The 40641-nt window shown below is 59.5% G+C and carries 37 protein-coding genes and 1 pseudogene; 24 read left to right on the top strand and 14 right to left on the bottom strand.

From position 1 onward, the window contains the following. Nucleotides 1-367: 367 nt before the first annotated feature. Nucleotides 368-1747 (bottom strand): MFS transporter, encoded by a 1380-nt coding sequence (locus RYC17_RS04550; RefSeq protein ID WP_316902588.1) that lies wholly within the window; start codon nucleotides 1745-1747, stop codon nucleotides 368-370. Between the two features lie 232 nt (nucleotides 1748-1979). Here RYC17_RS04550 and RYC17_RS04555 point away from each other — a divergent pair, with 232 nt between their 5' ends. After that, the gene (locus RYC17_RS04555; RefSeq protein WP_316902589.1) at nucleotides 1980-4271 is read left to right on the top strand and encodes a putative bifunctional diguanylate cyclase/phosphodiesterase; all 2292 of its coding nucleotides are present in this window, start codon (nucleotides 1980-1982) and stop codon (nucleotides 4269-4271) included. Between the two features lie 114 nt (nucleotides 4272-4385). Here RYC17_RS04555 and RYC17_RS04560 read toward each other — a convergent pair whose 3' ends face one another. Then, on the bottom strand, nucleotides 4386-4691 hold the full coding sequence (locus RYC17_RS04560) for a DUF2288 domain-containing protein (RefSeq protein WP_122280411.1): 306 nt from the start codon (nucleotides 4689-4691) through the stop codon (nucleotides 4386-4388). On the opposite strand from RYC17_RS04560, the pseudogene RYC17_RS04565 reads away from it, so the two are divergent. From RYC17_RS04565 to RYC17_RS04600, 8 genes and pseudogenes are all read left to right on the top strand, one after another. Then, nucleotides 4690-4944: pseudogene (locus RYC17_RS04565) on the top strand (hypothetical protein); the annotation flags it as partial. The gene RYC17_RS04560 and the pseudogene RYC17_RS04565 sit on opposite strands and share 2 nt — an antisense overlap. A gap of 73 nt (nucleotides 4945-5017) precedes the next feature. After that, nucleotides 5018-6142: a branched-chain amino acid ABC transporter substrate-binding protein gene (locus RYC17_RS04570; RefSeq protein WP_046835228.1), complete on the top strand. Its 1125-nt coding sequence runs from the start codon at nucleotides 5018-5020 to the stop codon at nucleotides 6140-6142. Between the two features lie 227 nt (nucleotides 6143-6369). Next, a complete protein-coding gene (livH, locus tag RYC17_RS04575; RefSeq protein WP_002554804.1) occupies nucleotides 6370-7293 on the top strand; it encodes a high-affinity branched-chain amino acid ABC transporter permease LivH in 924 nt (307 codons plus the stop codon). Further along, on the top strand, nucleotides 7290-8555 hold the full coding sequence (locus RYC17_RS04580; protein ID WP_002554805.1) for a high-affinity branched-chain amino acid ABC transporter permease LivM: 1266 nt from the start codon (nucleotides 7290-7292) through the stop codon (nucleotides 8553-8555). The genes livH and RYC17_RS04580 overlap by 4 nt, the downstream gene beginning before the upstream one ends. Beyond that, nucleotides 8552-9319 carry a high-affinity branched-chain amino acid ABC transporter ATP-binding protein LivG gene (livG, locus tag RYC17_RS04585; RefSeq protein ID WP_002554806.1) on the top strand — a complete coding sequence of 256 codons (768 nt, stop codon included), beginning with the start codon at nucleotides 8552-8554 and terminating at the stop codon, nucleotides 9317-9319. Before RYC17_RS04580 ends, livG begins: the two co-directional genes overlap by 4 nt. Continuing rightward, nucleotides 9320-10021 carry an ABC transporter ATP-binding protein gene (locus RYC17_RS04590; protein WP_002554807.1) on the top strand — a complete coding sequence of 234 codons (702 nt, stop codon included), beginning with the start codon at nucleotides 9320-9322 and terminating at the stop codon, nucleotides 10019-10021. Nucleotides 10022-10203: 182 nt separating this feature from the next. Further along, the gene (locus tag RYC17_RS04595) at nucleotides 10204-10884 is read left to right on the top strand and encodes a COG3650 family protein (RefSeq protein WP_002554808.1); all 681 of its coding nucleotides are present in this window, start codon (nucleotides 10204-10206) and stop codon (nucleotides 10882-10884) included. A gap of 96 nt (nucleotides 10885-10980) precedes the next feature. Further along, nucleotides 10981-12594, top strand: coding sequence for an NAD(P)/FAD-dependent oxidoreductase (locus RYC17_RS04600; protein ID WP_002554809.1), 1614 nt, complete (start codon nucleotides 10981-10983; stop codon nucleotides 12592-12594). A 195-nt stretch (nucleotides 12595-12789) separates the two neighbouring features. On the opposite strand, the gene RYC17_RS04605 is transcribed toward RYC17_RS04600, so the two are convergent. The 5 genes from RYC17_RS04605 to dinG all read right to left on the bottom strand — a co-directional run bounded on the left by RYC17_RS04605 (nucleotide 12790) and on the right by dinG (nucleotide 19037). Next, the gene (locus RYC17_RS04605) at nucleotides 12790-13254 is read right to left on the bottom strand and encodes a glycine zipper 2TM domain-containing protein (protein ID WP_004657512.1); all 465 of its coding nucleotides are present in this window, start codon (nucleotides 13252-13254) and stop codon (nucleotides 12790-12792) included. A gap of 147 nt (nucleotides 13255-13401) precedes the next feature. Further along, a complete protein-coding gene (pdxH, locus tag RYC17_RS04610; protein WP_058402138.1) occupies nucleotides 13402-14049 on the bottom strand; it encodes a pyridoxamine 5'-phosphate oxidase in 648 nt (215 codons plus the stop codon). A gap of 296 nt (nucleotides 14050-14345) precedes the next feature. Beyond that, the gene (locus RYC17_RS04615) at nucleotides 14346-15479 is read right to left on the bottom strand and encodes an OmpA family protein (RefSeq protein ID WP_219169952.1); all 1134 of its coding nucleotides are present in this window, start codon (nucleotides 15477-15479) and stop codon (nucleotides 14346-14348) included. A gap of 153 nt (nucleotides 15480-15632) precedes the next feature. Further along, nucleotides 15633-16781 (bottom strand): serine hydrolase domain-containing protein, encoded by a 1149-nt coding sequence (locus RYC17_RS04620; RefSeq protein ID WP_058402136.1) that lies wholly within the window; start codon nucleotides 16779-16781, stop codon nucleotides 15633-15635. 111 nt (nucleotides 16782-16892) lie between these two features. Next, complete coding sequence (gene dinG / locus RYC17_RS04625) at nucleotides 16893-19037, bottom strand: ATP-dependent DNA helicase DinG (protein ID WP_002554813.1); 2145 nt, start codon at nucleotides 19035-19037, stop codon at nucleotides 16893-16895. A 107-nt stretch (nucleotides 19038-19144) separates the two neighbouring features. Here dinG and RYC17_RS04630 point away from each other — a divergent pair, with 107 nt between their 5' ends. From RYC17_RS04630 to RYC17_RS04640, 3 genes are all read left to right on the top strand, one after another. Further along, entirely contained in the window at nucleotides 19145-19609 is a 465-nt protein-coding gene (locus tag RYC17_RS04630; RefSeq protein WP_058402135.1) for a CopD family protein, read from the top strand. 228 nt (nucleotides 19610-19837) lie between these two features. Then, entirely contained in the window at nucleotides 19838-20746 is a 909-nt protein-coding gene (locus tag RYC17_RS04635) for a nucleoside-specific channel-forming protein Tsx (protein ID WP_369812041.1), read from the top strand. Nucleotides 20747-20772: 26 nt separating this feature from the next. After that, the gene (locus RYC17_RS04640; protein WP_057405488.1) at nucleotides 20773-21804 is read left to right on the top strand and encodes a purine-nucleoside phosphorylase; all 1032 of its coding nucleotides are present in this window, start codon (nucleotides 20773-20775) and stop codon (nucleotides 21802-21804) included. 80 nt (nucleotides 21805-21884) lie between these two features. Here RYC17_RS04640 and RYC17_RS04645 read toward each other — a convergent pair whose 3' ends face one another. Together RYC17_RS04645 and RYC17_RS04650 are read right to left on the bottom strand one after the other, a co-directional pair. After that, on the bottom strand, nucleotides 21885-22643 hold the full coding sequence (locus RYC17_RS04645; RefSeq protein ID WP_002554817.1) for a hypothetical protein: 759 nt from the start codon (nucleotides 22641-22643) through the stop codon (nucleotides 21885-21887). Beyond that, nucleotides 22636-22911: a DUF1145 domain-containing protein gene (locus RYC17_RS04650; protein WP_004657499.1), complete on the bottom strand. Its 276-nt coding sequence runs from the start codon at nucleotides 22909-22911 to the stop codon at nucleotides 22636-22638. Before RYC17_RS04650 ends, RYC17_RS04645 begins: the two co-directional genes overlap by 8 nt. A 217-nt stretch (nucleotides 22912-23128) precedes the next feature. Between RYC17_RS04650 and RYC17_RS04655 the strand changes: the two genes are divergently transcribed. Next, nucleotides 23129-23626 (top strand): DUF6231 family protein, encoded by a 498-nt coding sequence (locus RYC17_RS04655; RefSeq protein ID WP_005732254.1) that lies wholly within the window; start codon nucleotides 23129-23131, stop codon nucleotides 23624-23626. Between the two features lie 3 nt (nucleotides 23627-23629). Then, entirely contained in the window at nucleotides 23630-24103 is a 474-nt protein-coding gene (locus tag RYC17_RS04660; protein WP_316902590.1) for a YchJ family protein, read from the top strand. A 164-nt stretch (nucleotides 24104-24267) separates the two neighbouring features. Here RYC17_RS04660 and RYC17_RS04665 read toward each other — a convergent pair whose 3' ends face one another. Next, on the bottom strand, nucleotides 24268-26703 hold the full coding sequence (locus RYC17_RS04665; protein ID WP_058401655.1) for a TonB-dependent receptor: 2436 nt from the start codon (nucleotides 26701-26703) through the stop codon (nucleotides 24268-24270). A 111-nt stretch (nucleotides 26704-26814) separates the two neighbouring features. Beyond that, nucleotides 26815-27378, bottom strand: a complete 564-nt coding sequence (locus tag RYC17_RS04670; RefSeq protein ID WP_058401654.1) for a hypothetical protein — start codon at nucleotides 27376-27378, stop codon at nucleotides 26815-26817. A 114-nt stretch (nucleotides 27379-27492) separates the two neighbouring features. On the opposite strand from RYC17_RS04670, the gene RYC17_RS04675 reads away from it, so the two are divergent. Continuing rightward, the gene (locus RYC17_RS04675; protein WP_058401653.1) at nucleotides 27493-27984 is read left to right on the top strand and encodes an LEA type 2 family protein; all 492 of its coding nucleotides are present in this window, start codon (nucleotides 27493-27495) and stop codon (nucleotides 27982-27984) included. Nucleotides 27985-27993: 9 nt separating this feature from the next. Here the strand turns inward: RYC17_RS04675 and RYC17_RS04680 are convergent, their stop codons facing one another. The 3 genes from RYC17_RS04680 to RYC17_RS04690 all read right to left on the bottom strand — a co-directional run bounded on the left by RYC17_RS04680 (nucleotide 27994) and on the right by RYC17_RS04690 (nucleotide 29620). Beyond that, nucleotides 27994-28323, bottom strand: a complete 330-nt coding sequence (locus tag RYC17_RS04680; RefSeq protein ID WP_005755519.1) for a hypothetical protein — start codon at nucleotides 28321-28323, stop codon at nucleotides 27994-27996. Between the two features lie 263 nt (nucleotides 28324-28586). After that, nucleotides 28587-28787 (bottom strand): DUF1654 domain-containing protein, encoded by a 201-nt coding sequence (locus tag RYC17_RS04685; RefSeq protein ID WP_316902647.1) that lies wholly within the window; start codon nucleotides 28785-28787, stop codon nucleotides 28587-28589. Nucleotides 28788-28963: 176 nt separating this feature from the next. Beyond that, a complete protein-coding gene (locus RYC17_RS04690; RefSeq protein ID WP_054996890.1) occupies nucleotides 28964-29620 on the bottom strand; it encodes a LexA family protein in 657 nt (218 codons plus the stop codon). A gap of 159 nt (nucleotides 29621-29779) precedes the next feature. Between RYC17_RS04690 and RYC17_RS04695 the strand changes: the two genes are divergently transcribed. From RYC17_RS04695 to RYC17_RS04735, 9 genes are all read left to right on the top strand, one after another. Continuing rightward, nucleotides 29780-29986 (top strand): SEC-C metal-binding domain-containing protein, encoded by a 207-nt coding sequence (locus RYC17_RS04695; RefSeq protein WP_002554826.1) that lies wholly within the window; start codon nucleotides 29780-29782, stop codon nucleotides 29984-29986. A gap of 195 nt (nucleotides 29987-30181) precedes the next feature. After that, nucleotides 30182-32656, top strand: a complete 2475-nt coding sequence (locus RYC17_RS04700) for a penicillin acylase family protein (RefSeq protein WP_058408358.1) — start codon at nucleotides 30182-30184, stop codon at nucleotides 32654-32656. Between the two features lie 552 nt (nucleotides 32657-33208). Further along, a complete protein-coding gene (locus RYC17_RS04705; RefSeq protein WP_122258355.1) occupies nucleotides 33209-34255 on the top strand; it encodes a ligase-associated DNA damage response exonuclease in 1047 nt (348 codons plus the stop codon). After that, a complete protein-coding gene (locus RYC17_RS04710; protein WP_058408359.1) occupies nucleotides 34252-35955 on the top strand; it encodes an ATP-dependent DNA ligase in 1704 nt (567 codons plus the stop codon). The genes RYC17_RS04705 and RYC17_RS04710 overlap by 4 nt, the downstream gene beginning before the upstream one ends. Before the next feature lie 342 nt (nucleotides 35956-36297). Continuing rightward, nucleotides 36298-37080 (top strand): transporter substrate-binding domain-containing protein, encoded by a 783-nt coding sequence (locus RYC17_RS04715; protein ID WP_316902591.1) that lies wholly within the window; start codon nucleotides 36298-36300, stop codon nucleotides 37078-37080. An 80-nt stretch (nucleotides 37081-37160) separates the two neighbouring features. Then, a complete protein-coding gene (locus RYC17_RS04720; RefSeq protein WP_002554830.1) occupies nucleotides 37161-37889 on the top strand; it encodes an ABC transporter permease in 729 nt (242 codons plus the stop codon). Beyond that, entirely contained in the window at nucleotides 37886-38596 is a 711-nt protein-coding gene (locus tag RYC17_RS04725; RefSeq protein ID WP_002554831.1) for an ABC transporter permease, read from the top strand. The genes RYC17_RS04720 and RYC17_RS04725 overlap by 4 nt, the downstream gene beginning before the upstream one ends. Nucleotides 38597-38608: 12 nt before the next feature. Next, nucleotides 38609-39727, top strand: a complete 1119-nt coding sequence (locus RYC17_RS04730; RefSeq protein WP_316902592.1) for a M14 family metallopeptidase — start codon at nucleotides 38609-38611, stop codon at nucleotides 39725-39727. Nucleotides 39728-39736: 9 nt separating this feature from the next. Beyond that, entirely contained in the window at nucleotides 39737-40501 is a 765-nt protein-coding gene (locus RYC17_RS04735; protein WP_002554833.1) for an ABC transporter ATP-binding protein, read from the top strand. Nucleotides 40502-40641: the final 140 nt, after the last annotated feature.

A 40641-nucleotide genomic window follows, 5' to 3' on the forward strand; every position in this document is an offset into this window, starting at 1 on the left:
ACGTTCTGCGTCCGATCTTGCGTTTGCGGCGTGGCGCAGATTTGTGACGCAGAGCGTCACGCACGGCATTCCCACGCAGGAGCGTGCGGAACGATGACCTTAACTATCGTGCGACGCTCCGCAGATTTGTGACGCGGAGCGTCACGCACGGCATTCCCACGCGGAGCGTGCGGAACGATAACCTCAACTATCGTGCGACGCTCCGCGTCGCATGCCTTTCTGGACGCTCCGCGTCCGATCTTGCGTTTGCGGCGCGGCGCAGATTTGTGACGCAGAGCGTCACGCACGGCATTCCCACGCTGGAGCGTGCGGAACGATAACCTCAACTATCGTGCGTCGCTCCGCGTACGGTCTTGCATCAGCGTAATCACTGCCTGGCCACGACAATCCCCTGCGCCAGCTCTTCCACCGGCTCGTCAGCCGCCATCCTCGCCCTCATCCGTTCGGCATCGCGGCTGAAACAGCGCGAAGCCTGGTACAGGAACAGCAAGGTCAGAAACAGCGCTGCCGGGATCAGGTACATGGCATCGTGCAAACCGATGGCCTTGAAGCTTTCGCTCATCATTCCGACACCCGCAACGCCCATCGCTGCATGGGCAAAGTGATCAGACAGCAAACCGACCACCACCGGCCCCAGCCCTCCACCCAGCAAATAAAGCCCGGCAAAGAACAGCGCCATGGCCGTGGCCCGCAGGCGCGGTTCGATCACGTCCTGAATAGCGGTATAGACGCATGTGTAGAAGTTGTAGGCGAACAGCCAGCCCAGACTGAACACACCCACGAACACGCCGATCCCGATCTGCCCTGCATGCAGCGCATAGCCTGTGGCCAGAGCGGCGATCAACATGCTGATGGTCGCAAACAACAGCCGTCCATTGGAAAAGCGCTGATGCAGTTTGTCGGCTATCCAGCCCCCAAGCGTCAGACCGATCAGCCCGGTGACGCCGACGATAACCCCGGTCGCCACCGCAGCTTCCTGCAAGGGCAGCAGAAAGTAGCGCTGCAACATCGGCACCATGAATGAATTGCAGGCATAGGTCGCAAAGTTGAAGGTCAGACCGCCCAGCACCAGCCAGCGAAAGGTCGGAATCGACAGCACACGGCGGATCGGCTTCTCAATCTTCGCCTCTGACATCCGCACGCTTTCAGCCGCGCCGCGCTTGGGCTCCTTGATGAAAAAGATGAACACAGCCAGCAACAGACCGGGAACCGCAGCGATAAAGAAAGGTGCCCGCCAGCTGTCAAACGCCTTGACCATAGCGCCGATGGTAAAGAACGCCAGTAGCAGACCCAACGGCAGACCCAGCATGAAAAGCCCCATGGCCCGCGCACGCCGATGGGCTGGAAACAGATCACCGATCAGCGAGTTGGCAGCAGGCGCGTAGCTGGCCTCACCTATGCCGACGCCCATGCGCACCAGCAGGAAGGTCCAGAAACTTCCCACCATGCCATTGACCGCCGTCAACCCGCTCCAGACCGCCAGACCACAGCCCATGAGTTTCTTGCGCGACCCGTTATCGGCCATGCGCCCCAATGGCAGACCGGCGACAGCGTAGACCAGCGTGAACGCAGTCCCCAGCAGCCCCAGTTGAAAGTCGCTCAAATGCCATTCCAGACGAATGGGCTCGACGATGATCGCCGGGATAGTGCGATCAAAGAAGTTGAACAGATTGGCCAGAAAAAGCAGGAACAACACTCGCCAGGCATTGGCAGCCTGAGTAGCGTTTTCAGCCTGGAGCGCGTTCATAAGGCATCCATCCCTTGACTCTCAGTCACTTCAATCTAGAAGCAGAAGCGCTATCTGTCTGTAAACATTCGTAACTGCACATGGGACATGATGGCCTTTTATAACTATTCGTTATTGAGTCAATATCAAAATGGCAGCTCGTAGAGGTGGCAGGTTGTAAACAGCTTCTATACTCAGCTCAAACCGCCAGGTCCTGAGGCTTGGCGCTCTTGTAGTGAGAATAGGGCGTGCTATGGAGTGGCTGGGTTTGAACGTATTCGCTGGCCTCCCAGCGGACGGGCAATTATTGATCGACTGCAGTCATAACCTGTTTCTGGTAGCGCTGGCTTACGGTGTGGCCTGCGCTGCATGCTTTGCCACGCTGGATATTGCCGACCGTGTCATCCAGGTCGACGCCATCAAGAGCCGTCGCCTGTGGAAAGCGCTGGGTGCGTTATGCCTGGCGGGCGGCGTGTGGGCGATGCACTTCATCAGCATGCTGGCGTTTCAGGCCCCGCTGAAAATATCTTACGACCTGACGGTTACTCTGGCTTCCCTGCTGATCGTGCTGGTCACCGCACTGGTGGCCATGAGAGCCCTGACCATCCCCGAGCTGACGCTGAAGCGCTGTCTGATCAGTTCGCTGGTCATGGGCACAGGTATCAGTGTCATGCACTACCTGGGCATGTCGGCGATGCGCTCCGCTGCCACGCAGTACTACGAACCGCGGATGTTCGCGCTGTCGATCCTCGTCGCGGTGCTTTCCAGTATTGCGCTACTGACACTGTCCCGACACCTGCGTCAGTACAACGGTATGTTTCATCAGATGTTCCGCTACGGGGTGAGTCTTCTGCTGGGTGCGGGTTTGCTGACCATGCACTTGATGGGCATGAGGGCACTGCGACTGGTCATGCCCGAAGGCGCTGCACTGCACATCCCCGGCACTGAAAACAGCCAGCAGCTAGGGCTTACCATTGCCGTCATCACACTGCTTATCATCGCCGGCAGCATCAGCGCGGCAATGGCTGACAAGAAACTGCAAGGCAAGGAACATGACCTGCAGCGCGTCAACGCGCTGCTCAGCCAGCTGGATCAGGCCCGCGTATCGCTTCAGCAGGTGGCCCATTACGACCCTTTGACCAACCTGATCAACCGCCGGGGCTTTAATCAGATATTTGCCGAAAAGCTGCAGGAGCACACCTACAACAACGGCATGCTTGCGGTAATGTTTCTGGACATCGACCATTTCAAGCGCATAAACGACAGTCTGGGCCATGACGCCGGTGACGAACTGCTCAAGGTGATCGCCGAACGCATCCGCAGCGCCACCCGTGTTCAAGACGTGGTCTCCCGTTTCGGGGGCGATGAATTCTGCATCCTGCTGAGCATCCCGGACTACGAAGAGGCACGGCACCTGGCCTATCGGGTCATGCAAAAAATGAAGGAAACCATCGCGCTGGCAGGAAGGCGCATGGTCATGACGACCAGTATCGGTATCGCCGTGTTCCCGCGTGACGGTTCGACCTGTGATGAACTGCTCAAACACGCAGACCTCGCGCTTTACCAGTCCAAGGGCAACGGACGCAACAGGGTCAATTTCTTCAGCCCCGCGCTCAAGACCAGGGCCAGCCTGGAACTGCATCTGGAGGAGGAACTGCGCAATGCCCTGCGCGAAGAGACTGGCCTGCAGGTCTACTATCAGCCTATCGTCGACATGCGTACCGGCCACGTTGCCAAGCTGGAAGCACTGGTGCGCTGGAATCACCCGCAACACGGTCTGTTGGCTCCCGGGCGCTTCATCGGCATTGCCGAGGCCAACGGTCTGATCGCCGAGCTGGATAACTGGGTGCTGCGCCGCGCCTGTCACGACCTGCGCACACTGCGTCAGGAAGGGCTGGAACAGCTGATCATCACGGTCAACTGCTCGGCACTCACGCTGGGCCGCGACGAACTGGTCGAAGAGGTCGAGCAGGCACTGGCCGACGCCGACGTTGCACCTGGCCGACTGGAACTGGAGGTGACCGAAAATGCGTTGATGGGCAATATCAGCAACACCATCCTGATGCTCAAGCACATTCGCAGCCTGGGGGTCTCGCTGTCGATTGACGACTTCGGCACCGGCTACTCATCGCTTGCCTATCTTAAGCGGCTGCCACTCGACACGCTGAAGATCGACCGATCATTCATCATTGATATTCCCCAGTCCCCACAGGATATGGAGATCGTCCAGGCGATTATCGTCATGGCTCATACCCTGCACCTGAAAGTCGTCACGGAAGGCGTGGAAACCCCGGCTCAACTGGAGTTTCTCAGCCAGTTCGGCAGTGATTATGTACAAGGTTACCTGTTCAGCAAGCCACAACCACTGGAGCGAATCCTGCCCCTTGCCAGGCAGATGAACGAGCGCGAACCGACTACCCGTTGGTCTGCCCTGCCACCACCGCACATGCACGGCCCGGACGTTGATGTTTCAGAACCTGACGACGTGTTCGCCGACCAGCCCGACAATGACGAATTTGCCATTCACAGGCCCATCCGCACCTGACGCCCGGCTTCACAGTCGCTGGTCGGCAGGTGTGGTTTTACGCTACGCCGACGTCGGCACAGTTACCTTCCAACTCACTCCGACAAATCGCAACGCACCAAAATAGTACGCAAATCAATTCTGCGCTCTGTTTTGAATCAGAACCCAAGGTGCCACTACTACAGCCCAGAGCGCAGGATCGGTCTCCACCAGCTCAAGCGCCTTGCTTTCCGAGACCTTGCCAACCTGCCCTTCAGCCAGCCATGCAGACACCCGTGCTGCATCATTTTCGGCCACTGCCTCGGCGACTTCGATCAAATCCAGGGGCAGTTCGACCCACAACAGGGCACCCTTGGCAAAGAATGGTTGCAATTCAGTCCAGGTGATTGATGCGGTTTCGCCAAGCAGTTTGGCATAGAGGGTGCTAGGTTCTTGCGTCATGGGTTTCACCAGAAAGAAAATCGGCGCAATGATAGCGCCGACTTTCCCACCGGCAAGCCCAGAAGCAGGTGATTTATCGCAGGGACGTGCAGATAACCTTATGGATCTGAAGCGATTTCAGGCACTCCGGCGGTTTGATTCTGTAACTTTCTTTCGATTAAGCGACACGCATCGGTTTGTCCCCAAACGCCCGGCTTTCCAAGCCAACGAGCGGCACTCTAAACTGTTCCGGTACAGTTGGCGGCGTGGGAAAACCGGTGATCGAATCCGGTCCTGGAGCCTTGGCCATCAGGATTATAAAAACTACAACGCAAGAGTGGAGCATCATGACTAAGGGTACCAATAAGCTTTCAAGGCTGTTTGCCGCACTGGTTATGGCGGGGGTTGCCAGCCATTCGTTCGCAGCTGACACCATCAAGATCGGCATCGCCGGCCCCAAGACCGGCCCGGTTGCCGAATACGGCACCATGCAGTTCAACGGCGCCAAAATGGCCATCGAGCAGATCAACGCCAAAGGCGGCGTGGATGGCAAAAAGCTTGAAGCCGTCGAATACGATGACGCCTGCGATCCGAAACAGGCCGTTGCGGTCGCTAACAAGGTGGTCAACGACGGCGTGAAATACGTGGTCGGTCACCTGTGCTCCAGCTCCGCCCAGCCAGCGTCCGACGTTTACGAAGACGAAGGCATCATCATGGTGACCCCGGCTGCCACCAGCCCGGAAATCACCGCACGCGGCTACAAACTGGTATTCCGCACCATCGGTCTCGACAGCGCCCAGGGCCCGGCCGCAGGCAACTACATTGCCGACGTCGCCAAGCCGAAAATCGTTGCTGTGATTCACGACAAGCAGCAGTACGGCGAAGGTATCGCGACAGCAGTCAAGCAGACGCTGGAGAAAAAAGGCGTCAAGGTTGCTCTGTTCGAAGGTATCAACGCGGGTGACAAGGACTTCTCGTCGCTGATCGCCAAGCTCAAGCAAGCCAACGTCGACTTCGTCTACTACGGCGGCTACCACCCGGAGCTGGGTCAGATCCTGCGCCAGTCCAAGGAAAAAGGCCTGAACGCGAAGTTCATGGGACCTGAAGGCGTGGGCAACGATTCCATCTCGCAGATCGCCGGCGATGCTTCGGAAGGCCTGCTGGTCACCCTGCCAAAATCCTTCGACCAGGACCCGGCCAACCAGGCGCTGACCGAAGCCTTCAAGGCCAAGAAACAAGACCCGAGCGGCCCGTTCGTTTACCCGTCCTACTCCGCCGTTCAGGTCATTGCTGATGGCATCGCCGCCGCCAAGTCCGAAGACACCGCCAAGGTGGCTGCTGCCATCCATGCTGGCACCTTCAAGACCCCGATGGGCGAGCTGAGCTACGACGACAAAGGCGATCTGAAGAACTTCCAGTTCGTGGTTTACGAGTGGCACTTCGGCAAACCCAAGACCGAAGCCGCCAAATAAGCTGCTTGCGTTAACCCTCAAAGCCCACTGCCAGCGCAGTGGGCTTTGTTTTACGAATCCAGGCCCGTACGCACATTTCGGCGACCCGAACTGCATGCACGAGGCCCCCTGAAAATCTTAAAACCGTCAACAGCGGTTCCCTGACAGCGCGACAGGCTACGCATCGACAGAATGCCACCCCGGCGCAGGTCAGAGAAATGCAGATCAGGTTTTTAGGAGCGCGGTAAATGCCCGAGTTATTCCACTACATGCAGCAGCTGGTCAATGGCCTGACCATTGGCAGTACGTATGCATTGATCGCCATCGGCTACACGATGGTGTACGGCATCATCGGAATGATCAACTTCGCCCATGGCGAGGTGTACATGATCGGTTCCTATGTAGCTTTCATGGCACTCGCCGGTCTGGCGATGCTGGGTATTCACAGCCTGCCGTTGCTGATGATTGCCGGTTTCGCCGCAGCCATCGTCGTAACCAGTGCCTACGGATACAGCATCGAGCGTGTGGCCTACCGTCCGTTGCGCAACAGCAACCGTCTGATTCCACTGATTTCTGCAATCGGCATGTCGATCTTCCTGCAGAACTCGGTTCAGCTTTCCCAGGGCTCCGGCAACTTCGCCATCCCCAACCTGCTGCCCGGCAGCCTGTCGTTCGGGCCCGGTGGCGCTCAGGAAGTGCTGATCTCCTACATGCAGATCGTGGTCTTTGTCGTCACCCTGCTGGCCATGACCGGCCTGACCCTGTTCATCTCCCGCTCACGCATGGGCCGTGCCTGCCGTGCCTGTGCCGAGGACATGAAAATGGCCAACCTGCTGGGGATCAACACCAACAACATCATTGCCCTGACCTTCGTGGTCGGTGCTGCACTGGCTGCCGTCGCGGCGATGCTGCTGAGCATGCAGTACGGCGTGATCAACCCGAGCGCCGGCTTTCTGGTCGGCCTAAAAGCGTTCACTGCTGCCGTACTGGGCGGTATCGGTTCGATCCCGGGCGCTGTGCTCGGTGGCCTGGTACTGGGCGTCGCCGAAGCCTTCGGTGCCGATATTTTTGGTGATCAGTACAAGGACGTCGTGGCCTTCGGCCTGCTGGTTCTGGTACTGCTGTTCCGACCGACCGGCATCCTGGGTCGTCCGGAGGTTGAGAAAGTATGAGCAAGTCTTTCAAACAGGCGCTGTTCAGCGCCGCACTGGTCTGGGCCGTGGCCTACCCGGTGTTCGGCCTGAAACTGGCCTTTTCCGGCGTCACCCTGCAAGTGCAGAACGCCAGCCCGCTGACCCTGACCATCATTGCCTTCTGTTCGGTCATGCTGTTCTTGCGCGTACTGTTCGCAGAACAGATCGGCAGCATGCGCCGCGGTACCGAAAAGCCGTTGATCTCGCAGAAGACCAGCGATTTCCTGACCCAGCCGAAAACCCAACGCTGGGGCCTGGCCGCATTGATCGTGCTGGCGTTCATCTGGCCATTCTTCGGGTCGCGCGGTGCGGTGGACATCGCCACGCTGATCCTGATCTACGTCATGCTCGGCCTGGGCCTGAACATCGTGGTCGGTCTGGCCGGTCTGCTGGACCTGGGCTATGTCGGTTTCTATGCAGTCGGTGCCTACAGCTACGCCTTGCTGTCCCACTACTATGGGCTCGGCTTCTGGATCTGCCTGCCGATTGCGGGCCTGATGGCGGCGCTGTTCGGGTTCTTGCTGGGGTTCCCGGTGCTACGCCTGCGCGGTGACTATCTGGCCATCGTGACACTGGGGTTCGGCGAGATCATCCGCATCTTCCTGCGCAACCTCACCGAGCTGACCGGTGGCCCGAACGGCATCAGCAATATCGACAAGCCGACCTTCTTCGGCCTGACGTTCGAGCGCAAGGCTGCCGAGGGCATGCAGACCTTCCACGAGTTCTTCGGCCTGCCTTACAACTCGATCAACAAGGTCGTCTTCCTTTACCTGATCGCCCTGCTGCTGGCGCTGGCGGCGTTGTTCGTCATCAATCGCCTGCTGCGCATGCCGATCGGACGGGCCTGGGAGGCGCTGCGTGAAGACGAAATCGCCTGTCGTGCGCTGGGGCTGAACCCGACCGTGATCAAGCTCTCGGCCTTCACCCTTGGCGCTGCGTTCGCCGGTTTCGCAGGCAGCTTCTTTGCCGCACGTCAGGGTCTGATCACCCCGGAATCGTTCACCTTCATCGAGTCGGCAATCATCCTCGCCATCGTCGTGCTCGGCGGCATGGGCTCGCAGCTGGGCGTGATCCTGGCCGCCATCGTGATGATTCTGCTGCCTGAACTGATGCGTGAGTTCAGCGACTACCGCATGTTGATGTTCGGCGCGCTGATGGTGCTGATGATGATCTGGCGTCCTCAAGGCTTCCTGCCCATGCAACGGCCTGAAATGAAATTGAAAACGGAGCTGCCGAAATGAGCCGCCCATTACTGCAAGCCACCGGCTTGAGCATGCGTTTTGGCGGCCTGCTGGCGGTCAATGGCGTTGCCCTCACCGTCAATCAAGGGCAGGTCGTGTCGATGATCGGCCCCAACGGCGCGGGCAAGACCACCGTCTTCAATTGCCTGACCGGTTTCTACCGGCCAAGCGCAGGCACTATTCTGCTGGACGGCGAGCCCATTCAAGGCCTGGCCGGTCACCAGATTGCTCGCAAGGGCGTGGTGCGTACGTTCCAGAACGTGCGCCTGTTCAAGGAAATGACCGCTGTAGAGAACCTGCTGGTTGCCCAGCATCGGCACTTGAATACCAACTTCCTCGCCGGATTGTTCAAAACCCCGGCGTTTCGCCGCAGCGAACGCGAAGCCATGGACTACGCCGAGCACTGGCTGGAAGCCGTCAACCTCAAGGAATTCGCTAACCGCCCTGCCGGTACGCTGGCCTACGGTCAGCAACGCCGTCTGGAAATCGCCCGCTGCATGATGACGCGCCCGCGCATTCTGATGCTCGACGAACCGGCAGCCGGGCTGAACCCCAGAGAAACCGACGACCTGAAAGCCCTGATCGGCGTGTTGCGCAGCGAGCACAACGCTACGGTCTTGTTGATCGAGCACGACATGAAACTGGTGATGAGCATTTCCGACCACATTGTGGTGATCAATCAGGGCACGCCTCTGGCAGACGGTACGCCGGAACAGATTCGTGACAATCCTGACGTGATCAAAGCCTATCTGGGGGAAGCGTAAATGCTGCAGTTCGAAAACGTTTCCACTTTCTACGGCAAGATCCAGGCGCTGCACAGCGTCAACGTTGAAGTACGTCAGGGCGAAATCGTCACCCTGATCGGCGCCAACGGCGCAGGCAAGTCCACGCTGCTGATGACCCTGTGCGGCTCACCACGCGCGCACAGCGGCAGTATTCGCTACATGGGCGAAGAACTGGTCGGGCTGGAGTCGTCGATCATCATGCGCAAGAGCATTGCCGTGGTGCCGGAAGGCCGTCGCGTGTTCGCGCGCCTGACCGTTGAAGAGAACCTGGCGATGGGCGGTTTCTTCACGGAAAAGGCTGATTATCAGGAGCAGATGGACAAGGTCCTGCAGCTCTTCCCGCGTCTCAAGGAACGCTTCAATCAGCGCGGCGGCACCATGTCCGGTGGCGAACAGCAGATGCTGGCCATCGGTCGTGCGTTGATGAGCAAGCCCAAGCTGCTGTTGCTCGACGAGCCTTCGCTGGGCTTGGCTCCGATCATCATCCAGCAGATTTTCGAGATCGTTGAACAGTTGCGTCGCGATGGTGTGACGGTGTTTCTGGTCGAACAGAACGCCAATCAGGCGCTGAAAGTCGCCGACCGCGCTTATGTACTGGAAAACGGTCGTGTGGTCATGCAAGGCACCGGCGAAGAACTGCTGGTCGATCCGAAAGTGCGGGATGCGTATCTGGGCGGGTAAGCGCTGCGAAGCGCATTAACGTTCAGAACCAGGATGGGCCACGATGATTCTCATTACCACGCTCTGCGTGGTAATGCCTTTCGTGACGCTCCGCGTCACACTGCGGCGCAGGTCTGGCCGTTCCCCCTTGTGATGCACCTCCAGTCTGAGTAACGTGGCGACACTTGTCTGGAGACCACACCATGTTTGCTGCCCGTTCCGTCCTCGTATTTGCCCTTCTGCCACTGTTCGCCGGGTGCCAACTGCTCGGCAAACAGACCGAGGAACCCAAGGTTTCCACGGCAGGCATGCTTCGTATGCAGGGCGACCTGACGGGCAGCAATGGCCAGTTGCTGTTCAAACCGTGCAACGAGCAGCGGCGCTATGTGGTCAAGGATCGCGGCAATACCGGCATCTTGCAGGAAGCTGCTTCACTGGCAGACAGCAAGGGCACGGTATTCGCCGATCTGCGCGGTAACTTTGCTGCGAGCAAAGCGGCCAACAGCGATGGTCAGCTGGACCTGCATCAGCTGTACCGCGTCGAGCGTCCCGGCCAGGCCTGTGAAGACGCCAATTTCAAACGTCTGACCTTGCACGTCAATGGCAATAAACCCGCCTGGAACGTCAACGTCAGTGGCAAGGGCATGGTGCTGGAGCGCGAAGGTCTTGCACCGCTTGCCTTGCCTTACGTGGAAGAGAAACTGCCCGACGGCAGCTTCAGCGTCAGCAGCGAAGCCAACAACCAGCGCATCGAGATCTGGGTGGCGCCACAACGCTGCGTTGACAGCGTGAATGGCTCGGTACAACACCTGACGGCCGAACTGCGTATCAACGGCCAGGCCCAGCGTGGCTGCGGTTATTATGGCGGTTCGCGCGACGAGTGATCAGGCAGGCTCGCCGCAAAAGGGGTTCAGCGCTTATAATCGCCGGTCTTGTAGTGCTGTCGGGCTGAACCTGCGGCCCGAAAACTGGACCCCTTAATGTTACGAATCACCGAACTCAAGCTGCCGATCGATCACCCGGAAGAAGACCTGCGCGTTGCACTCCTGCAGCGCCTGGGCATCGACAGCAGCGAACTGCTGGACTTTACCCTCTTCAAACGCAGTTACGACGCGCGCAAAAAGTCATCCGAGCTGTGCTTCATCTACACCATCGACTTTCAGGTCAGTGATGAACAGGCACTGCTGCGCAAACTGGGCGATGACCGCCACGTCGGCCCTGCACCTGATGTCAGCTATAAAGTGGTTGGTCATGCTCCCGAGGGGCTGACAGAGCGCCCGATCGTCGTGGGCTTCGGGCCCTGCGGTATCTTTGCCGGCCTGCTGCTGGCGCAGATGGGCTTCAAGCCGATCATCCTTGAGCGTGGTACCGAGGTGCGCCAGCGCACCAAGGATACCTGGGCGCTGTGGCGCAAAAACGTGCTCAACCCCGAGTCCAACGTGCAGTTCGGTGAAGGCGGTGCCGGGACCTTTTCTGACGGCAAGCTTTACAGCCAGATCAAGGACCCGAAGTTTATTGGCCGCAAGGTGCTGCACGAGTTCGTGAAAGCCGGTGCGCCGGAAGAAATCCTCTACGTCAGCAAGCCGCATATCGGCACGTTCCGCCTGACCGGCGTGGTCGAGAACATGCGCCATCAGATAGAAGCGCTGGGCGGCGAAGTGCGCTTTCAGCAGCGCGTGACCGACCTGATGATCGAGGACGGCCAATTGCTGGGCGTCCAGCTCGACAGTGGCGAGCAGATCGAATCCCGGCACGTCATTCTGGCGCTGGGCCACAGTGCCCGCGACACCTTCCGCATGCTGCATGGCCGTGGCGTGTTCATGGAAGCCAAGCCGTTTTCGGTGGGTTTCCGTATCGAGCACCCGCAGTCGCTGATCGACCGCGCGCGACTGGGCAAATATGCCGGTCACCCGAAGCTCGGCGCAGCTGACTACAAACTGGTGCACCACGCCAGCAACGGTCGCTCGGTCTACAGTTTCTGCATGTGCCCTGGTGGCACGGTCGTGGCAGCCACATCAGAGCCCGGCCGAGTGGTCACCAATGGCATGAGCCAGTATTCGCGCAACGAGCGTAATGCCAACTCGGGCATTGTGGTCGGTATTTCTCCGGAACAGGATTTCCCCGGCAGCCCGCTGGCCGGTATCGAGTTGCAGGAACGCCTGGAGTCTCATGCGTATCTGCTCGGCGGCAGCAGTTATGAAGCGCCGGCGCAACTGGTCGGCGACTTTATCGCTGGCAGGGCCTCGACAGCACTGGGCAGCGTTGAGCCGTCATACAAGCCGGGCGTGAAACTGGTGGACCTGGCCGACGCCCTGCCCGCCTTTGCCATTGAAGCCATTCGTGAAGCATTGCCTGCGTTCGACAAGCAGATCAAAGGCTTCTCGCTGCACGATGCGGTGCTGACCGGCATCGAAACCCGTACCTCGGCCCCGCTGCGCATTACCCGCGGACCGACCCTGCAAAGCCTGAACACCAAAGGCCTTTACCCGGCCGGTGAAGGCGCTGGCTATGCGGGCGGGATTCTCTCGGCTGGCGTGGACGGCATTCGGGTTGCCGAAGCGCTGGTGCGCGACATGCTGGGGATCGAGGGCTGACCTCAGAATGACCATCGTTATACATAAGTCTTGTGGGAGCGAGCTTGCTCGCGAAGAGGCCGCGACACCCCCAGGAAATAGGGCGTTCGATACATCGTCTTCGTGAGCATTGGCACGACATTCACGTCCATTCACGTCTGGCAATAAAAAACCCCGAGCATTGCGGCTCGGGGTTTTGCTGTGCGGTGTTACAGATCAGTGGGTGACGCGGCTTGTGCCGTTGACACTCATGATGCGTACGCGCTCGCCGACCCGGAAAATCTCGTTTTCCTGAACCTGCTGCACATAGGCACGCATGCTGCCGTCATCTTCACGCACGGTGATTTCAACACCCTGCGTACGGGTCAGGCCTTCTTCGGTCGCTGAACCCAGCAGACCACCGGCCACCGCGCCGATTACCGCAGCCACGATGCTGCCGCGGCCGCCACCGATAGCGCTGCCACCTACGCCGCCGACGACCGCACCCGCAGCCCCGCCAATCGGCGTCTTGGTGCCTTCGATTTTAACCGGACGCAAGGATTCGATAGTGCCCATGCGGACGGTCTGTACGGTCCTGGCCTCATCGCGGGAATAGGAATCACCGGTCAGGTTCGAGGCACAGCCGCCCAGCATCAATGCCATGGCAGTGAACGAAGCAACCAGAAGAGCAGACTTGCGCATAAGGGAATCTCCAGAGGAATCAGTGGCCATTAGACTACCTGACAAAGGTGCTGTCACGGCCCCGATCCTGCAATTTAAGTTCATTCAGGCGGCATACAGCGGCCCACCTGCATAACGCTCAGACGATGCGCCGGGCGAATAATTCAATCAGGGCGCAAGGCGCTCGCGCGTCCACCTGCCGTCTACCGAACGATAGTTCAAACGGTCGTGAAGTCGACTGGAGCGACCCTGCCAAAACTCGATTCGCTCAGGCAAAAGGCGGTAGCCCCCCCAGTGCTCGGGGCAGTGTGGCTGGGTCTCTGCGAAGCGTTGTTCCGTCTGTCTGATCAAACCTTCCAGCTCGTCACGATCTGCGATCACGCGACTTTGTGGTGAGGCCCATGCCCCCAGACGGCTGCCCAGAGGACGCACCTGGTAATAAGCATCGGATTCCTGCGCGCTGACTTTCTCGACCCGACCTTCGATACGAACCTGACGCTCCAGCGTCGGCCAGAAAAAGGTCATGGCCGCGAATGGACGTGCAGCCAGTTGCTGGCCCTTGGCGCTTTCGTAGTTGGTGAAGAACGTGAAGCCCTGCGTGTCCAGCCCCTTGAGCAGCAAGACACGACAATGCGGACGTCCTTGCTCATCGACCGTCGCCAGGGTCATGGCATTGGCCTCGACCGGCGGCTGCTCGGTTTTTACAGCGTCGTCAAACCAGGTATGGAAGAGCGCGAAGGGCTCGTCCGGTGATTGCGCTTCGGTCAACCCGTCGCGGGTGTAATCACGGCGCATGTCGGCCAGGGTCTGAGTCATGGTTTCATTCCTGCGCAGATATCATGAACGTTAGCTAACTCTCGTTACGAGGCTCAGCGCTCGCCGTTATCACACATTCGTTTTTGATTCTGGCCGAAGGCCGTGGGAGCGAACTTGTTCGCGAAGACGGTGATTCAGACGATACGTTTCGGAGACTGTACCGACCTTTTCGCGAACAAGTTCGCTCCCACGCCCTCCGGGCAGAAGCCTGAAAGCCTTGTTTTTCAGGCTATTCAGGACTTGTGCACAACGCAAAGCGCGGAGCGTGGAGACGAAAGTCGTGAGGTAACCAGGCCTCAGTTACTGGCCTGGCTGTCATCTTTCTTGGCGGGCGCCTTGGCCGGGGCCTTGGTCGCTGCTGGTTTTTTAGCTGCTGCGGTGGTCTTGGCAGGCGCAGCCTTTTTGGCAGTGCTGGCCTTGGCCGGCGCTTTCTTGGCAGTGTCTTTCTTCGCCACGGCGGCTTTCTTGGCAGGCGCGGCAGCAGGTGCTGGCGCTACTGGCTTGACGTCCTGGGTGGCAACCATGACTGGAGCAACCGGCGGCAGCGCATAACGGGCCATCAGCGCGCGCATGGTGTCCTGCGGCGTCATGAGGATTTCGACACGACGGTTGAGTGCACGGCCTTGCAGGCTGTCGTTGGCGGCACGTGGCATCACCGCACCCATCCCGCGCTGGCTCAGACGGTTACGCTCCAGGCCACTGAGACGGAAAATCGCGGCAACAGACTGCGCGCGTTCCTGACTGATCTTCTGGTTGGCTTCGGTAGGACCCGACGTGTCGGCATGACCGAGAATCAGCACGGCAGTTTTCTGATCGCCTTCGACCACCTTGGCCAGACGGGTGATCGGACCCAGCGTGTTGGGCAGCAGCATCGCAGGACGGTCGGGGTTGAACGAGCTGTCGACCGGTGCAGTGATTGCCAGCAGGTCTTCGCGACGCTCCAACTGGAACGGGCTGTCCTTGATTGCAGCGCGCAGACGCGGCTCGTACTCATCCAGCCAGGCCTGGGTCACTTTCGGATCAGGCATCGGCAGCGCTTTAGGCTCGTCCTTCTTGCCCTCGCTACCGAACGGCCACCACCATTTGCTATCGGTTTCCGACTTGGCTACCAGGGCAGGCGCAGCTGGCTTGTCGGCCACGGCATCAGGTTTGGCCTGCGCGTTATCTTTCGAGCCGAACGGCCAGTACCAAGGCGCGCTGTTTTCAGCGCCAGCCGCAGGTGCTGCCGGTGTTGCAGCGGCCTTGGCGACCGGAGCAGGTACCGGGCTCGGTGCCGGAGCCTTTGCAGCAGCGCCTGCATCAGCAGACTCGCTGCCTGAACCGAACTGCCACCAATGGCCTCCGGTTGCAGCAGAGTCGGATTGAGGGGTTTGAGCACAGCCGGTCACAGCGATGCACAGGGCGAGAACGAGGCTTTTATTAGACGACATGGATAACCCGCAACGGTTTTGATCAGACAGAAGGACGTGACTACGCCGGTATAACATGCATAAAGATGCAGTTGGAAAAAGAAACCGTCGTACGGTTCCTGTTACAGCCATTTAACTGACAGTCGGTATGAAACAAGCACTTACGGCCGATACTTACTGCAAACACTCACGCAGGATCCCGACCAGTTTTTGCGCACGCGGGTCCATCAGAATGTACGGGCCCAGGGTGTTGGTAACGAAGCCAAAGGCGACCTCGTAATCAGGATCGGCGAACCCGACCGAACCGCCTGCCCCGGGATGGCCAAACGCCTTGGGGCCAAGACCATAGGTCGCGTTGGCAACGGTCGGCTGGTCAAGCATGCAGCCCAGACCCAGACGGGTCGAGGTCAGCAGAGTCTTGTCCTGACCGAGGCTGTGCTCACGGGTCAGCTCGTTGAGCATGTCTGCTTCAAGCAGGCTGCCATCCAGCAAACCGTTGTAGAAACCGGCAAGACTGCGCGCATTGCCGTGGCCGTTGGCCGCCGGTTGCTGCATGCGGCGCCATTCGGGTTTGTTGGTGCTGGTCATGATCGACGGCGGATTAGTGAACGCCTTGGCAGTGATGGAGGCTGGCTCGCGCATCGTCGCTTGCAGTACGCGCTGAGCGGCATCGTCACCGGTGTTGCCCTTGCCTCGAGCGATATGGGCAACACGATGAAACTGGTCATCCGCCAGGCCCACATGAAAATCCAGCCCCAGCGGGCGAGAAATGCGCGCGGCTATGGATTCCCCAGGGCCTCGACCGTCGGCCCGACGCAGCACCTCGCCCACCAGCCAGCCATAGGTGATCGCCGCATAACCGTGGCCCTGCCCCGGCGTCCACCAAGGTTCTTCGGCCGCCAGCGCCGCCGTCATGGTGTCCCACTCGTAAAGCGCTTCGGCAGGCAGTTGCTCGCGCAGCGCAGGCAAACCGGCCTGATGGCAGAGCAGTTGACGCAAAGTGATCGATGCCTTGCCAGCCGCGGCGAATTCGGGCCAGAGCCTGGCCACGGGTTCGTCCAGCTTCAACTTGCCCTCTTCGACCAGTTGCAGAACCGCCACGCTGGTGAAGGTCTTGGTGCAGGAGAACAGGTTGAGAATAGTGTCGGTGTGCCAAGCCTCGGCACCGTCCTTGTCGGCAGTGCCCGCCCACAGATCGATGACGGTCTGGCCGCCGACCTGAATGCACAAGGCAGCTCCACGCTCCTGAGGATCGTCAAAAAGCGCCGCAAAGGCTTCACGTACCGCTTCGAATTGAAGTTCGTAATGACCCTGGATCTGCAACGGCTGACTCCTGACTGACGGTACTGGGCCTGATGACAGGCCGAATGGGCGCATATTGTTCCAGCGATCGGGCGCTTTGGGAACAGACCCGAGTCAACCGACAGCTGTTATTCAGGAAATCTCGCGGCGAAACGGCGGCAATGCATTGAGAATCGCCTTGCCATAACGCTGGGTGACGACGCGTCGGTCCAGCAGCGTGATGGTGCCGCGGTCTTCTTCGGTACGCAGCAGGCGGCCGCAGGCCTGAACCAGACGCAACGACGCATCGGGTACGGCGATTTCCATGAACGGGTTGCCACCACGCGCTTCGATCCACTCGGCCAGCGCAGCCTCGACCGGGTCGTCGGGCACCGCGAACGGAATCTTGGCGATGACCACGTGCTCGCAGTACGCACCGGGCAAGTCCACACCCTCGGCGAAGCTGGCCAGTCCGAACAGTACGCTGGACTCGCCGCTGTCGACCCGCGCCTTGTGCTTGTTGAGGGTTTCCTGCTTGGACAGGTTGCCCTGGATGAACACCTGCTTGCGCCAGTCACGGTCCAGGCCGTCGAAAACGTCCTGCATCTGCTTGCGCGACGAATACAGCACCAGCGTGCCTCGCGAACCTTCCACCAGCCCGGGCAGATCGCGAATGATCGCTGCGGTATGGGCCACCGAGTCACGCGGGTCGGCCTTGAGGTCCGGCACGCGCAGCACACCAGCGTCGGCGTGATGGAACGGGCTTGGCACCACGGCGGTAACCGCCCCTTTGGGCAGGCCGGCACGCATGCGGTAACGATCAAACTTGCCCAGCGCGGTCAGGGTCGCTGAAGTCACCAGCGCCCCGTAGGCGATGTTCCACAAGTTGCGACGCAGCATTTCAGCCGCCAGGATCGGGCTGGCATTGACCTCGATGTCGAACATTGCACCGCTGTCGGCCAGGGTCAGCCAGCGCGCCATGGGCGGGCTGTCTTCCGGATCTTCGGCGGTGAAGGCTGTCCACAATTCCCAGTTGCCATGTGCGCGGGCCAGCAGGCTGCCGAACAGCGGATACCATTCTTCGGCCTGATGGCTGGCGATGCCGATGTTGACCTCACCGTCCATGCCTTCCTTGAGCAGCTCGGTCAGGCGTGTAAACAGATCATCCAGGCGCGCAAAGCCCTTCTTGAGCTCGATGCCCATCTCGCGGATGTGCTCGGGAATCACGCCGCCGACAAAGCGGTGACGGGGCCGCTCGCGGCCCTGCATGTCTTCACCGGCGCGGAAGTCCGCCAGTTGCTCGCAGGCCCCGAACATGAACTGCTGATGCCCCTTGATCTCACGGGCCAACTCCGGCACCTGCTCAATCAGCTTGCCCAGATCGCCGGGCAGTGGGTGTTGGGCCAGCAGCTTGGCGAGGTTCTTGGCTGTCTGTTCAAGCCAGTCAGCGGTGGACTTCAGTCGGGTGTAATGAGCGAAGTGGCCGATGGCCTTGTCAGGCAGGTGATGGCCTTCGTCGAACACGTACAGCGTGTCACGCGGGTCGGGCAGCACGGCGCCGCCGCCCAGCGCGAGGTCCGCCAGCACCATGTCATGGTTGGTGACAATCACGTCAACCTTGCCCATGCCTTCGCGCGCCTTATAGAAAGCGCACTGCTGAAAGTTCGGGCAATGCCGGTTGGTGCACTGGCTGTGATCGGTGGTCAGCCGCGCCCAGTCCTGATCGGCGAGTTCCTGTGGCCAGCTGTCGCGATCGCCGTCCCACTTGTTGCCCGCCAGCTTCTGCAGCATGCTGGTGAACAGCTTCTGACTGGCTTCATCGACCTCGATCTTGAAGCCTTCTTCCTCAAACAGCTGCGCGGTCGCGTTGGTCGCGTCGCTCTCCTGCAGCAACGCGTCGAGTTTCGACAGGCACATGTAACGGCCGCGGCCCTTGGCAAGCGCGAAGGTAAAATTCAGACCGCTGTTGCGCATCAGGTCCGGCAGGTCCTTGTAGACGATCTGCTCCTGCAAGGCGACGGTCGCGGTGGCGATTACCAGCCGCTTGCCTGCCGCCTTGGCGGTGGGGATCGACGCAATGGCATACGCCACGGTCTTGCCGGTGCCCGTCCCGGCCTCGACGGCCACTACCGCAGGATCGCCCGAACGACGGCCCTCTTCATCGGTGTCAATGTCCCCCAGCACCTTGGCAACTTCAGCGATCATCAATCGCTGGCCATAGCGTGGCTTGAGGCTCTTGGCTTCGAGGAAACGCGAGTAAGCGCCCTGGATCTGGGTTTTGAGTTCGGTACTGATCATTGGCTTCGGTTCGGGGGCACGGCTAAAAAGGCTGGATAAATTTTCAGTAGTTCTGAGTGGGCGCTATCATAGCGCGCTAAATCCATCCGCGCAGAACGGAGTGTCCGATGACCGCTTTTTCTACTGTCTATACGCTGCATCTGCTGGCTGCCCTGGTGTGGGTTGGCGGGATGTTTTTCGCCTGGATGGTCTTGCGTCCAGCAGTCATTGCAGCACTTGAAGGCCCTTCTCGCTTGAAAGTGTGGGTCCAGGTGTTTCCACGCTTCTTCGTCTGGGTCTGGGCAGCCGTGGTGCTGCTGCCGATTACCGGCATCGGCATGATCCAGCTGAACTTCACCGGCTTTGAAACTGCGCCGCGCTATGTGCAGATCATGATGGGCCTGTACGTGGTGATGGTTGCGCTGTTCCTGCGTATCCATTCATTGCAGTTGCCGGAGTTGCGTCGCGCCGTGGACGCCGAACAATGGGCCGAAGGCGTAGCAGCACTCGGTCACATTCGCCGGCTGGTCGGAATCAACCTGATTATCGGCCTGGCAGTGGTGATATTGGCAGCCGCCCGTCCGGGCCTTTGAGGCAAAACGGAACATCGCGGGGCACTGGCGGTGACACCGCGCACAGCTTGCGGGCAGTTTCCTGCCCGATCGGTCATCTTCTGTGCCTGATATCCAAGCCATTCAACATCTTGAAACACTTTGGCATGGGCTGTGCAAACGTTTGCGATCAGCAGTACGCGCCCACGAAAAGGAGTTTCAATGCCACAGCCGCCATTCACTCGATCCGCAACGCCCTCAAGATTCCTCATGCCTCTGTTGTTCGCCGCCGCTGCGGCGTTGCCATGCACCAGCGTCCTGGCACAGCCCGCTGCCGAAGACTCGGCTCAAGGCGAAGCACTCAGCCCGCCCGCCTCGCCCAAGGAAGGCAAAGGCGCGTACTTTTCAGACTGGTTCAACCAGGACCTGACGCTGATCGGCAGCAAGGACATCAGCTTCGGCCCCAAGCCCAACGATGACATTTATCTGGAGTATGAGTACTTCGGCCGCAAGGGGCCGTTTGAGCTCTATGGCTATGTCGACGTACCGAAGATTCTCGGCATCGGCAATGATAATGACAAAGGCGTCTGGGATCATGGCTCGCCATTGTTCATGGAGCATGAGCCACGTATCTCCATCGACTATCTGGCCGGGCGCAGTCTGGCCGTCGGGCCGTTCAAGGAATGGTACGTCGCCTTTGACTGGATCTACGACCACGGCAGCAACTCGGCCAACCGTGCAAACACCCTGTACAGCGGCCTTGGCACTGACATCGACACCCACTCGCGGGTCAATCTGTCGGCCAACTTCTATGGCCGCTACCAGTGGGAGAACTACGGTGCCAGCAACGAATATTCGTGGGATGGCTATCGCGCCCAGCTCAAATACATCGTACCGATCAGCAAATTCGACAACGGCGCTTCGCTGACGTACATCGGCTTCACCAACTTCGATTTCGGTTCGGACCTCAAGAACGATCCGGCACGCACTGGCAACTCCACAGTCGCCACCAACGTGCTGCTTTACGCCTTCACGCACCTGCGCTTCACCCTGGTGGGTCGTTACTTCCACAACGGCGGCAACTGGCAGGACGGCAGCGAGCTGAACTTCGGCGAAGGCAACTTCCGCGCGCGCTCCGACGGCTGGGGATATTACGCAGGCGTGGGTTACCAGTTCTAAAACTGATTATGACGACAGGAGTTTTCATGAAACACATCACCCGCAACACACTTGGCGCCACACTGGCCCTGCTTAGCCCTGCCCTCTGGGCAGCCACCGCGCCGGTTACGCCAGTCACGCCCAAGGTCATGCTGGTCGCCATGTTTGCGCCCGAAGCGCAGAACTGGATCGACCGGCTGCATCTGACCAAGGAGATCCAGGTGCCCGGCCTTGCCGCCGAGTACCCGGCCATCCGCTGCAATGATCAGGACGTCTGCCTGCTGGTCACCGGCATGGGTCAGACCAATGCCGCAGCATCGACTCTGGCCCTGGCCCTGTCGCCGCAATTCGACCTGCGCAAGACTTACTTCATCGTCGCGGGCATTGCCGGCATCAACCCGCACCACGGCACACTCGGCACCACGGCCTGGGCGCATTATCTGGTGGAATTCGGCACGCAGTGGGAAATCGATTCGCGCGACGTGCCCAAGGAATGGCCGACCGGTTACCTGGGTATCAACACTAAGGGTCCGAACGAAAAGCCGCCGCTGGACTACAAGACTGAAGTCTTCGAGCTGAACCCCAAACTTCAGGCCAAGGCCTTCGCCCTGTCGCAAAAAGTGACGCTCAGCGAGAGCAAGGAATCTGCCGCCTGGCGCGTCAAGTACCCTTACGCCCCGGCCAATCAGCCGCCGCAGGTGACGCAGTGCGATACGCTGGCGGGCAACACGTGGTTTTCCGGAACGCGTCTGAGTGAGCGGGCGGAAGTCTGGACCAAGCTGCTGACCGACGGCAAAGGCGTGTATTGCACCACCCAGCAGGAGGACAACTCTACGTACGAAGCCCTGTTGCGAGCCAGCAAGGCAGGCAAGGTAGACGTCAACCGGCTGGCCGTGGTGCGCGCAGGTTCCGATTTCGACCGTCCGTATCCGGGTTACAGCGAAGTGGACAATTTGCTCAAGTATGCCGACCAGGGTGCCTTCGTACCGGCACTGGAAAACCTGTACCGCACCGGTAATCCGCTGGTGCAGGCCATTGTCGGCGACTGGAAGAACTGGGAAAAAGGCGTACCGCAGTAAGCGCGCTGCCGTAATGACTGCCCGGATCGTGGCCTTGCGCCTGATCCGGGCTGCCTCTCAAGAATGACAGCTGTTGAAGATTACAGGCGCTGCAGAATCAAACTGCCCGCGGGCCCTGCAACACCAGGCAGGCCGGGTTCGCCCGGTCTGCCTGGCTTGCCGCCGTCCGCGCGGTAGACGATGCAGCCCTTCGAAGCGCCGCCTTTGCCTGCCTTGCCGCCTTCACCACCCTTGCCTGCCGCGCCACCCGCAACATTCACCTTGATACGCTCGGCCGGAAAGCTCTGTGGCAGCTCCAGACGAACCTGCGCACCTGCTGCGCCGTCGTGGCCGTTGCCGCCACTATCACCGTTGTAACCACGCCCGGCCTGGCCCCAGGTACAGCCCGGCTCTTCGCCCGTGCCGCCATCGAGCCCGGCGTAGCCTGGGCTGCCCGCGCCGCCGCGTGCATCGATCGACAGTTGTTCGGCATTCAGGCTCTGCAAGCGCAGGGTCAGATTGCGCCCCGGAAGTGCAGGCTTCTCGAACGTGCCCGGAGCGCCTCGCGCAGTGATCTGGCTGCCGGTGCCGAATTCACCATGCACCACAACGAGGTTGAACGCCTGTACACCGGGGACGATGGCAATCCGCGCTTCGTGCCCTAGCACCAGTTCGCCGATCTTCACGTCATCGATACCGGCCGGGATCAGCAGGGTGCCGTAGTCGGCCACTTCAAGGCGCTCGACCTGCAGAACGCTGCTGTTGCCAGGCAGACGCATGAGCGAGTGTGGCGCGACAATAATCGCCTGAGCCATGGCCAGAGGGCTGAACAGTGCTGCCAGCAGAACGAGCTTACGCATGAGAGTGCCCTGTGGCCGAACGGCCGATGGATTGAACATGAAAAATGCCGAACAGGATGATTTTGCCCCGGTCGCGCCAGGGATGCCTGCGACCGCGCAGGCTGCCGTTGAACAGGATCAGTTCGAGCAAGTGAGTCAACAACAGTACGGCACCGGCCATGTCGATCATCACGCCAAACGGGCTGGGCGCTTCAATGACCGCATTGGCCAGGACTACCAGCCAGAAGCCCAGCATCAAGATTTTTCCCAGCCCCCAAAACACCTTCATCGCCTGCCCCCTTGTCATGATCCGTTACGAAAGCGCAGTCTGCGCGCGCTTTTCGTCGCCGCACAGTAGACGTGCTGTACGCCGAATATGCCAGCAGTGTATTGAAAAAGATCAAGCATAGATCGTTGTCGTCAGTCTGTGGGCGTTCGCCTGATACTGACGGCTGTTCAGAGCGGGTCCGGCAGGCTAGTCTTGTCAGTCAACCAGAGGACTTTCGATGACCGTCGGCTACTCATCCCGCACGCCGCAGCAAGCGCTGGCTGCCCTGCTCGACCGTTACGCACCCCAGCGTCTGCTGTTGATCGGCGCTCAGGCGTTCCCTGCGTTACAAGCCTTTCAGGAAGCACACCCGCAGACCGAGGTGGCGCTGGCCGAACCTGGCCCCCTGCCCGCAAATCTGGCGGCGCAACGTTTCGACCTGGCGCTGGTGGTCGATTGCCTGGAGCACATCCCCAAGCGCACCGGTCTGGAGCTGCTGGGCGGCATCCGCAACCTTAACGCCAGCCGCATTGCGGTACTGGCCGACTTACAGGCCTGCGGCTGGCAGGAGACCGACTTTTTCTCGCTGGCCCTGCAATCCAGCGAACGCTTCACCCGCGACGAGCAGGTGCTGAACCTGTTCACCTACGACTTGCGCGAATACAAACAGGTGCCTGACTGGCTGAACGCGAAGTATTGGGCCAACCCGGAGAATTTTGGAAAGTATTGGTGGTGACCTATGAGTAGTGCTATTTGCCCGTGCGGCAGCGGCGATCTGTTGCTGGCCTGCTGCGGTCGCTATCACGCAGGTCAGCCTGCGCCTTGCGCGGAAAAGCTGATGCGCTCGCGGTACAGCGCCTACGTGCTGGGGCTGACTGATTATCTGGTCCAGACGACGCTGCCTGTTCAGCAAAGCGGGTTGAACCGTGAGGCCATCGCTCAATGGAGCGCGCAGAGCACCTGGCTGGGGCTGGAGGTAGAAAGTTCGGAGGTATTTGGCGGCAAGCCCGAGCATGCGTTTGTGACCTTCACTGCCCGTTGGCACGACGGTAACGGTGAACACCGCCACAAGGAGCGCTCGTCGTTCGTGCAAAATCAAGGCCGCTGGTACTTTATCGATTCCACGGTCCCGCTCAAGGCCGGCCGCAATGACGCGTGTCCGTGTGGCAGCGAACAGAAATTCAAGAAATGCTGCTCGCCTTATGTGGTTTGAGATAGTCGAGATGATCGTTCCGCACGCTACAACGTAGGAATGCCGTGCGTGAGCCCTGCGCCGCACCATCACGCTCAAGACCGGACGCAGAGCGTCCAGAACGGCATGACGACGCGGAGCGTCGCACGATAGTCATGGTCACGCTCCGGTGGACACAAGTCGACCTAGAACTCCAGCTGCGCCGAGAACGCTACAGTGCGCGGGTCGCCCAGGTAGCTGCTGTTGAGCCAGTATTCCTTGTTGGCCAGGTTGCTGACGTTGACCCGCAGGGTCAAATCGTTTTCCGAAACGCGCATGCGGTAGCGGGCACCGGCGTCGAAGGTGGTAAAGGACGGCAGGTCGTTTTCGTTGCTTTGGTCGGTGTATTGCTTGCCGGTATAAAACGCGCCACCGGTTACCGCCAGCCCAGGCACCGGGTTGATATCGTATTCGGCATAGACCTTGGCCAGTTGCTTGGCGACGTTGGTCGGTGCGTTGCCTTCATCTGCGGCAATGCCGGTTTTCTTGATCTTCGGGTCCAGCAAGGTAAAGCCGCCGACCAGTGTCAGCTCCGGAACGACCTTGCCGGTCACGCTGAACTCCAGGCCGTTGTTTTCCTGACGTCCGTCCACCACGTAAATATTCGAGGCCGTGGTGTAGCCGTTGGGCTTCTCGATGTTGAACAGCGCCAGGGTAAACAGGGTTTCACCCAACGTCGCCTTGGCACCGATTTCATATTGCTCGCTGACTTCCGGTGCGAATGCCTGGCCGGCATTGGCCGCGCCGCTCGGGGCGACACCGCCGGATTGCAGACCTTCTATATAGGTGGCGTAAGTGGTCAGCCACGGCAGCGGCTTGTAGACCAGCGAGATGTTTGGCGAGGTCTTGCTTTCGTTGTATTTGGTCTCGGTCTCTGCGGAGCCGAAGGCCTTGGCGTAAACGAACTCGTTGGCGTAAGTCTTGATCTGCGTGTTGGTCACGCCAAGAATCGCCGACCATTGCTCGTTGAAGGTGATGATGTCGCCGATCAGGAAGTTGTTGCTCTCCGAGCTATTAGCCAGACGCTGGTTGCCGTGGCCAATCGAGTACGACGGTTTGCCGACCTGGGGTGTCTGGTCGAGCGGTATCGTGCCGACTGGCGAGGTGTATTGCGGACCAGGCTGACCAGGCGTGTACGGGATGTGGTCTTCGTACTGCTTCTGGCGAGATGTATTGCCCTGGTACCCCATCGTGACCTTGTGGCCGAGAAAACCGGTATCGAACGCTGCATCCAGAAACAGCGAGCCGGTCTTTTCTTCGGTTTCGATCGGTGCGAAGGCGTACAACGGCTGCGAATACAGACCCGCGCTGTACACCGTCGGCCCGGTGTAGGTGTTTTCCGAAGTGTATTGCTGGGCTGCAAAGGCCGCGCGCAAGGTGAATGTATCGTTCAAGCGCCATTTGGCGCGCACGCCCGCCTTGTCGGATTCATAATCGGAAAACGACCACTTCTGGCTGTAGAGTTTGTCGTTGTCCAGCGAGGCTGCGCTTGGGCGTAACGACTGGTCACCAAAGTACCAATAGCTGGTCAGACCGCGGATTTCGGTCTTTTTGTGTGAAGCGTCGAACTGCACCAGCAGGTCGTCGGAGACGTTCCAGTCCAGCGCCAGGGAAATCATTTCGCGACGACGCTTGTTCATGTCGACAGCGGTTTCGCCATCCTGAGTCAACACGTTCAGGCGATAGGCAAACTTGCCTTCGCTGTCGATCGGCCCGCCGAAATCGCCATGCAGGTAGTAGTTCTCGCCACCGGCATTGCCCAGCGTGACACTGTTATAGCGTTCGTAAGTGGGGCGCTTGATGACGTAGTTGACCAGCCCGCCCGGCGAGGCCGGGCCATACAGGAAACCGGTCAGACCGGTGATGACTTCCAGCTGTTCCATCTCTTCAATGTAGTTGCTGCCATCAGCACCATTGGTAAAGCGCAAGCCGTCATTGGCGATGTTCAGGCTGCCCGAGCTGCTGAAACCACGAATGTTGACGGCGCTGGCATAACCGGCGCTGGTCGGTGAGTACATCTGGGTGAACGGGTTGTGCTTGATGACATCGTCGAGCGAGGTGGCCTGAATGTTTTTCAGTAGAGCCTGAGGCGTCACACTGATGGAGTACGGCGCGTCCTGCAGTTTCATGCCGCCCAGTGCACCGACGCTGCTGATGTTCTCGCTGCGATAACCTGCAGCTTCCGAGCCTTCGGCGGGCGCGCTGTTGGCGTTGATGTTCACGTCCGACAGGTTCAAGGCGTTCTGCTCCATGACCATCAGCGTGTAGGTCCCGGCGCTGCTCTGCACCAGTTGCAGGCCGCTGCCACGCAACGCCTCACGCAAGGCTGTCGCCGCGTCGAAATCCCCCTTCACCGCTGGGCTTGTTTTGCCAGCAACCAGCGCAGGATCGAGGCTCAATGCCAGACCACCCTGGCTGGAAATCTGGTTCAGCGTGGTCGCCAGGGGGCCTGCAGGCAGGTCATAGGCAACCACGCTGGCCTGCTGCGCGGCCATCAGCAGCGGGCTGGCCAGCGGCGTGCACAGGGCAATCGCCACGGCCAACAGACTGGGACGCAGAAGGGTGTCTAACGAACGGGACATCGGGCAACTCCTGATGGAATATTTCTCAATGCCTGTTAGCCGAGCGAAAGTTCGAAAGTAACAGAGCTGATTGAAAATAATTCCGTTTCAGGATTCAGTTGGCCCGCAGCATTACTCCGGAATGACCTTCAGGTGAGAAGTATCGGGAGCCGCCTGCGACTCGGGCCTTTCGGCCTGCCCCATGTCGCTGCCCACCGGTGCCAGGCTCAACCGGGAAAGATCCAGCAGTGGCGCTGCGGGCTGAGGTTTGGCGGGCGACAGGTCGGCCCCCGCTTCGGCCACCGAATAGTCCGGCGCATCGACATTTTCGAAAGCAGCCATATACGCGTCACGCGGTTTGATCTGCAGACGGCCCGTACCCGACTGCGGGCCAGCCGGAGATTTACGCAACCAGGTCGGTGCGTCGGGCGGCGGCGCCAGTTCGACCTCTTCCATGGGCAGCGGCGTATTCATTTCCAGCACATGGACCCGTGCGCCTGCCCGCTCCAGCGTAGCGCGGTATTTTTCAGCGGTTGCCGCATCGAGATTGTTTTTCAGGACCAGTCGGCGCCCGGAGAACAGAAGCTCCAGACGCTCGGCGTCGGCATTGAACAGCTTGCCAAGGTTGGCCCTGACCTTCTCGGGCTGGGCTCCGGCGACCAGTTCGGCACTGAAGACAATTTCGTAGACATTCATGGAGACACCGGTAAGCACGTCAATAAAAAGTATGGCGTAGCATCAGACAGCGCAACAAGCGCGTTACCCTTGACCGTCGAGTTGTTAGACTCAGGCGTCAAACGGAGCACATCCATGTTTTTTCAGGCGCACATTACAAGAATCATAAACCTCGCGCTGATCATGTTCGGTCTCAGCGGATGCTCGTTACTGAGCTTTGACAGCGTCCAGGATCCGGAAGTGCATTTGCTCAAAGTCCAGGTGGTCAAGGCAAGGCTGACACAACAGGATTTCAAGCTGTATTTCGAGGTCGATAATCCCAACGACTCGGACCTGTTCGTGCGCGGCCTGAACTACAAGATCTCGCTCAATGACGTTGTGCTCGCAGACGACCAATTCAGTGATTGGTTTTTCGTCGATGCGCATAGCCGGAAAACCTTTGTGGTGCCTGTTCGTACCAACCTGTGGCGTTACGCGAAATACATCGCTCAACTGCTGAAAAAACCTGATGAGCTGATCCATTACCGGCTTGAGGGCAAGCTCAAGACCGGAATGCTGTTCAGGCACAACGTGCGGATCGGCAAAACCGGCGACGTGGCACCAGATGAGCTGATTCAACGCAAATAATCACGTGGCCTAACCGCCCAGCTTGCCCTTGATCAGCTCCAGCAGAAACTTCCAGATATCCGCCGCCCACAATGCCCGATTGATTGCGCTGATCAACGCTCCACCAAACGAGCCCAACAAAAAGCCCACGCCGGTGGTGTTGCGAGGGTCCGCCACGCCAAGATAATCACTGGCGATGCCGGTGAGAAACACCGCACAGGCCACGCCGGTGACCAGAAAAACCAGCCAGGCACGCCAGTCGAGCAAGCCTGCCTTATGCCACCAGCCAGAGATGATTGCACCCACCAGACCGGCGACCAGCCATTCGCCTCTGTCTGCCAAACCATTCAAGATATCCATCGGACCTGACTCCGCTCAAGAGATACAGCCGTTCACGAACACAGAAATTCAGACGCTGAGAGCCTGCCATTCGAATGGCAGGGAACGGGTTGATGAGGGTCATCCTGGTTGACGTTCGGGCCCGCCCTGCCCTTTATCGCTTCCTTGCGCGTATTGCGGGTCGATGCGACGGCGGTATTTGAAGCCGAAACCAAAAAATTAAGCATGCTTAAAAATAAAATGAAACGTTTGCCATCAAACGTGGCGGAGTACCGTATAAAGGCTCAGTTGTCGATATAGCGCTGCCAGCCGATCCTTACCGAACCGTCTGGCTGACGGTCGACCTCGATCCCTTCGGTTTCTTCGATTTCCCGGAGCACCACGTTCCAGCTGTCCACAGGCTCATCGTCGCGTCGGGCTACGATGACCCACTGGATCTTCTGAACATTCGGCGCAGATACCAGCCGTTGAATGCGCTTGCCGATCTGTTAATAAGACGACGCACCTGTCGGCCCATTACGAGTGCCAGTCATGACTGCCTCCCGGAGATAACTGTATATAAATACAGTATTCCAGCTGCGAGACCTGCGCAAGCACTTCGTAGGACGCGCCCCGCCTCACGTCGCGACGGATAACGTCCGCAAGCCTTGTACAACAAGGCTCATAGCCTGGCGGTCATTCTCACGGCCACGCCAATGATGCGACAGTCGGCACCACACTCGATCATTTTGTACGCAGGATTCAAGGGCTTCAGGTAGCGCGTGCCGCCGTCCTCGACCAGCTTCTTGAAGGTTGCCTCGTTGCTGGCGGGCAGCTTGGCGATCACGAGCTTGCCGGGCTGCACATCGGCTTCTGTATCAACCAGAATCATCATCCCCTCTGGCACGCTGACGCCAGTGGGTGCAGTCATCGAGTCACCCTTGACCTCCAGCCAGAACGCCGGGCCCTTGGAGTCGTAATCGGAGATTTCATAGCGATCGGAAAAACCGTCGGGGTAAGGCTCGACGGCTTCCTCCCAGGAACCTGCCGACACCCAGCTGATTACCGGATAACGAAAGGACATGTTCGGCTGATCGATCAGGGCAACGTTGGCGTCAAAGGGGGCGTCCTTTTCAGGCCCTTCGCCAATCGCCAGCCACTCGGCACGAAAGCCCGTGGCCCGCGCCAGTGCATAGAGGTTTTCCGGCCGCAGGCTTTTGCTTTCGCCGCTGATCCATTGGGTGACGGCAGAATTGGCAACGCCGCACTGTGCGGCAATTTCCCCTTTCTTCATGCCGCTGGCGGCAATTGCCCTGGCGATACGCTCTTGTCGGGTCATAACGTTGGCTCTGCGCATGAAAATACAAAGACGCTGAAAAACGCCCGAAAAAATAAGCATACTTAAATTTGCAGTAATATGTGAATCGAAATATGTCGATACTGCTTCGTCCCGATTTGCTGGATAATGCGCGCCAGATTTATTTGCGGAGTAAAACCGATGAACCAGCAAGCCCATGTTCATGGCCCCGATTGCAACCACGACCATGATCACGATCATCACGACCACCAGCATGGCCACGTGCACGGTCCGAACTGCGGGCATGCCCACCAGGAACCGGTGCGCAACACCCTGAAAGATGTAGGTCGCAACGACCCTTGCCCGTGCGGCAGCGACAAGAAATTCAAGAAATGCCACGGCGCGTAAAGCGTTGAGCGTTCTTCTGACGGCCTGCATGAGCAGGCCGTTTTCATTTGCGCGCGTCTTCACACGCAGTGGAGCGAGAGGCGTGTGGCCAGCTTCTGCAAAATCCTGAAATAAACTCGCCCTCCCCGCTTGCGCGCTGACGGCCTGCTCTCTAACGTAGCGACTTTTGTACGTTACCCCTCCAGGAGCTTGCCCATGGCCTCGCCAGCCCTTCGTCATTTTCTACCCCGATTCGGCGCTGCCGCCGCTGCGGCGAGTTTCCTGAGCCTTGCCGGCTGCCAGTTGGGCGGCGGTGATCCAGAGACCGTACTGCCTGCTTCCGGGACGTTCCCGCTCAAAGGGCTGGCGCAAAACGTTTCCGTGCGCCGCAACAACATGGGCATGCCGCTGATTGAAAGCAGCACGTATCACGATGCGCTGTTCACCCTCGGATACATCCATGCCGGTGACCGCATCGGTCAGATGCTCGGCATGCGCCTGCTGGCGCAGGGCCGTTTGTCGGAAATGGCCGGGGCGGACGCGCTGGAAGTCGACCGTTTGATGCGCTCGGTCAACCTCAAGCAAAACGCCAGCGACCTGTATAACGCCGCCTCGCCTCGCTTGAAGCGCTTCTTCGACGTCTATGCGCGCGGCGTTAACGCTTACCTGTTCCGCTACCGCGACAAGCTGCCGGCCGATGTCGCCAATTCGGGCTACAAGCCGGAGTACTGGAAACCGGAAGACTCGGCGCTGATCTTCAGCCTGCTCAATTTCAGCCTGTCGGTGAACCTGCAGGAAGAGCTTTCGGCGCTGGTGCTGGCGCAGAAAGTCGGGGCAGACAAACTTGCCTGGCTGCTGCCGACCTACCCTGACGAAGAACTGCCATTTGCCGAAGCCGACAAGCTCAAGGGCCTGAACCTGAATAATCAGGTCAATGGCCTGAGCGACCTGAACAAGATCGCCTTGCAGCTCTCGGACCTGAACATGCTTGGCGTTGCAGCCTCCAGCAACTGGGCCATCGCGCCGCAACGCAGCCGAAGCGGCAAGAGCCTGCTGGCCAGCGACATGCAACTGCCTGCCGGGCTCAACTCCGCCTGGAGCTTCGTGCAGATCCGAGCGCCGAAATATCAGGTGTCCGGTGTTTCCATCGCAGGCTTGCCGCTGGTCCTGAGCGGCTTCAACGGCAAGCTGGCGTGGAGCATGAGCAACGTCAAGGGCGACAACCAGGACCTGTTTCTGGAGAAGATCAAGCGCGAAGGCAACCGCGTGTCTTATATGGCTGACGGCAAATGGCTGCCCGCTACTGCCCATCAGGAGACCTTTCTCGTCAAGGGTGGTAGCCCGCTTCGCGAAACCGTATACGAAACCCGCCACGGCGCGCTGCTCAACGCATCTGCAACGCCACCGGACAATGGCTTGAGCCTGGCGCTGCAAGTACCCAACTTCAAGGACGACAAGAGCCTGGACGCATTCTTTGATCTGTCCCGCGCACCTAACGTCGAGAAGGCCTTCGACACCAGCCGCGAGATTCGTGCGATTACCCTGAACATGATCTTCGCCGATGCCTCGAACATTGGCTGGCAGGTCACCGGCCGTTTCCCGAACCGCCGTGAAGGCCAGGGCCTGCTGCCTTCGCCGGGCTGGGATGGCAAATACGACTGGGACGGTTTCGCCGACTCGATGCTCCATCCTTACGACCAAGACCCGCGTCAGGGCTGGCTAGCGGCGGCTAACCAGCGCACGATTCCGAAAGGCTATGGCATGCAGCTTTCCAACTCGTGGGGCTACCCGGAGCGTGCCGAGCGTATCGCCGAGCTGGCCAACAGCGGCAAGCAGGACCTGCGCAGCACCATCGCCATGCAGTACGACCAGACCACGACATTCGCGGCCAAACTCAAGACCATGTTCCAGGCACCGGGCATGAGCAAGCCGCTCAAGCAGGCCATCGACGCCCTGCCGGAAGCGGATCGTAACAAGGCCCGCGAAGCGTTCACGCGCCTGATGGCATTCGATGGCAAGCTCAGCGCAACGTCGGCTGACGCTGCGCTGTACGAGCTGTTTCTGCAGGAAAGCGCCAAGCAGATTTTCCTTGATGAACTGGGCCCGGAAACCAGTCCTGCCTGGCAGGCGCTGGTGGCCAACGCCAGCTCGTCGTATTCGCCGCAAGCCGACCATTTGCTGGGCCGTGATGACAGCCCGTACTGGGATGACGTCAAAACCCCGCAGAAAGAAGACAAGCCAGCCATCCTGGCGCGCAGTCTGGCGGCTGCTGTCACCAGTGGCGACAGCCTGTTGGGTAGCGATCACAAGGCCTGGCAATGGGGCAAGCTGCACCGCGACAACTGGACCTCGACCAGCCCGCTCGCCAAACAGTTGGGTGGCGGCGAGTTCAATCGCGGTGCCTCTCCGGCAGGTGGTGACCACAGCACGCTGAACGTGTCCGGTTTCGAGTGGGGTAAAGGCTTCGATACACACGTGGCCCCCGGCCTGCGCATGATCGTCGACTTCAGCCTTGTCGAGCCCATGACCGGCCTGATCAGCACCGGCCAGTCCGGCAACCCGGCCAGCCCGTTTTATGCCAACAGCATCGAGCCGTGGCAGAAAGGTCAATACATGTCGATCCCGCTGCAACAGCAGAACTATGAAAAAGGCTACGGCAAGCAACGCCTGACACTCACGCCGGGCAAGTAAGCGCCGAAAACCGGACGCGGAGCGTCCAGAACGGCATACCCACGCGGAGCATGGGCACGATAGTGTTCTCCCGAACGCCTATCGTTCCGAATGCTCCAGCGAGCATACCTACGCGGAGCAGGCTCCCGAACGCCCGTTCCCAAGCTCCAACAGGCATATACCCACGCGGAGCAGGCTCCCGAACGCCTATCGTTCCCACGCTCCGCGTGGTAATGCATTTCGTGACGCTCCGCGTCACACCGTTCTGCGATTCAGTGAGATTCAGGCTCGACTTGAGTCACCTTTTCGCCCCTCGGCGACCTACTTTGATGGGGCCAAAGTAGGCAAATCCCCTCGCTCCTGTTTCCGGCCCGACTTCGTCGGGTTCCTTCGCCCTGTCACTCAGGTCGCACTCTGCGTCGTCATTGCCATCGTGATAAAAAAGCGCTTTTATGCACAGTAGTGTTATTTCGGATATTTATCGTTCATCACGCTCCGTAGCGCACGCAAACTCCCCGAACTTCCCGCCCTGCCCCGGCTCATAGCTAACAAGCCCATCCATACGGTTGCCTCATGGATCTTGTCGTTGCTCGTCCCGAAGGTTTGTACTGCCCACCCGGTGATTTCTATATCGACCCGTGGCGCCCGGTCGAACGGGCAGTCATCACCCACGCGCATGGTGACCATGCCCGTACCGGCAACGAGCATTACCTGTCGGCGGCCAGTGGCGAGGGCATTCTGCGTTCGCGCCTCGGGCAGGACATCAATCTGCAGACCCTGGAATACGGCGAAACCATCACCCATCACGGCGTGAAACTGAGCCTGCATCCGGCCGGGCATGTGTTGGGGTCGGCGCAAGTGCGACTGGAGTACCAAGGCGAGGTCTGGGTTGCTTCCGGCGATTACAAAGTCGAGCCGGACGGCACGTGTGCGGCCTTCGAACCGGTGCGCTGTCATACCTTTATCACCGAATCGACCTTCGGCCTGCCGATCTATCGCTGGGCACCGCAGGCGCAGATTTTTGAAGACATCAACCAGTGGTGGCGTGGCAATGCGGCTCAGGGCAAGGCCAGCGTGCTGTTCGCCTACTCGTTCGGCAAGGCGCAACGCATTCTGCATGGCATTGATTCCCAGATCGGACCGATTCTGGTGCATGGCGCTGTCGAGCCGTTGAACCGGGTCTACCGCGAAGGCGGCATTCGTATTCCGGAAACCCAATACGCTGGCGACTTCAAAAAGACTGATCCGGCCCTGCGCCAGGCGTTGATTCTCGCCCCGCCCTCGGCCGGTGGCAGCAGTTGGATGAAGCGCTTCGGCGAATACAGCGATGCCTTTGCCAGCGGCTGGATGATGCTGCGCGGCACTCGACGTCGGCGTGGCGTGGATCGCGGTTTCGTGCTGTCCGATCACGCCGACTGGCCGGGCTTGCTTTGGGCCATCGAACAGACTGGTGCCGAGCGGGTCATGGTCACCCACGGTTCGGTCGGCATACTGGTGCGTTATCTGCGCGAACTGGGTCTGGATGCGCAAGGCTTCAGCACCGAATACGGCGATGAAGAAGACAGCAATCCGGCGACGGCAGAGCCTGAGGCAGCAACTGCGGGGGCGGCTCAGTCATGAAAGCCTTCGCGGAACTCTACGCACAGCTGGACGCAACCACATCGAGCAACGCCAAACTTGCCGCGATGCGTGACTATTTCGAGAAAGCGGCTGCAGAGGATGCTGCCTGGGCCGTGTACTTCCTGTCCGGTGGACGCCCCAGGCAACTGGTGCCGACCCGCGTGTTGCGCGAGCAGGCAATGACTCTGGCGAATCTGCCGGAGTGGCTGTTCGAAGAGAGCTATCAGGCGGTCGGCGATCTGGCGGAGACCTTGTCGTTGTTACTGCCCCAGGCCGATCACAGCAATGACGAGGGCCTGGCCACCTGGATGGAAGAAAAATTGCTGCCGTTACGCGGGCTGCCGCCCGAAGAGCTGGCAGCCCGCCTGCCGATGTTCTGGTCACAACTGGACCGCAGCAGCCTGATGGTCTGTATCAAACTGATCACCGGCAGTTTCCGGGTTGGCGTGTCGAAACTGCTGGTGACGCGCGCACTGGCTGCGCTGGCCGATATCGACAGCAAGCGCGTCGCCCAACGACTGGTTGGCTATACCGACCTGTCACATCGGCCCAGCGCCGAGCGTTACCTGAAACTGATCGCGCCTGAATCCGAAGACGAGCACGCACAACGTGGCGGTCAGCCCTATCCGTTTTTTCTTGCCCATTCCCTGCAACAGCCCGCCGATCAGTTTGAGGAGTTGCTCGGGGCGGCCGAGAACTGGCAGGTGGAATGGAAGTGGGACGGTATTCGCGCGCAACTGGTCAAACGTGACGGACGCTTGTGGATCTGGTCGCGCGGCGAAGAGCTGGTCACCGACCGGTTTCCCGAGCTGCACAGCCTGGCGCAGTGCCTGCCTGACGGCACAGTTATCGACGGAGAAATCGTCGTCTGGAAAGCCCCCGAGCCGAGCCCCGATAGCGGCGCTGAATTTGCGTTGAACGGTGATGCCACCGCATCGTTACCTTCGGTTCAGCCCTTTGCCCTGCTGCAACAAAGGATTGGCCGCAAGACCCTCGGCAAGAAAATTCTCGCTGACGTTCCCGTGGTGGTGCTGGCCTATGACCTGCTTGAATGGCAAGGCGATGAATGGCGCAGCCGACCGCAACATGAACGTCGCACACAACTGGAAACCTTGATCGAAAGCGTCCAGAGTGAGGTGCTGATGCCCTCCCCGCTACTCACCGGCAAGGATTGGCTTGATCTGGCGACTCAACGTGAAGCCTCTCGCAGCCTGGGCGTCGAGGGCATGATGCTCAAGGCCCGCGACTCGCTGTACGGCGTCGGTCGCACCAAGGACATGGGCGTGTGGTGGAAATGGAAAATCGACCCGTTCAGTGTCGATGCCGTGCTGATCTACGCGCAACGCGGCCACGGCCGACGTGCCAGCCTGTACAGCGACTACACCTTTGCGGTGTGGGACGGCCCGCCCGACGCCAGTGAGCGCACGTTGGTGCCATTCGCCAAAGCCTACTCAGGGCTGACCGATGAGGAAATGCGCAAGGTCGACGCCATCGTTCGTAAAACCACCGTGGAAAAATTCGGCCCGGTGAGCAGCGTCACACCGACGCTGGTATTCGAACTGGGCTTTGAAGGCATCGCCTTGTCAAAGCGCCACAAGAGCGGCATTGCGGTGCGCTTCCCGCGTATGTTGCGCTGGCGGCAGGACAAGCCGGTGGCCGAAGCCGACAGCCTGGCGTCATTACAGGACCTGCTGAATTGATGCACTGAAAAAGTGCACGAGAAATGACGCGCACCTTTTTGAAACATTGCGTGACGCCGAAGTTTGCGTGCCCGCAAAAACCTTTCTCTTTCGTTACCAATCTGCCGCTCGCCGCGAGATGAATGGGGGTCGGTTTGCCTCATGAAGAACAACATCCGGCCCATAAACGCGCCAAGGCGGCAGATTGCCAGTCTTTTATATGAAATAGCGACAACGCCTTACATTTCAAACGCACGTTCATCGCTCTGGTTCGGAAATTGCTACCTTCTGCCAGTCTGGCACTTGCCGGTAGCACGCTTCGCGTATTCCCAACGCCCCATTTAAGGTTTTAAGGACTGAACAATGAAAAAAGCATGGCTGACTCTTTCTGCACTGGCTCTGTGCATCTCCGCCGGTAACACCATGGCCAAGGAATACAAGGAACTGCGCTTCGGCGTCGATCCATCTTACGCACCGTTTGAATCCAAAGCCGCCGACGGCAGCCTGGTCGGCTTCGATATCGACCTGGGCAACGCGATCTGCAAAGAGCTGAAAGTCACCTGCAAATGGGTTGAAAGCGATTTCGACGGCATGATCCCCGGCCTCAAGGCACGCAAGTTCGACGGCGTGATTTCCTCGATGACCGTGACCCCTGCTCGCGAAAAAGTCATCGACTTCTCCAACGAATTGTTTTCCGGCCCGACCTCGCTGGTGTTCAAGAAAGGTGCAGGCTTTACCGCCGACAAGGCCAGCCTGAAAGGCAAGACTGTGGGCTATGAGCAAGGCACTATCCAGGAAGCCTACGCCAAGGCCGTACTGGACAAGGCCGGTGTATCCACCAAGGCCTACGCCAACCAGGATCAGGTTTACGCCGACCTGACTTCCGGTCGTCTGGACGCTTCGATCCAGGACATGCTGCAAGCCGAACTGGGTTTCCTGAAATCGCCAGCCGGTGCTGATTACGAAGTCAGCAAGCCTATCGACAGCGAATTGCTGCCAGCCAAAACCGCCATCGGCATCGCCAAGGGCAACAAAGAGCTGAAAGCGCTGCTGGATAAAGGCATCAAAGCGATGCACGACGACGGCACCTACGCCGAAATCCAGAAAAAGCATTTTGGCGACCTGAACCTGTACAGCGGCAAATAACACCCCGACGCCCATCGATTTCGGCGATGATTCGCCGCCCGATCGATGGGCGTCTCTGTTTTTGAAAGCAAGGCCTATCCATGCTCGATGCACTCATGCAAAACCTGGGACTCTCGGCATTCAGCCTGAAGGGCTTTGGCCCGCTGTTGCTGGAAGGCACCTGGATGACCATCAAACTGGCTGTGCTGTCCCTCGCGCTGAGCATCCTGCTCGGGCTGATCGGGGCAAGTGCCAAACTGTCGAGCTCGGCGCTGCTGCGCGTGCCGGCACAAATTTATACAACACTGATCCGCGGTATCCCGGACCTGGTGTTGATGCTGTTGATTTTCTACAGCCTGCAAACATGGCTGACCATGCTCACCGACGCGATGGAATGGGAATACATCGAGATTAACCCGTTTGGCGCGGGTGTCATCACTTTGGGCTTCATTTATGGGGCATATTTCACCGAGACGTTTCGCGGCGCGATTCTGTCCGTGCCTCGCGGTCAGGTGGAAGCAGCGACGGCCTATGGACTGAAACGCGGCCAGCGATTTCGCTACGTTGTGTTCCCGCAAATGATGCGTTACGCACTGCCGGGGATCGGCAATAACTGGCAGGTACTGCTCAAGGCTACGGCGCTGGTATCGATCATCGGCCTGGCTGATCTGGTCAAGGCCTCGCAGGACGCCGGCAAAAGTACCTATCAGTTGTTCTACTTTCTGGTGTTGGCGGCATTGATCTACCTGCTGATCACCAGCGCCTCGAACTTCGCCCTGCGTTGGGCTGAACGGCACTATGCCGCAGGCAGCCGGGAGGCACAGCGATGATCGAATTGTTACAGGAATACTGGAAACCCTTCCTTTATACAGACGGCGTAAATATCACTGGGCTGGCCATGACCATGTGGCTGCTCAGCGCCTCTATCGCCATCGGCTTCTGCGTGTCGATCCCGCTGTCGATTGCACGGGTGTCGAAAAACCGCTGGGTACGCTGGCCAGTGCAGTTCTACACCTACCTGTTTCGCGGCACGCCCCTCTATATACAGTTGCTGATTTGCTACACCGGCATTTACAGCATTGCTGCGGTGCGTGAACAGCCGATGCTGGATGCGTTTTTTCGCGATGCGATGAACTGCACAATCCTGGCCTTCACCCTGAACACCTGTGCCTACACCACAGAGATCTTTGCCGGTGCGATCCGCAGCATGGCCCATGGTGAAGTCGAGGCGGCCAAAGCCTATGGCCTGACCGGCTGGAAGCTTTATGCCTACGTGATCATGCCATCGGTGCTGCGCCGTTCGCTGCCGTACTACAGCAATGAAGTGATCCTGATGCTGCACTCGACCACGGTGGCCTTTACCGCCACGGTGCCAGACATCTTGAAAGTGGCGCGGGATGCCAATTCTGCGACCTTCATGACCTTCCAGTCCTTCGGTATCGCCGCCGTCATGTACCTGACCGTGACGTTCATTCTGGTCGGGCTGTTCCGCCTTGCCGAACGCCGCTGGCTGGCCTTTCTCGGCCCGGCCCACTAATCAGGACTGAACATGCGCCATCACACCCATGACTTGCTGTCGCCAGTGCCAGGCACTGCCCGGCAGGTCCACAGCTTTCACTACGGTCCGCAAAACGGGTCCGGCAAGGTTTATATCCAGGCTTCACTGCATGCGGACGAACTGCCGGGCATGCTGGTTGCCTGGTATCTGAAGCAGCGTCTGGCAGAACTGGAAAGTGCTGGTCGCCTGCTGGGTGAAGTCGTCGTAGTGCCGGTCGCCAACCCGATTGGTCTGGAACAGGTCCTGATGGACACACCTTTGGGCCGCTACGAGCTGGAAAGCGGCCAGAATTTCAATCGCTGGTTCAGCGACCTTGGCGCGCAGGTCGGCGATGATATCGAAGCCCGGCTGACTGCCGATGCAGAGCACAACGTCGCACTGGTGCGGGACAGCCTGAGAGCGGCGCTGAATGCCGTACCCGCAACCACCCAATTGCAATCGCTGCGCCTGACCCTGCAGCGCCTGGCTTGCGATGCCAGCATGGTGCTGGACCTGCACTGTGATTTCGAATCGGTCGAGCACCTGTACACCACGCCCGAAGCCTGGCCGAAAGTCGAGCCGCTGTCGCGCTACCTGGGTGCACAAGCCAGCCTGCTGGCGACCGACTCGGGTGGTCAGTCGTTCGACGAATGCTTCACGCTGGTCTGGTGGCAATTGCAGCAACGCTTCGGTGAGCGCTTTCCGATCCCCATGGGCAGCTTCTCGGTGACACTGGAGTTGCGCGGGCAAGGCGATGTAAACCATGCCCTCGCCAGCCGTGACTGTCAGGCCATCATTCATTACCTGATCGACGCAGGCATCATCGACGGCGAACTCCAGCCGCTGCCCGAACTGCTCTATCCCGCTACGCCATTGGCAGCGGTCGAACCGGTGACCACGCCAGTCGGCGGCCTGCTGGTGTTCTGCGCGATGCCCGGCGAACACGTCGAGGCTGGCCAACTGATTGCCGAGGTCATCGACCCGATCAGCGACACCGTGGCCTGCATCCATGCCTTGAACGCGGGCCTGCTGTACGCCCGCTCGCTGCGCCGCATGGCGACTGCCGGCATGGTCATTGCGCACATCGCTGGCACCCAGGCCTATCGCAGCGGCTATCTACTTTCTCCTTGAGGACCTGTCATGTACAAACTGACCATCGATGGCCTGCACAAAAGCTATGGCGACAACAAAGTGCTCAAAGGCGTATCGCTCAAGGCCAGCAGCGGTGACGTGATCTGCCTGATCGGCGCCAGTGGCTCCGGCAAGAGCACCTTTCTGCGCTGCATCAACTTTCTCGAACAGCCCAATGACGGGGCAATGAGCCTGGATGGCAAGCAAGTACGCATGGTCAGCGATAAGGACGGCATGCGCGTTGCCGACGCGGATGAACTGCAGCGCATCCGCACGCGGCTGGCGATGGTGTTTCAGCACTTCAACCTGTGGGCGCACATGACCGTGCTGGAAAACATCACCATGGCTCCACGCCGCGTACTGGGCGTGCCCAAGGCCGAAGCCGAGGCCCGCGCGCGCAAGTACCTGGAGAAGGTCGGGCTGCCGGAGCGCGTCGCCGATCAGTACCCGGCGTTCCTGTCGGGCGGCCAGCAGCAGCGCGTGGCCATTGCCCGTGCACTGGCAATGGAGCCGGAAATCATGCTGTTCGACGAACCCACCTCGGCACTGGACCCGGAACTGGTCGGTGAAGTGCTGAAGGTCATTCAGGGCCTGGCCGAGGAAGGCCGGACCATGATTCTGGTGACACACGAGATGGGCTTTGCACGCAAGGTTGCGAGCCAGGTGGTGTTCCTGCACCAAGGCCAGATAGAAGAATCCGGCCACCCGGACGAGGTGCTCAACAATCCGAAAAGCGAGCGCTTACAGCAGTTTTTGAGTGGCAATCTGAAGTAGCGCTTTTTGTGTATGAAGCCGGAAACGCCTGGTAACCGGAACTGAAATATCCACGACTATCGCCCCCACTCCAGCGTGGGGATGCAGTGCTCGACGCTCTGCGTCGCACGATAGTTGAGATTATCGTTCCGCACGCTCCA

Source organism: Pseudomonas syringae group sp. J248-6, from assembly GCF_032586995.1.
In the GTDB taxonomy this organism is placed as follows: domain Bacteria; phylum Pseudomonadota; class Gammaproteobacteria; order Pseudomonadales; family Pseudomonadaceae; genus Aquipseudomonas; species Aquipseudomonas amygdali.

Coding starts and splice junctions, on each gene's coding strand:
- RYC17_RS04705 (WP_122258355.1), top strand. CDS start 33,209: ATGGATCTTGTCGTTGCTCGTCCCGAAGGTTTGTACTGCCCACCCGGT.
- RYC17_RS04650 (WP_004657499.1), bottom strand. CDS start 22,911: ATGAAGGTGTTTTGGGGGCTGGGAAAAATCTTGATGCTGGGCTTCTGG.
- RYC17_RS04735 (WP_002554833.1), top strand. CDS start 39,737: ATGTACAAACTGACCATCGATGGCCTGCACAAAAGCTATGGCGACAAC.
- RYC17_RS04700 (WP_058408358.1), top strand. CDS start 30,182: ATGGCCTCGCCAGCCCTTCGTCATTTTCTACCCCGATTCGGCGCTGCC.
- RYC17_RS04665 (WP_058401655.1), bottom strand. CDS start 26,703: ATGTCCCGTTCGTTAGACACCCTTCTGCGTCCCAGTCTGTTGGCCGTG.
- RYC17_RS04730 (WP_316902592.1), top strand. CDS start 38,609: ATGCGCCATCACACCCATGACTTGCTGTCGCCAGTGCCAGGCACTGCC.
- RYC17_RS04600 (WP_002554809.1), top strand. CDS start 10,981: ATGTTACGAATCACCGAACTCAAGCTGCCGATCGATCACCCGGAAGAA.
- RYC17_RS04640 (WP_057405488.1), top strand. CDS start 20,773: ATGAAACACATCACCCGCAACACACTTGGCGCCACACTGGCCCTGCTT.
- RYC17_RS04660 (WP_316902590.1), top strand. CDS start 23,630: ATGAGTAGTGCTATTTGCCCGTGCGGCAGCGGCGATCTGTTGCTGGCC.
- pdxH (WP_058402138.1), bottom strand. CDS start 14,049: ATGACTCAGACCCTGGCCGACATGCGCCGTGATTACACCCGCGACGGG.
- RYC17_RS04555 (WP_316902589.1), top strand. CDS start 1,980: ATGGAGTGGCTGGGTTTGAACGTATTCGCTGGCCTCCCAGCGGACGGG.
- RYC17_RS04560 (WP_122280411.1), bottom strand. CDS start 4,691: ATGACGCAAGAACCTAGCACCCTCTATGCCAAACTGCTTGGCGAAACC.
- RYC17_RS04595 (WP_002554808.1), top strand. CDS start 10,204: ATGTTTGCTGCCCGTTCCGTCCTCGTATTTGCCCTTCTGCCACTGTTC.
- RYC17_RS04670 (WP_058401654.1), bottom strand. CDS start 27,378: ATGAATGTCTACGAAATTGTCTTCAGTGCCGAACTGGTCGCCGGAGCC.
- RYC17_RS04615 (WP_219169952.1), bottom strand. CDS start 15,479: ATGTCGTCTAATAAAAGCCTCGTTCTCGCCCTGTGCATCGCTGTGACC.
- livG (WP_002554806.1), top strand. CDS start 8,552: ATGAGCCGCCCATTACTGCAAGCCACCGGCTTGAGCATGCGTTTTGGC.
- RYC17_RS04645 (WP_002554817.1), bottom strand. CDS start 22,643: ATGCGTAAGCTCGTTCTGCTGGCAGCACTGTTCAGCCCTCTGGCCATG.
- RYC17_RS04725 (WP_002554831.1), top strand. CDS start 37,886: ATGATCGAATTGTTACAGGAATACTGGAAACCCTTCCTTTATACAGAC.
- livH (WP_002554804.1), top strand. CDS start 6,370: ATGCCCGAGTTATTCCACTACATGCAGCAGCTGGTCAATGGCCTGACC.
- RYC17_RS04715 (WP_316902591.1), top strand. CDS start 36,298: ATGAAAAAAGCATGGCTGACTCTTTCTGCACTGGCTCTGTGCATCTCC.
- RYC17_RS04720 (WP_002554830.1), top strand. CDS start 37,161: ATGCTCGATGCACTCATGCAAAACCTGGGACTCTCGGCATTCAGCCTG.
- RYC17_RS04710 (WP_058408359.1), top strand. CDS start 34,252: ATGAAAGCCTTCGCGGAACTCTACGCACAGCTGGACGCAACCACATCG.
- RYC17_RS04580 (WP_002554805.1), top strand. CDS start 7,290: ATGAGCAAGTCTTTCAAACAGGCGCTGTTCAGCGCCGCACTGGTCTGG.
- RYC17_RS04655 (WP_005732254.1), top strand. CDS start 23,129: ATGACCGTCGGCTACTCATCCCGCACGCCGCAGCAAGCGCTGGCTGCC.
- RYC17_RS04695 (WP_002554826.1), top strand. CDS start 29,780: ATGAACCAGCAAGCCCATGTTCATGGCCCCGATTGCAACCACGACCAT.
- RYC17_RS04630 (WP_058402135.1), top strand. CDS start 19,145: ATGACCGCTTTTTCTACTGTCTATACGCTGCATCTGCTGGCTGCCCTG.
- dinG (WP_002554813.1), bottom strand. CDS start 19,037: ATGATCAGTACCGAACTCAAAACCCAGATCCAGGGCGCTTACTCGCGT.
- RYC17_RS04635 (WP_369812041.1), top strand. CDS start 19,838: ATGCCTCTGTTGTTCGCCGCCGCTGCGGCGTTGCCATGCACCAGCGTC.
- RYC17_RS04605 (WP_004657512.1), bottom strand. CDS start 13,254: ATGCGCAAGTCTGCTCTTCTGGTTGCTTCGTTCACTGCCATGGCATTG.
- RYC17_RS04690 (WP_054996890.1), bottom strand. CDS start 29,620: ATGACCCGACAAGAGCGTATCGCCAGGGCAATTGCCGCCAGCGGCATG.
- RYC17_RS04570 (WP_046835228.1), top strand. CDS start 5,018: ATGACTAAGGGTACCAATAAGCTTTCAAGGCTGTTTGCCGCACTGGTT.
- RYC17_RS04590 (WP_002554807.1), top strand. CDS start 9,320: ATGCTGCAGTTCGAAAACGTTTCCACTTTCTACGGCAAGATCCAGGCG.
- RYC17_RS04680 (WP_005755519.1), bottom strand. CDS start 28,323: ATGGATATCTTGAATGGTTTGGCAGACAGAGGCGAATGGCTGGTCGCC.
- RYC17_RS04550 (WP_316902588.1), bottom strand. CDS start 1,747: ATGAACGCGCTCCAGGCTGAAAACGCTACTCAGGCTGCCAATGCCTGG.
- RYC17_RS04675 (WP_058401653.1), top strand. CDS start 27,493: ATGTTTTTTCAGGCGCACATTACAAGAATCATAAACCTCGCGCTGATC.